This window comes from Nocardioides sp. NPDC057772, assembly GCF_042798075.1.
Taxonomy (GTDB): domain Bacteria; phylum Actinomycetota; class Actinomycetes; order Propionibacteriales; family Nocardioidaceae; genus Nocardioides.
The window spans coordinates 1-52,869 of sequence record NZ_JBHVKN010000012.1 but is presented as its reverse complement, the minus strand read 5'-3'; the positions used below and the strand labels follow the sequence as shown (position 1 = coordinate 52,869).

Annotated in this window: 50 protein-coding genes, 1 tRNA gene and 1 pseudogene; 31 read left to right on the top strand and 21 right to left on the bottom strand. The window is 69.3% G+C overall.

The window, feature by feature from the left end; translation table 11 throughout:
* Window positions 1-61 precede the first annotated feature (61 nt).
* The gene (locus tag ACFVJS_RS04330; protein WP_378877708.1) at window positions 62-937 is read right to left on the bottom strand and encodes a GNAT family N-acetyltransferase; all 876 of its coding nucleotides are present in this window, start codon (window positions 935-937) and stop codon (window positions 62-64) included.
* A gap of 115 nt (window positions 938-1,052) precedes the next feature.
* On the opposite strand from ACFVJS_RS04330, the gene ACFVJS_RS04325 reads away from it, so the two are divergent.
* Window positions 1,053-1,943, top strand: a complete 891-nt coding sequence (locus tag ACFVJS_RS04325; protein WP_378877707.1) for a virginiamycin B lyase — start codon at window positions 1,053-1,055, stop codon at window positions 1,941-1,943.
* Between the two features lie 52 nt (window positions 1,944-1,995).
* Here ACFVJS_RS04325 and ACFVJS_RS04320 read toward each other — a convergent pair.
* Window positions 1,996-2,071: transfer RNA gene (locus tag ACFVJS_RS04320), tRNA-His, on the bottom strand.
* A gap of 49 nt (window positions 2,072-2,120) precedes the next feature.
* A complete protein-coding gene (orn, locus tag ACFVJS_RS04315; protein WP_378877711.1) occupies window positions 2,121-2,789 on the bottom strand; it encodes an oligoribonuclease in 669 nt (222 codons plus the stop codon).
* Between the two features lie 105 nt (window positions 2,790-2,894).
* On the opposite strand from orn, the gene ACFVJS_RS04310 reads away from it, so the two are divergent.
* The 4 genes from ACFVJS_RS04310 to ACFVJS_RS04295 all read left to right on the top strand — a co-directional run bounded on the left by ACFVJS_RS04310 (window position 2,895) and on the right by ACFVJS_RS04295 (window position 6,551).
* Entirely contained in the window at window positions 2,895-3,653 is a 759-nt protein-coding gene (locus tag ACFVJS_RS04310) for a DsbA family protein (protein WP_378877706.1), read from the top strand.
* A gap of 305 nt (window positions 3,654-3,958) precedes the next feature.
* On the top strand, window positions 3,959-4,726 hold the full coding sequence (locus ACFVJS_RS04305) for an FkbM family methyltransferase (protein WP_378877705.1): 768 nt from the start codon (window positions 3,959-3,961) through the stop codon (window positions 4,724-4,726).
* Between the two features lie 4 nt (window positions 4,727-4,730).
* Window positions 4,731-5,147 (top strand): limonene-1,2-epoxide hydrolase family protein, encoded by a 417-nt coding sequence (locus tag ACFVJS_RS04300; RefSeq protein WP_328532197.1) that lies wholly within the window; start codon window positions 4,731-4,733, stop codon window positions 5,145-5,147.
* 78 nt (window positions 5,148-5,225) lie between these two features.
* Window positions 5,226-6,551, top strand: a complete 1,326-nt coding sequence (locus ACFVJS_RS04295) for a hypothetical protein (protein ID WP_378877704.1) — start codon at window positions 5,226-5,228, stop codon at window positions 6,549-6,551.
* 18 nt (window positions 6,552-6,569) lie between these two features.
* Here ACFVJS_RS04295 and ACFVJS_RS04290 read toward each other — a convergent pair whose 3' ends face one another.
* Window positions 6,570-7,151 (bottom strand): dihydrofolate reductase family protein, encoded by a 582-nt coding sequence (locus tag ACFVJS_RS04290; RefSeq protein ID WP_378877703.1) that lies wholly within the window; start codon window positions 7,149-7,151, stop codon window positions 6,570-6,572.
* A gap of 65 nt (window positions 7,152-7,216) precedes the next feature.
* Between ACFVJS_RS04290 and ACFVJS_RS04285 the strand changes: the two genes are divergently transcribed.
* On the top strand, window positions 7,217-8,290 hold the full coding sequence (locus ACFVJS_RS04285) for an NAD(P)H-dependent flavin oxidoreductase (RefSeq protein WP_378877702.1): 1,074 nt from the start codon (window positions 7,217-7,219) through the stop codon (window positions 8,288-8,290).
* Window positions 8,291-8,313: 23 nt separating this feature from the next.
* Window positions 8,314-8,832: a DinB family protein gene (locus ACFVJS_RS04280; RefSeq protein WP_378877701.1), complete on the top strand. Its 519-nt coding sequence runs from the start codon at window positions 8,314-8,316 to the stop codon at window positions 8,830-8,832.
* Window positions 8,833-8,847: 15 nt separating this feature from the next.
* Here ACFVJS_RS04280 and ACFVJS_RS04275 read toward each other — a convergent pair whose 3' ends face one another.
* Window positions 8,848-9,501 (bottom strand): SDR family oxidoreductase, encoded by a 654-nt coding sequence (locus ACFVJS_RS04275; protein WP_378877700.1) that lies wholly within the window; start codon window positions 9,499-9,501, stop codon window positions 8,848-8,850.
* A gap of 136 nt (window positions 9,502-9,637) precedes the next feature.
* Here ACFVJS_RS04275 and ACFVJS_RS04270 point away from each other — a divergent pair, with 136 nt between their 5' ends.
* From ACFVJS_RS04270 to ACFVJS_RS04260, 3 genes are read left to right on the top strand one after another with little or no spacing between them, the layout of a single operon-like run.
* A complete protein-coding gene (locus tag ACFVJS_RS04270) occupies window positions 9,638-10,048 on the top strand; it encodes a DUF6069 family protein (protein WP_378877699.1) in 411 nt (136 codons plus the stop codon).
* 10 nt (window positions 10,049-10,058) lie between these two features.
* Window positions 10,059-11,132, top strand: coding sequence for a sensor histidine kinase (locus ACFVJS_RS04265; protein ID WP_378877698.1), 1,074 nt, complete (start codon window positions 10,059-10,061; stop codon window positions 11,130-11,132).
* Complete coding sequence (locus ACFVJS_RS04260) at window positions 11,129-11,737, top strand: response regulator (protein WP_378877697.1); 609 nt, start codon at window positions 11,129-11,131, stop codon at window positions 11,735-11,737. The genes ACFVJS_RS04265 and ACFVJS_RS04260 overlap by 4 nt, the downstream gene beginning before the upstream one ends.
* A 223-nt stretch (window positions 11,738-11,960) precedes the next feature.
* On the opposite strand, the gene ACFVJS_RS04255 is transcribed toward ACFVJS_RS04260, so the two are convergent.
* Window positions 11,961-12,407, bottom strand: coding sequence for a MarR family winged helix-turn-helix transcriptional regulator (locus ACFVJS_RS04255; protein ID WP_378877696.1), 447 nt, complete (start codon window positions 12,405-12,407; stop codon window positions 11,961-11,963).
* Between the two features lie 140 nt (window positions 12,408-12,547).
* Here ACFVJS_RS04255 and ACFVJS_RS04250 point away from each other — a divergent pair, with 140 nt between their 5' ends.
* From ACFVJS_RS04250 to ACFVJS_RS04240, 3 genes are all read left to right on the top strand, one after another.
* A complete protein-coding gene (locus ACFVJS_RS04250; protein WP_378877695.1) occupies window positions 12,548-13,729 on the top strand; it encodes an MFS transporter in 1,182 nt (393 codons plus the stop codon).
* 29 nt (window positions 13,730-13,758) lie between these two features.
* Complete coding sequence (locus ACFVJS_RS04245; RefSeq protein ID WP_378877694.1) at window positions 13,759-14,580, top strand: aldo/keto reductase; 822 nt, start codon at window positions 13,759-13,761, stop codon at window positions 14,578-14,580.
* Window positions 14,581-14,664: 84 nt separating this feature from the next.
* Complete coding sequence (locus ACFVJS_RS04240; RefSeq protein WP_378877693.1) at window positions 14,665-15,051, top strand: hypothetical protein; 387 nt, start codon at window positions 14,665-14,667, stop codon at window positions 15,049-15,051.
* Between the two features lie 12 nt (window positions 15,052-15,063).
* Here ACFVJS_RS04240 and ACFVJS_RS04235 read toward each other — a convergent pair whose 3' ends face one another.
* Window positions 15,064-15,834: an Lrp/AsnC family transcriptional regulator gene (locus ACFVJS_RS04235; RefSeq protein WP_378877710.1), complete on the bottom strand. Its 771-nt coding sequence runs from the start codon at window positions 15,832-15,834 to the stop codon at window positions 15,064-15,066.
* 72 nt (window positions 15,835-15,906) lie between these two features.
* Window positions 15,907-16,044, bottom strand: a pseudogene (locus ACFVJS_RS04230) (AsnC family protein); the annotation flags it as partial.
* Window positions 16,045-16,160: 116 nt separating this feature from the next.
* On the opposite strand from ACFVJS_RS04230, the gene ACFVJS_RS04225 reads away from it, so the two are divergent.
* The 4 genes from ACFVJS_RS04225 (at window position 16,161) to ACFVJS_RS04210 (ending at window position 21,801) form a co-directional block, all read left to right on the top strand.
* On the top strand, window positions 16,161-17,591 hold the full coding sequence (locus tag ACFVJS_RS04225) for an amidase (protein ID WP_378877692.1): 1,431 nt from the start codon (window positions 16,161-16,163) through the stop codon (window positions 17,589-17,591).
* Window positions 17,588-19,057: a short-chain fatty acid transporter gene (locus ACFVJS_RS04220; protein WP_378877691.1), complete on the top strand. Its 1,470-nt coding sequence runs from the start codon at window positions 17,588-17,590 to the stop codon at window positions 19,055-19,057. The genes ACFVJS_RS04225 and ACFVJS_RS04220 overlap by 4 nt, the downstream gene beginning before the upstream one ends.
* 120 nt (window positions 19,058-19,177) lie before the next feature.
* Window positions 19,178-20,353 (top strand): CaiB/BaiF CoA transferase family protein, encoded by a 1,176-nt coding sequence (locus ACFVJS_RS04215; protein ID WP_378877690.1) that lies wholly within the window; start codon window positions 19,178-19,180, stop codon window positions 20,351-20,353.
* On the top strand, window positions 20,350-21,801 hold the full coding sequence (locus ACFVJS_RS04210) for a carboxyl transferase domain-containing protein (protein WP_378877689.1): 1,452 nt from the start codon (window positions 20,350-20,352) through the stop codon (window positions 21,799-21,801). Before ACFVJS_RS04215 ends, ACFVJS_RS04210 begins: the two co-directional genes overlap by 4 nt.
* 33 nt (window positions 21,802-21,834) lie before the next feature.
* Here ACFVJS_RS04210 and ACFVJS_RS04205 read toward each other — a convergent pair whose 3' ends face one another.
* Window positions 21,835-22,281 (bottom strand): MarR family winged helix-turn-helix transcriptional regulator, encoded by a 447-nt coding sequence (locus tag ACFVJS_RS04205; protein WP_378877688.1) that lies wholly within the window; start codon window positions 22,279-22,281, stop codon window positions 21,835-21,837.
* A 102-nt stretch (window positions 22,282-22,383) separates the two neighbouring features.
* Here ACFVJS_RS04205 and ACFVJS_RS04200 point away from each other — a divergent pair, with 102 nt between their 5' ends.
* Complete coding sequence (locus tag ACFVJS_RS04200; protein WP_378877687.1) at window positions 22,384-23,415, top strand: GlxA family transcriptional regulator; 1,032 nt, start codon at window positions 22,384-22,386, stop codon at window positions 23,413-23,415.
* Here ACFVJS_RS04200 and ACFVJS_RS04195 read toward each other — a convergent pair.
* A complete protein-coding gene (locus ACFVJS_RS04195) occupies window positions 23,323-24,297 on the bottom strand; it encodes a helix-turn-helix transcriptional regulator (RefSeq protein ID WP_378877686.1) in 975 nt (324 codons plus the stop codon). The two genes, ACFVJS_RS04200 and ACFVJS_RS04195, sit on opposite strands and share 93 nt — an antisense overlap.
* 83 nt (window positions 24,298-24,380) lie before the next feature.
* Here ACFVJS_RS04195 and ACFVJS_RS04190 point away from each other — a divergent pair, with 83 nt between their 5' ends.
* Window positions 24,381-25,088 (top strand): SDR family NAD(P)-dependent oxidoreductase, encoded by a 708-nt coding sequence (locus ACFVJS_RS04190; RefSeq protein ID WP_378877685.1) that lies wholly within the window; start codon window positions 24,381-24,383, stop codon window positions 25,086-25,088.
* On the opposite strand, the gene ACFVJS_RS04185 is transcribed toward ACFVJS_RS04190, so the two are convergent.
* Window positions 25,082-25,831, bottom strand: coding sequence for an HAD-IIA family hydrolase (locus ACFVJS_RS04185; RefSeq protein WP_378877709.1), 750 nt, complete (start codon window positions 25,829-25,831; stop codon window positions 25,082-25,084). The genes ACFVJS_RS04190 and ACFVJS_RS04185 overlap by 7 nt on opposite strands.
* A 76-nt stretch (window positions 25,832-25,907) precedes the next feature.
* On the opposite strand from ACFVJS_RS04185, the gene ACFVJS_RS04180 reads away from it, so the two are divergent.
* From ACFVJS_RS04180 to ACFVJS_RS04170, 3 genes are all read left to right on the top strand, one after another.
* A complete protein-coding gene (locus ACFVJS_RS04180) occupies window positions 25,908-26,285 on the top strand; it encodes a YdeI family protein (RefSeq protein ID WP_378877684.1) in 378 nt (125 codons plus the stop codon).
* A gap of 177 nt (window positions 26,286-26,462) precedes the next feature.
* The gene (locus tag ACFVJS_RS04175) at window positions 26,463-27,284 is read left to right on the top strand and encodes an alpha/beta fold hydrolase (protein ID WP_378877683.1); all 822 of its coding nucleotides are present in this window, start codon (window positions 26,463-26,465) and stop codon (window positions 27,282-27,284) included.
* Between the two features lie 42 nt (window positions 27,285-27,326).
* Window positions 27,327-28,217 carry a helix-turn-helix domain-containing protein gene (locus ACFVJS_RS04170; protein WP_378877682.1) on the top strand — a complete coding sequence of 297 codons (891 nt, stop codon included), beginning with the start codon at window positions 27,327-27,329 and terminating at the stop codon, window positions 28,215-28,217.
* Here the strand turns inward: ACFVJS_RS04170 and ACFVJS_RS04165 are convergent.
* From ACFVJS_RS04165 to ACFVJS_RS04155, 3 genes are all read right to left on the bottom strand, one after another.
* Window positions 28,104-29,297 carry an MFS transporter gene (locus ACFVJS_RS04165; protein WP_378877681.1) on the bottom strand — a complete coding sequence of 398 codons (1,194 nt, stop codon included), beginning with the start codon at window positions 29,295-29,297 and terminating at the stop codon, window positions 28,104-28,106. The two genes, ACFVJS_RS04170 and ACFVJS_RS04165, sit on opposite strands and share 114 nt — an antisense overlap.
* A 91-nt stretch (window positions 29,298-29,388) precedes the next feature.
* Window positions 29,389-29,841: a hypothetical protein gene (locus tag ACFVJS_RS04160; protein WP_378877680.1), complete on the bottom strand. Its 453-nt coding sequence runs from the start codon at window positions 29,839-29,841 to the stop codon at window positions 29,389-29,391.
* A complete protein-coding gene (locus ACFVJS_RS04155) occupies window positions 29,835-30,203 on the bottom strand; it encodes a hypothetical protein (RefSeq protein WP_378877679.1) in 369 nt (122 codons plus the stop codon). The genes ACFVJS_RS04160 and ACFVJS_RS04155 overlap by 7 nt, the downstream gene beginning before the upstream one ends.
* Before the next feature lie 126 nt (window positions 30,204-30,329).
* On the opposite strand from ACFVJS_RS04155, the gene ACFVJS_RS04150 reads away from it, so the two are divergent.
* Both ACFVJS_RS04150 and ACFVJS_RS04145 read left to right on the top strand, forming a co-directional pair.
* Window positions 30,330-30,788: an agglutinin cell wall attachment protein gene (locus ACFVJS_RS04150; protein WP_378877678.1), complete on the top strand. Its 459-nt coding sequence runs from the start codon at window positions 30,330-30,332 to the stop codon at window positions 30,786-30,788.
* Between the two features lie 144 nt (window positions 30,789-30,932).
* Window positions 30,933-36,452, top strand: coding sequence for a carboxyl transferase domain-containing protein (locus tag ACFVJS_RS04145; protein ID WP_378877677.1), 5,520 nt, complete (start codon window positions 30,933-30,935; stop codon window positions 36,450-36,452).
* Here the strand turns inward: ACFVJS_RS04145 and ACFVJS_RS04140 are convergent.
* Window positions 36,424-37,155 carry a TetR/AcrR family transcriptional regulator gene (locus ACFVJS_RS04140; RefSeq protein WP_378877676.1) on the bottom strand — a complete coding sequence of 244 codons (732 nt, stop codon included), beginning with the start codon at window positions 37,153-37,155 and terminating at the stop codon, window positions 36,424-36,426. The genes ACFVJS_RS04145 and ACFVJS_RS04140 overlap by 29 nt on opposite strands.
* Before the next feature lie 195 nt (window positions 37,156-37,350).
* On the opposite strand from ACFVJS_RS04140, the gene ACFVJS_RS04135 reads away from it, so the two are divergent.
* Window positions 37,351-38,616 (top strand): hypothetical protein, encoded by a 1,266-nt coding sequence (locus ACFVJS_RS04135; protein ID WP_378877675.1) that lies wholly within the window; start codon window positions 37,351-37,353, stop codon window positions 38,614-38,616.
* Here the strand turns inward: ACFVJS_RS04135 and ACFVJS_RS04130 are convergent.
* The gene (locus tag ACFVJS_RS04130; RefSeq protein ID WP_378877674.1) at window positions 38,610-39,269 is read right to left on the bottom strand and encodes an HAD family hydrolase; all 660 of its coding nucleotides are present in this window, start codon (window positions 39,267-39,269) and stop codon (window positions 38,610-38,612) included. The two genes, ACFVJS_RS04135 and ACFVJS_RS04130, sit on opposite strands and share 7 nt — an antisense overlap.
* Window positions 39,270-39,549: 280 nt before the next feature.
* Window positions 39,550-40,155, bottom strand: a complete 606-nt coding sequence (locus ACFVJS_RS04125) for a MerR family transcriptional regulator (RefSeq protein WP_378877673.1) — start codon at window positions 40,153-40,155, stop codon at window positions 39,550-39,552.
* A 1,043-nt stretch (window positions 40,156-41,198) separates the two neighbouring features.
* Between ACFVJS_RS04125 and ACFVJS_RS04120 the strand changes: the two genes are divergently transcribed.
* From ACFVJS_RS04120 to ACFVJS_RS04110, 3 genes are all read left to right on the top strand, one after another.
* The gene (locus ACFVJS_RS04120; RefSeq protein WP_378877672.1) at window positions 41,199-41,873 is read left to right on the top strand and encodes a DUF5343 domain-containing protein; all 675 of its coding nucleotides are present in this window, start codon (window positions 41,199-41,201) and stop codon (window positions 41,871-41,873) included.
* Window positions 41,870-42,415 carry a TIGR02391 family protein gene (locus tag ACFVJS_RS04115; RefSeq protein WP_378877671.1) on the top strand — a complete coding sequence of 182 codons (546 nt, stop codon included), beginning with the start codon at window positions 41,870-41,872 and terminating at the stop codon, window positions 42,413-42,415. The genes ACFVJS_RS04120 and ACFVJS_RS04115 overlap by 4 nt, the downstream gene beginning before the upstream one ends.
* 236 nt (window positions 42,416-42,651) lie before the next feature.
* Window positions 42,652-43,305, top strand: a complete 654-nt coding sequence (locus ACFVJS_RS04110; RefSeq protein ID WP_378877670.1) for a YdcF family protein — start codon at window positions 42,652-42,654, stop codon at window positions 43,303-43,305.
* Between the two features lie 23 nt (window positions 43,306-43,328).
* On the opposite strand, the gene ACFVJS_RS04105 is transcribed toward ACFVJS_RS04110, so the two are convergent.
* The 4 genes from ACFVJS_RS04105 to ACFVJS_RS04090 form a co-directional block, all read right to left on the bottom strand.
* Complete coding sequence (locus tag ACFVJS_RS04105) at window positions 43,329-44,144, bottom strand: substrate-binding periplasmic protein (RefSeq protein WP_378877669.1); 816 nt, start codon at window positions 44,142-44,144, stop codon at window positions 43,329-43,331.
* Between the two features lie 136 nt (window positions 44,145-44,280).
* Window positions 44,281-46,422 carry an alpha-galactosidase gene (locus ACFVJS_RS04100; RefSeq protein WP_378877668.1) on the bottom strand — a complete coding sequence of 714 codons (2,142 nt, stop codon included), beginning with the start codon at window positions 46,420-46,422 and terminating at the stop codon, window positions 44,281-44,283.
* On the bottom strand, window positions 46,419-48,482 hold the full coding sequence (locus ACFVJS_RS04095) for a beta-galactosidase (protein ID WP_378877667.1): 2,064 nt from the start codon (window positions 48,480-48,482) through the stop codon (window positions 46,419-46,421). Before ACFVJS_RS04095 ends, ACFVJS_RS04100 begins: the two co-directional genes overlap by 4 nt.
* Window positions 48,479-49,519, bottom strand: coding sequence for a LacI family DNA-binding transcriptional regulator (locus ACFVJS_RS04090; RefSeq protein WP_378877666.1), 1,041 nt, complete (start codon window positions 49,517-49,519; stop codon window positions 48,479-48,481). The genes ACFVJS_RS04095 and ACFVJS_RS04090 overlap by 4 nt, the downstream gene beginning before the upstream one ends.
* 110 nt (window positions 49,520-49,629) lie before the next feature.
* Between ACFVJS_RS04090 and ACFVJS_RS04085 the strand changes: the two genes are divergently transcribed.
* The 3 genes from ACFVJS_RS04085 to ACFVJS_RS04075 form a co-directional block, all read left to right on the top strand.
* Window positions 49,630-50,577 carry a carbohydrate ABC transporter permease gene (locus tag ACFVJS_RS04085; protein ID WP_378877665.1) on the top strand — a complete coding sequence of 316 codons (948 nt, stop codon included), beginning with the start codon at window positions 49,630-49,632 and terminating at the stop codon, window positions 50,575-50,577.
* An 8-nt stretch (window positions 50,578-50,585) separates the two neighbouring features.
* Window positions 50,586-51,446, top strand: a complete 861-nt coding sequence (locus ACFVJS_RS04080) for a carbohydrate ABC transporter permease (protein ID WP_378877664.1) — start codon at window positions 50,586-50,588, stop codon at window positions 51,444-51,446.
* Window positions 51,447-51,461: 15 nt separating this feature from the next.
* The coding region (locus tag ACFVJS_RS04075; RefSeq protein ID WP_378877663.1) for an ABC transporter substrate-binding protein at window positions 51,462-52,869 on the top strand (1,408 nt) is incomplete at its 3' end.

Sequence of the window (52,869 nt, the reverse complement as noted above, 5' to 3'; positions counted from 1 at the left end):
CGCCTCCTTCGTGGAACTCCGCGAAGAAGGCGAGCGCTGACCGAGTTACCTCGGTCGACATTCAGCCCAGCTGCTTGCGGAAGAAGTGGGTCGCGTGCGGGTTGTCGTTGTAGCGGTCGATGCGCTCGTAGCCGGCCCGCTCGTACATCCCGATCGCCTCGCTGAGGACGTCCCGGGTGTCGAGACGTACGACTCGGTGGCCCAGGCGCAGAGCCTCCGCCTCGAGGTGGCGCAGCAGGCGCGAGCCGAGGCCGGCGCCGCGCCAGGCGGGGTCGACCCACATCCGCTTGATCTCGGCGGTGCCGTCGAACTCCCGCACTCCGCCCGAGGCGACCGGTGCGCCGTCGCTGGCGGCGACGAAGAAGGAGCCGTGGGGCGGCCGGAGGGAGGGGTCGTCGCCGAAGCCCTCGTCGCCGACGGTGAACCCGAACCGGTCGCCGATCTCGGCGAAGTAGTGGCCCATCGCCTCCTGGGCCATCGGGTCGCGGGGGTCGACCGGCTCGATGGTGATCGTGGCCGCTCGCACCAGCAGGTCGGCGGTGGCCAGCGCCTCGTTGAGGCGGTCACGCTGCCGCTGCGTCAGCGGGTCGAGCAGGAGATGGGCGCGCTCCTCCGAACGCCGCTCGAGGTCGTCCCACTGCTTGAGGCCGTCCTCGGTGAGCGCCACGAGCCGGCGCCGGCCGTCGGCCGGGTCACGCTTCGTCGTGACATATCCCTTGCTCTCCAGGGTGCGCAGCATCCGGCTGACATAGCCGGAGTCCAGGCCGCCGAGGCGGATGCGCAGGTCCTGGACCGACTCGGCGCCGAGGCCGACCTCGTAGAGGATCCGCGCCGTGCCGTAGGGGAGACCGCTGCCGAGGAAGGACTCTTCGAGCGCTCCCACGCGGCGGACGTAGCTCATGTTGAACTTGCGCATCACCGAGGTGTCCACTGTCATATATCTGACTTTAGTCAGGTAATCCGGAGATTCCAAGAGTCTCCGATAAACAGTTGTCCCGGCCGGCGCCGCGGACCGAGAGTGGGGTGCCAGGAGTCGACAGCGAAAGGCATCCATGACACCCGAACCGACCGGCCCCGTCAGCGAGCATCCGGTGCCGGGCCGCGGCCCGTATGCCATCGCCGCAGGGCCGGACCAGGCGCTGTGGTACACCCTGGAGGGCAGCGGCGAGATCGGCCGTCTCGTCCCTGGAGGGTCGCCGGAGGCGTTCCATCTGGCGGCCGACTGCGGCCCGACGATCATCGCGCCCGGACCGGATGGAGCGCTGTGGTTCACCGAGTACCGCGCGAACAGGATCGGCCGGATCTCGGTCGATGGCACGGTGACCGAGTTCGGGCTGCGGGAGTGCGGGCCCTACGGCATCACCGCAGGGCCCGACGGAGCGGTCTGGTTCACCGAGACGACCACGGACTCCATCGGACGCATCGCCACCGACGGCACCGTCACCGAGTTTCCGCTCCCGATCGCCGAGGCGTTCCCGTCCGCGATCGTTGCCGGGCCGGACGAGGCGCTGTGGTTCACGATGAACCGGGCCAACGCGATCGGCAGGATCGATCTGAGCGGCGCGGTGACCCTCTACGAGCTTCCCACGCCCGATGCGGCCCCGGTCGGCATCACGCTCGGCCCTGACGGCGCGCTGTGGTTCGTCGAGATCGCTGCGGGGCAGATCGGCCGCATCACCGTCGACGGGAAGATCAGCGAGCATCCGCTGCCCGACCGGGGAGCGCGCCCGCATGCCATCACCGCCGGCACCGGCGACGTGCTGTGGTTCTCCGAGTGGGGCGCCAACCGTGTCGGGTCGATCACCGTCGACGGCGTGATCGATTCAGTCGCGCTGCCGACTCCGAACTCCGAGCCGCACGGACTCACTCTCGGGCCGGACGGCGCGCTGTGGGTCGCCCTCGAGCACGGTGCGCTGGCGCGCGTCGTGGTGGCTGGCGAATGAGAAAGAGCGAGGTCCAAACCCGACCTCGGTCGGTGTTTGAACCTCGCTCTCATGGGGTGAGCGACGGGGCTTGAACCCGCGACCCTCGCGACCACAACGCGATGCTCTACCAGCTGAGCTACGCCCACCATCGACCCGGACAGCGCATGTCCGAGCCATGCGATGAGCATAGGGGAATCAGACCGGATCTGTGGAATCGGCGACCTCGGCCGGATCGATCAGGCCCGTGATCGAGGCGCCGTGCCGGGCGGCGATCTCCTTGGCGGTGTCCGAGTCCGGCCCGGGCATCGGCACGAAGACGGCCTCGCGGTAGTAGCGAAGCTCCTCGATCGACTCCTGGATGTCGGCGAGCGCGCGGTGGTTGCCGCGCTTGGCGGGAGCCGAGAAGTAGGCCCGCGGGAACCAGCGGCGCGAGAGCTCCTTGATCGAGGAGACGTCGACGTTGCGGTAGTGCAGGAACCCCTCCAGCTCGGGCATGTCGCGAGCCAGGAAGTTGCGGTCGGTGGCCACCGTGTTGCCGCCCAGGGGCGGTCGGGAGTCCTTGCCGCAGTGCTCCCAGACGTACGCCAGGACCTGCTCCTCCGCCTCGCGCATCGTCACACCGTTCTCCAGCTCGACCAGCAGGCCGGACTTGGTGTGCATGTCGCGTACGAAATCGTCCATCTGCTCCAGCGCCTCGGCCGGGGGTTTGATGATGATGTCGACCCCGTCGCCGAGCACGTTGAGATCGAAGTCGGTGACGAGGGCCGCCACCTCGATGAGCGCGTCGTTCTCGAGGGACAACCCGGTCATCTCGCAGTCGATCCAGACCAGACGTTCGTTCAGTGAAGCCACGCAGAGCACCATAACGCCGCTGGTCAACGGCTTCGCGGAGGGATAGGCGACGATGTGATAACGGTTCCCATGGCGTGGTTTCAGCATGCACTCAGGAGACCGACCTATGTTGGCTCCATGAGCACGGATTCAGCCAGCAGCCCCTCGCGCAAGGAGAAGCGTGAGGCCCGCGCTGCCAAGGCCGCCGCGGAGCTGGAGGCTCTGCGCAAGAAGCAGGCCCGCAAGTCGATTCTCACGGTCGTCGCCGTCGTCGCCGCCATCGCGGTGATCATCGGCGGCCTGGTCTGGTTCAGCCTGAACCGGTCCGAGGGTGACAAGGTCACCGCGGTCGACGCCGGCAGCAGCGAGCACGGCCTGGTCATCGGTCCCGACGACGCGCCCCACAAGGTCGTCATCTACGAGGACTTCCTGTGCCCCTACTGCGCCGACTTCGAGGCCGCGTCCCGCGAGGATCTCGCCGAGCTCGCCGCCGACGGCAAGGTGCAGGTCGACTACCGCCCGTTCGTGCTCCTCGACCGGATCGGCCCCTACTCCATGCTCGCCACCTCGGCCTTCGCGGTCGTCCAGGAGGAGGCCGGCGACGAGGTCGCCAAGAAGTTCCACGACCTGCTCTTCGAGAACCAGCCCAGCGAGTCCGGTCCGTTCCCGAAGGCCGCCGATCTGGTCGACCTGGCGGTCGAGGCAGGCGCCGAGGAGTCCGCGGTCAAGGACCGCATCGAGAACCTCGACGGCAAGGCCTGGGCCGACGCTGCCACCCAGGCGGCCGCCGCCGACGGTGTCCAGGGGACTCCGACCATCCTGCTCGACGGCGAGCAGTTCCAGGACGGCAACAGCATCGAGGAGTACGCCGCCAACCTGGTCGAGCAGGTTTCCTGACCTGAGCGAGCGGCGGCCGAACCGCCGGCCGAGGGCGTAGGGTCGGCCACATGGCTCGGCAGATCCAGATCTTTCTCAGCGCGGTCGGGATCCTCCTGGTGGCCTACTTCGCTCTGGTCGGACTGTGGGCCGTCGTGCAGGCGATCCTTCAGTCCTGAGGGCCGACGGGCCGGTCGGGGACGTACCTGACGTTCCTGGTCCGATCCGCGTTGCCCAGGGTTCGGCTGCCGTTTCGGTAGGCACCGTACGGTTCGGCGACAGCCCATGGCGGCTGGGCCGAAGACCCCTAGGCGAAGGTGCTCGAGATGGCGTACGCGACGACCGAAGAAGGCCATCGGATCTATGTGAAGCCGACCGATCCGCGGGCTCTCGGCCTGATCGCCAACAAGGGGCGGATCATCCGTGGCTCGCTCGAGCTGTGGCGGGTGGCGCTCGGACTGCACGAGTGGCAGACCGTGATCGACATCGGCGTGAACTACGGCGAGATGCTCGTCGGGGTGGAGATCCCGGCGGGTGCGGAGCTGATCGGGTTCGAGCCGAACACGTCGCTGCACAAGGTCCTGCGCAAGACCCTCGAGGCGCGAGGCGTCGCGATCGACCTGCGCTCGCAGGCGGTCTCCGACAGGCCTGGCACGGCGCGGTTCGCGGTCGACCGCACCTGGTCGGGAACATCGTCGCTCTACGACGAGCGCCACGACGGCTCGGCCCGCTGGCAGCTCCGCGACGTCGAGGTCACCACGCTCGACGAGGTCCTCGGCGGATCGGGGCGGTCGTTCTGCGTGAAGGTGGATGTCGAGGGCTTCGAGCGCGAGGTGGTCGACGGCGCGGCCTCGTCGCTGGAGCGCACGGAGCACTGGGCGCTGATGCTCGAGATCGAGCACATGGACCGGGGCTATCTGGCCGAGCTGGCCCGGACCCGCGACGTGTTCGTCATGGAGAAGGACTCGACCGTGCTGCGGCGGGTGCCCGGCGAGCGCATCGCCGTCGAGGAGCTTCTCGACGACCCCACCCTGCACCGCCAGGACTGCGTGGTGCTGAGCCCTGCCCTTGCCGGTCGATCGGCGATAGCGTGACGGCATGACCGAGATCCAGATCGTCGAGCAGTTCCTGGCCGCGCTCGAGACCGGTGAGGTCGACGCGGCGCTGGCGCTGTGCGCCGACGACGTCACCTACCAGAACGTGCCCCTGCCGCCGGCCCGCGGCCTGTCCGAGGTCGGGCGCCAGCTGCGGGTCATGGGGAGGTACGCCACCGGCTTCGAGGTCCGGATGATCAACATCGCGGCCAACGGCCCGGTGGTGCTCACCGAGCGCATCGACGTGCTCAGCCGCGGCTCCGTCTCCGCCGAGTTCTGGGTGTGCGGCACCTTCGAGGTGCGCGACGGCAAGATCGTGCTCTGGCGCGACTACTTCGACTGGACCACGTTCATCGCGGCGGGCATCAAGGGCGTCGGCCAGGCTGCGTTCGGCGCGATCCGGAAGGCCGTCGGGCGCTGACCCGCTGTGCGCAGCGCACGAGGCACGTCGTGCACTGTTCTTGTGACGCGAGTCACAACGAGCCTTACGCTCGGAGACATGCCTCGTGCGTCAGCCGCTCTCCTCGCCCTGCTCCTGACCGCCTCCGCCCTGGTCGCCTCGACCGGCCCGGTGCTCGCCGACCCCGAGCCGCCCGGTGACCAGCCGCTGCCGGGCTACACCATCAGCAACCCGCCGGTGGCGCCGATCGTCGTCGGGGGCGCCCAAACCACGGTGCGCCAGGGCGTGCACGAGCACGCTGCGTACGTCCTCGAGGTGCCGGCCGACTGGAACGGCGAGCTGGTGATGTGGGCCCACGGCTACCGCGGGCTCAGCTACACGCTGACACCCGAGACCCCGGGGTTCGGGCTGCGGCGTACGTTCCTCGAGCAGGGTTACGCCTGGGCGGCGTCGAGCTACTCCACCAACGGCTACGACGTGGGTGCCGGGGTGCGCTCGACCCGGGACCTGGCGACGTACGCCTCCGAGCTGCTGCCCCACCGCGCCAGTCGCACCTACGTGACCGGGGTGTCGATGGGCGGGCACGTGATCGGGCGCTCGCTGGAGCAGTATCCGGGCTTCTACGACGGCGCGATGCCGATGTGCGGGCAGCTGGGTGACGTGGAGCTCTTCGACTTCTTCGTCGACTACAACCTCGGTGCCCAGGCGCTCGCCGGGCACGACGCCTACCCCTACGGCGCGGACTACCAGAGCGCCGACGTCCCGGTGATCAAGGCGCGCCTGGGGCTCGACGGCACGCTCACGCCGGAGGGCGAGCAGCTGCGGGCGATGACCATCGAGCGCAGCGGTGGCCCCCGGCCGGGCGCCACCGCGGCCTTCGGGCAGTGGAAGGACTTCCTGTTCTCGCTGCCCTCGGTCGACGACGGCGGCATGCTGGCCTTCAACATCGCCCGGGTCGCGACCAACCAGGACACCGTCTACACGCCCAGCTCACCGGTCGACCTCAACAGCCGGATCGAGCGGATCGACCCCGCGGACCCGGCCGGGCGCTACAGCCACCGGCTCAACGCACCCTCGCGGATCTCCGGCCGTCCCAGCGCGCCGGTGGTGAGCCTCCACAACCTCGGCGACATGTTCGTGCCGTTCTCGATGGAGCAGATCTACCTGCGTGAGGTGAAGCGCCACCACCGCGACGGTCTGGTCGTGCAGCGGGCGATCCGGTCGGCCGGGCACTGCGAGTTCAGCCCTGCCGAAGCCGCGACGGCTTGGGGCGACCTCGTCGACTGGGTGGAGCACGGCGACCGCCCTGCCGGGGACGACGTGCTCGACCGGGCGACGGTCGCCGCACCCGACTACGGCTGTGCGTTCACCGACCCCGGTGCGTACGGGACCGGGTCGCGTCGTCTCTACGCGCGCTGCCCCTGAGCGTCGTCCCGGCCGGGGTCAGTGGACGACGTCGTAGACGAGCTTGAGGATGCCGTTGGCGTAGGTCTCCGACTCGAGCAGCTTCAACATCTGCTTCTCCTTGTCGGTCTTGCTCCACAGCGACTTCCCGGCGCCGAGCACGACCGGGAAGACGAGCAGGTGGTACCGGTCGATCAGGCCGGCGTCGGAGAGGTTGCGGGCGAGCTCGGCGCTGCCGGCGATCAGGATCGGGCCGCCGTCGCCCTGCTTGAGCTGCTCGACCTCGTCCAGCGACCTCACGATGTTCTGCGGGCCCCAGCCCTCGACCAGAGCCTCCTCTCCGAGGGAGGTCGAGACGACGTACTTCGGGATCTCCTTGACCACCGCGAAGTCCTCGATGTCGGGCCAGATCGGGGCGAAGGCCTCGTAGCTGCGGCGACCGAACATCAGCGCGCCGGCCTCCTCCATCTCGCGGCCCTTGATGGCGTAGGCCTCGGGCAGGAACTCGATGTCCTGGAACGTCCAGCCACCGCTGCGGTGCTGCTCGGACGGGATGCCGCCGCCGGGGGAGTCGACGACGCCGTCGAGGGACACGAACGCGGAGTAGATGAGAGTGCGCATGCTGCCGATCCTGCCGTGACGGACTCGGACAGCGCCAGAGCTTTCCGGGGACTACCGTGAACGTCATGACGGCCCGACGACGTGCTCAGGAGTTCTGCGAGGCCTACGGCCTCGCGATGCCGATCCTTCAGGCGCCGATGGCGGGCGCCTGTCCGCCCGCGGCGGCGGCCGCGGTGGCCGACGCGGGCGGGATGGGTGCGGCGGGGGTGGTGCTCGACTCACCCTCGCGGATCGCGGAATGGGTGGACGAGTTCCGCTCGATGTCGGCTGGCCCGTTCCAGCTGAACATCTGGATTCCCGACCCCCTCGACGACGACCCCGCCAAGATCTCCGCCGCGGAGGAGTTCCTCGGAAGGTTCGGTACGCCGGGTCCCGAGCAACCTCCCGCGCCGTCGTTCGAGGAGCAGTGCGAGGCGATGCTCGCCGCCCGGCCGACCGTCGTCTCCTCGATCATGGGGCTCTTCTCGCCCGACTATGTCGATCGTCTGCACGCGGCCGGGATCGCCTGGTTCGCGTGCGCCACGACCCTGGCCGAGGCGCGGGCCGCGCAGGACGCCGGTGCCGACGCCATCGTCGCCCAGGGACTCGAGGCCGGCGGACATCGCGGGGTCTTCGCGGAGGAGACGGCGGAGCGTACGGCCGTGGGGCTGTTCGCGCTGCTGCCGCACATCGTCGACGGCGTGGACCTGCCCGTCATCGCCACCGGCGGGATCGCCGACGGACGTGGCGTGGCCGCGGCCCTGACCCTCGGCGCGAGCGCCGTGCAGGTCGGTAGCGCGCTGCTGCGGTCACCGGAGACCGGGATCGCCGACGCGTGGGCCGCCTCGCTGGAGGGGCTCGAGCCGGAGGAGACGGTCGCCACCCGGGCCTACTCCGGACGCCTCGGCCGCGCCGCCCCGACGCCCTACGTGCGTTCCTGGGAGGGCCCGGACGCGCCGTCACCCGCGCCCTACCCCCACCAGCGCCGGCTCGTGGCCAGGTGGCGCAAGGGCACCTCAGATCCCGCCGCCGCGGCGCCCCTCGACCGTGCCAATCACTGGGCCGGTCAGGCCGCCGGCCGTGCCGTCGCCGAGCCCGCGGCCGAGGTCGTCACCCGGATGTGGAGCGAGGCCCGCGGTCTCCTTCCCGACGGGGAGTAGGGCGGCGGTGTAGAACGGAGGGCATGAGCGACACCTGGCCCCAGCGACTGCTCGCGGACGGCTTCGGCCGGATCGCGGAGAGCCTCCCCGCGATCGTCGACGGTCTCTCCGTCGACGACCTGCTGTGGCGGCCTTACGACCGCGCGAACTCGATCGCCTGGACCTTGTGGCACATCGGCCGGATGGAGGACGCCCAGATCGCACCGCTCGCCGGCACCGACGAGGTGTGGGCGCGGGACGGCTGGGTGGAGCGGTTCGGGCTGCCCTATCGACCGCGTGCGATGGGCTACGGGCAGTCCGCGGAGGAGGTCGGGGCTTTCCGGCTGGAGGACCCGGCGCTGCTGACCGGCTACTACCGGGCCGTCCATGCGGCCACCCTCGACCTGGTCGAGTCGCTGAGCGAGGAGGACCTCGCCCGGGTCATCGACGAGCGCTGGGACCCGCCGGTCACCACCGCCGTGCGGCTGGTCAGCATCGTCGACGACGCCGCCCAGCACATCGGCCAGGCGGCGTACGTCAAGGGTCTGCTGAGTCTGCGCTGACGGGGATCGGCTGAGTCAGAGCACGGCGGCGATGGCCTCGTCGATCGAGGCGTCGCCGGAGACCAGCTCCCACTGCTTGCCGACGGTGGCGGCGTCGTCGATCACCGCCGCGATGACCGCGGCCACGTCGGCGCGCGGGATCGTGTCGCGCTCGAGCTTCGGGGCGAGCTTCACCCGTCCGGTGGCGGGTTCGTCGGTGAGGCCGCCGGGACGCAGGATCGTCCACTCGAGGTCGCTGTCGCGCAGGGCGATGTCGGCGTCGCGCTTGGCCTCGACGTAGGCCGTCCAGACCTCGCCGGCATCGGTCGGCACCGGCTCGTCGACGCTGATCGCCGAGACCTGTACGAAGCGCTTGATGCCGGCCGCCTTCGCGCCCGCGATCGACTTCGTCGATCCCTCCAGGTCGACGGTGCGCTTGCGTTCCTTGTTGCCGTCGGGGCCGCCGCCGGCGGCGAAGACCACCGCGTCGCAGCCTGCGAAGGCCGCGGCGAACGCGTCGACGTCCTGGTTCTCGATGTCGAGCAGGCCGACCTCGGCCCCGAGCGCCTCGAGCTCTGCTCGGTAGCTCTCGCTGCGTACGAGCGCGACCGGGGTGTGACCCGCGGCGGCGAGGAGCGGATGGAGGTGCAGGGCGACCTTGCCGTGGCCGCCGACGATGGCGATGCGCATGTCCTCACCCTAGGCATACGAGTCCACTGACATTTGTCACCGACGGGTCCGGACATTCACATCTGCCGCCCAGTGTCCCTCGGACGCGAGTCTGGAGACACCACCCACGGTGGGTGGTGGAGACGGAGGACTCGCAATGACAACGGTGACGAACGAGATCCAGCAGCGCACCCGGGTCGGGTGGCCGCGGATCGCGGGGACGGCGGCCGCGGCGGCCGTCACGGCGACGGTCGTCTGGCTGCTGTGGACCGCGGTCGGGGGAGTGGACCTCGAGGTGAAGTCCGGCGGAGCGGGGGCGCAGCAGATCGGGATCGGCTCGGTCGTCATCAGCAGCCTGCTGATCGCGCTCGCCGGCGGCGCGCTGCTGCGGTGGTGGCAGGGCCGCTCCGAGCGTGGGACCAGGCGCTGGACGATCCTCGCCGTCGGGATCGCCGTGCTCTCCCTCATCACGCCGACCAGCGCGCTCACCGTGGCCGCAGGGCTGGGACTCGTGAGCCTGCACGTCGTCGTGGCCGTTGTGGTCATCGCCGGCCTGCGGCGACGGTAAAGTGACGAGTGTGTCCGGCCTGAGGTGTCACCTCCAGCGCCACGGCGTGGTGCTGGTCTGGCTGCCGGTCCTGCTGCTCTTCCCGCTGCTCAACCTCTCCGGCGAGGTGCTCGGTGCCATCGGCCAGGCCGTCCTGGTGCTGGCCGTCGCCGCGGTCGCGGTCGCTCTCGTGGTGTCCGGGCGCGTCCTCGTTCTGCTGCCGGTCCTGGTGGCGTTGATCCTGGTGGCCGCGATGCAGGGCGAGGGCTGGCAGACGGTGTGGGGCGTGCTGGCCATCGTCTCTCCGGCGGTGCTGCGCGGCTGGCGCCTGCTGGTCGCCATCGTCGCGGCCACGGTCGGCGTCGCAGTCTCGATCGCGGTGATCGAGGGCGTCGGCGACGCCTACCTGCTCAGCGTCGGCGGCATCCTGCTCAGCGGCATCACCACGACCTCCTTCCTACGCCTGATCGACGCGGTCGAGCAGCTCCGCCGCACCCGCGAGGAGCTGGCCCGCGCGGCCGTCGCCGAGGAGCGCGCCCGGATGTCCCGAGACCTCCACGACCTGCTCGGCCACACCCTGAGCGTGATGGTCGTCAAGGCCGAGGCCGTACGCCGCCTCGCGGCTCGTGACCCCGAGGCAGCCGCCGCGCACGCGGCCGACATCGAGGAGGTCGGGCGGGCCGCCCTGGCCGACGTCCGGGGCGCCGTCGACCAGATGAAGACGCTCTCGCTGGCCGAGGAGCTCGACGGCGCTCGCCGTGCCCTCGACGCCGCCGGGATCCGTACGTCGGTGACCGCTGTCCCGCCCGAGGTGCCCGACATCGCCGGCCAGGCGCTGGCCTGGGTCGTGCGCGAGGGTGCCACCAACGTGCTGCGTCACTCCGGCGCGGCCAGCTGCCGTTTCGAGCTCACCGAGGACGGCGGCGAGTTCCGGCTGGCCGTGGTCGACGACGGGGTCGGCGGCCCGGCAAACCCGACCGGAGCGGGGGAGAGATCGGGTGGGCTCGAGGGCCTGCGGCAGCGGCTGCTCGCTGTCGACGGTCGGCTCGACGTACGGCCTGGGGTCGACGGGTTCCGGCTCGAGGCACGGGTGCCGGCCTCGTGATCCGCATCCTGCTCGCCGAGGACCAGGCGATGATGCGCGGCGCACTCGCCGTGCTGCTCGGCCTCGAGGACGACCTCGAGGTGGTCGCGCAGGTCGGGACCGGCACCGAGATCGTGCCGACGGCGCTCGAAGTGCGCCCCGACGTGGCCCTGCTCGACGTCGAGCTGCCCGGCATCAGCGGGCTCGAGGCCGCGCGCGAGCTGGCCGCGCGCATCCCGGAGTGCCGGGTGTTGATCCTGACGACGTTCTCCCGGCCCGGTTACGTTCGCGAGGCGATGGCCGCCGGCGCGGTCGGTTTCCTGGTCAAGGACGGGCCGGTCGAGGAGCTGGCCGACGCGATCCGCCGGGCGCTGCGCGGCGAGACGGTCCTCGACCCGGCGCTCGCGGCGGCGACCCTCCGTGCCGCCCCGAACCCGCTGACCTCGCGCGAGCGTGACGTGCTCGCGGCCTCCGAGGACGGATCGAGCATCGCCGACATCGCCTCGCGCCTGTTCCTCTCCCCGAGCACGGTCCGCAACTATCTCTCCGCCGCGATCGGCAAGACCGGCACCCGCAACAAGACCGAGGCCGCCCTCGCGGCCCGCCGCAACGGCTGGCTGGGTTGATCTTCCCCGCACGGGGGGGGGATCTCCTGGCGGGGCTGATCGGTCCCGGAGCAGGGCGATACCTAGGGGCGTGGTGAATGAATTTTCGTTCACTCCGTGGTGGTGAATGAATTTTCGTTCACTCCGCGACGGCGAACGAATTTTCGTTCACGCCCGCGGTGACCTCGCCCGGCGCTCAGCCAGCTGACGACGAGGGAGCCCGTGGCGATCTGGGCCGGCTTCATCAGGCTTGCGACAACGACCCGAGCGCGTGAACGAGCGGCGCGAGCTCGGGGATCTCGGCGGCCTCGTCCAGTGCCGTACGCAGCACCTCGTCGTGCAGCGGGCGCGCCTTCTTCAGCAGCGCCCGTCCCGCGGGCGTGAGCTCGGTGTAGATCCCGCGGCGGTCGTCGGCGCACAGGATCCGGGTGAGGAGGTTGCGGTTCTCCAGGCGGGTGACCAGGCGGGTCGTCGCCGATGAGGAGAGCGCCGCGGCGCGGGCGAGCTGCTGCATGCGCATGTGCCAGCCGTCCTGGCGACTGAGCGCGTCGAGGACGGTGAACTCGACGACCGACAGCCCGTGCTCGCGCTGCAGCGCCTTCTCCAGTGCGGCCTCGATCAGTCCGTGCACGGCCGCCAGCGTGCGCCAGCCCTGAGCGCGGATCTCGACGGCGTCGTCAGCGATTCCCATGGGTCCTCCTTCGTGGACACCCCAAGCATACCTGAGTTGCGCGGATAATGCGCGCGTGCAACTATAAATATGACGCGTGTGCAACTACTGCGCACGCGGACTATCGACAGACGCAACCCGTCCACGTTCAGGAGTCATCCATGCCCGTCGCACTGCTAGCCCTCGCGATCGGAGGGTTCGGCATCGGCCTCACCGAGTTCGTCATCATGGGCCTGCTGCCCGAGGTCTCCGCCGACTTCGCGGTCAGCGAGACCACCGCCGGCTACCTCATCTCCGGCTATGCCCTCAGCGTCGCGATCGGCGCGATCGCCCTGACCCTCGCGCTCACCCGCGTGCCCCGGAAGTTCGCCCTGCTGGGCCTGATGGTGCTGTTCATCATCGGCAACCTGATCTCGGCGATCTCGCCCGACTACGCCACCATGATGGTCGGCCGGATCATCGCGGCCCTGTGCCACGGCGCCTTCTTCGGCATCGGGTCCGTCGTCGCCGCGCAGCTGGTCGCCCCGGACCGCAAGGCCAGCGCGATCGCGTTCATGTTCGGCGGCCTCACCCTCGCCAACGTTCTCGGCGTGCCGCTCGGCACCATGCTCGGTCAGGCCGCCGGGTGGCGGTCGACCTTCTGGGCGATCACCGTCATCGGCATCGTCGCCTTCATCGGCATCGCCCTCCTGGTCCCGGCCCACACCGGCCGCAACGAGGAGGCCGCCCCGGCCGTACGCACCGAGCTGGCCGCCTTCACCAGCCCCCAGGTCTGGCTCTCCATCGCCCTGACCGTGCTCGGCTACGGCGGCATGTTCGGCGGGTTCACCTACATCGCCTTCACCCTGACCGAGGTCAGCGGCTTCTCCGCCGGCGCGGTGCCGTGGCTGCTCGTCCTCTTCGGCGTCGGCCTGTTCTTCGGCAACATCGTCGGCGGCCGGGCCGCCGACCGCGACCTGGTCCGCACCCTCGGCGTCCTCCTCGCGGCGCTGACCGTCGTGCTCGCCGTCTTCGCGCTCGTCGCCACCAGCCAGGTGCTGACAGTCGTCGCGCTGGTGCTGATGGGTGCGGTCGGCTTCGGCACGGTGCCGGCCCTGCAGATGCGGGTGATGGGCTACGCCGACCAGGCGCCCACCCTCGCCTCCGGCGCCAACATCGCCGCCTTCAACGTCGGCAACGCGCTCGGCGCCTGGATCGGTGGCGTCACCCTCGCCGCCGGCCTCGGCTACACCTCGCCGCTGTGGGCGGGTGCCGGGGTCACCGCGCTCGGTCTCCTCGTGCTGCTGATCGCCGTCCGCGCGCCCGGAGGCGAGCGGCGTACGTCCGTTCCTGTTCCTGTTTGAAACCCAGCTCCCAAGAGAAGGAAAGTCACATGACCATCCCGACCATCACCCTGAACAACGGCGTCGAGATGCCGCAGCTCGGCTACGGCGTCTTCCAGGTGCCCGACGACGAGACCGAAGCAGCCGTCACCGCCGCCCTCGAGGCCGGCTACCGCAGCATCGACACCGCGGCGGTCTACGGCAACGAGGCCGGCGTCGGCCGTGCGCTCGCGAAGTCCGGCATCGCCCGCGAGGAGCTCTTCATCACCACGAAGCTCTGGAACGCCGACCACGAGCGGCCGGTCCCGGCGTACGAGAAGAGCCTCGAGCTCCTCGGCCTCGACCACGTCGACCTCTACCTGATCCACTGGCCCACGCCGGCCCGCGACCTGTACGTCGGGGCCTGGCAGGGCCTCGAGGAGCTGTACGCCGCGGGCCGGACCCGCGCGATCGGCGTCTCGAACTTCCTGCCCGAGCACCTCGACCGGATCGTGGCCCTCGGTGGCACGGTGCCGGCCGTCAACCAGATCGAGCTGCACCCGGCGCTGCAGCAGCGTGCGACCGCGGCCGCCGACGACCGGCTCGGGATCGCGACCGAGGCATGGAGCCCGCTCGCCCAGGGCGCCATGCTCGAGAACGCGGCGATCTCCGCGATCGCCGACCGCCTCGGCCGTACCGCCGCCCAGGTGATCCTGCGCTGGCACCTCCAGCAGGGCCGGATCGTGATCCCCAAGTCCGTGACGCCGTCGCGGATCGCGCAGAACATCGGCGTGTTCGGCTTCGATCTCACCGACGCCGACCTCGCCGCGATCGACGCGCTGGAGAGCGAGCGCCGCACCGGCCCGGACCCGGCTGAGTTCAACGTCGCCTGACGTCCCGGCGCTCGAGGGAAGGTGTTATCGATCGGTGATCGGCCCAGGGGTGGTGTCCGTCCTGGTTGGGGGCATGCTTGGCTCATGCGATTGACCGAGCACGAGCTCACCGTGGCCCTGACCGGGACGGCGAAGGCCTTCCTGGCTTCCGGGCGGAAGTTCCGCAAGGGCGGTGCAGACATCGACAAGGTCTGGGACGAGACCGACCGGTTCCAGCGCTTCAAGCTCCTGGACAGTATCGGCACCCAGATCTTCCCGGTGCTCACCGACCTCCCCGACGTCGACGTCCCGGTCGGTGGTCGCCCCTCCTTCCCGGAGGAGCAGATCCGCGAGTCCGTCGAGCGCCACATCGGCGACGACGTCGGCCGGCTTCGGCGAGCGGTCACGGTCAAGGCCCGCGTCGCGCTCGTCCAGACCGCCCTCTCCCACCTGCCGCCCCGGGCCGAGGACGACCTGCGTCTGACCGACTGAGTGCGGACGAAGTCACCGTAGCGAGGAGGCGAGAACCTCGCTCTGCTTGAGTACATCGAGGATGAGTGAACTCTCCATCGCCTCGACATGCTCGGTCCACTCGGCGTCTGTGAGCAGGTGACGCAGCGCATCCTTGGTCGGGAGACGGACGTCGGCGATGATCTGATGTTCGCCCATCACCATCGCGGCATACCGGACGTGCGGGCTGGCCGCGAGCGCCGCGGCGACTTCATCCACTGCCGGCGGCCGGATCCGTAGGCGCAGCAGCGCCGCGACCGGCAGTCCCAGCACTCGCGGGTCGACTACAGCCCGGAGCGTGACAAGGCCCGATGCTCGCATTGCTTCCACTCGGCGAGCCGCGGTCTGTTCGGATACACCGGCCATTCTGCCGAGATCCTCGAAGGTGCGACGACCGTCCTCGACGAGGCCGCGCAACAACGCCTTGTCCTCGCGGTGCAGCTTGACCGGGTCGCTGAACACAGGCCAGGTTGTGATCGGCTCGCCGAAGCGCAGGGCCTCCACCTCGTTCCGGTCGAGAATGCCGGGATCCCAGGTCGTAAGCGTCTGGATGTATCGCAGCACGGGAGCGACCTCAACCTGGGTCACGCCGTTGGTGGCGCCCAGTTCATGGAGGAACAGCTCGGCTTGGCGTGTCTCCGGGCACCACATGTCGGCGAGACATTGCGCACGCCCGGAAAGCACGTACGTCGTCACTGACTCCGAGCGCCGGGCGATCGATGCGCAGGTTGACCAGACGGTGGCCGGAGCGCAGGAGAACGTCACGACGAAGGGATCTCCTCGGCCGGTGCGGTGAGGGTCGGCGAGGGCGTGGATCCCGACGGCACCTGACTCCAGCAGTGCAGTCCCTCGACGGGTGACCGTGCGGTCCGGAACGCCCAGGGTCGCGGCGATCTTTCTCCACGGGGCGCGACCGTCGACCATCAGCGCCGCCACGATCCGGCGGTCAAGGTCTACGGGAGAAGTCGACGCCATTCGCCGATCCTATGGCGAGATCCTCCACCTGAACAGGGAGCATTGCCGTTCTTCTGTGACCGGGGACACAGTTGAGGCGAATCCCCGGACCGGGGTCCGATCAATTGGAGGTCGCCGTGAACGACATCATCCGTAAGACCGCCCGCGAGGTCGTCGACTTGCTCCGCAGGGGCGAGGTCTCGCCACTTGAACTGGTCAAGACTCTCGAGGAGCACGTTGCCGAAGCGGACGCCGAGGTGAACGCACTCCCCATCCGGTTCTTCGACAATGCTCGTCAGCAGGCCGAGGCGATGATGAAGAACCACCCCGATCCCAAAAACCGTGGTCTTCTGGCCGGCCTTCCGGTGGCGGTCAAGGACTACAACGACGTCGCCGGGCAGCGCACCACCTTCGGCTCACCGATCTACGCCGACAGCGTTGCCGAGGAGTCCGACGCGATGGTCCGTGTTCTCGAGGGCAACGGGGCCATCGCTTATGCGAAGTCCAACGTCCCGGAGTTTGCCGGTGGTCACACGTACAACCCGCTCTTCGGCCCCAGTCGCAACCCGTGGGATCTCGGTCGCTCCGTCGGCGGATCCTCCGGTGGTGCCGCTGCTTGTCTCGCCTCAGGATCCGCGTGGTTGGCCACCGGCAACGACCTGGGTGGGTCGCTTCGGACACCGGCCGGCTTCAACGGCATCGTCGGTATCCGTCCGACTGCCGGCCGAGTGCCGCGGCGAACCCCCGCGGTCCCCTTTGACACCCTGTGGGTCGAGGGGCCGATGGCCCGCAACGTTGCCGACGCCGCGCTGATGCTCGACGCGATGATCGGCTATGACGAGCACGACCCACTCACGAGGCAGGAGCGGCCGACGTCGTTCGTCGCCTCGCTGGACTCGTACGACGCGCCTGCACGGGTCGCCTACTCGCCGGACCTGGGGTTTCTCCCTGTCGAGGAGACCGTTCGACGCATCACGCGCGACTCGCTCGCCCACTTCACCGCGATGGGGTCCGAGGTCGTCGACGGCACCCCCGACTTCGGCGGTGCCTACGACGCGTTCCAGATCCTGCGGGCCCACCTGATCGCCACGATGCATGCCAGCACACTCGAGCGCCATCGAGAGCTGATCAAGCCCGACATCGTGTGGAACATCGAGAAGGGCCTCGCTCAGACCACGGCCGACCTGCAGTGGGCCGAACGCGTCCGGGGAGCCCTGGTCCACCGTGTCCTGGACTTCTTCGACGACCACGATGTCCTGGTCGTGCCGAGCGCGCCGCTGCCGCCTTTCCCGGTCGAGTGGACGTCGCCGCAGGAGATCGACGGAACCGAGCTGGCGACCTACATCGACTGGATCGCGATCACGTTCTGCATCTCGCTGACCGGTTGCCCGGTGGTCGCCCTGCCGAGCGGACTGGACCAGGACGGTCTGCCGATCGGGGTCCAGCTCGTCGGGAGGCCAGGGTCGGAGGCCAGGCTCCTGTCCTACGCCCAGCGCTTCGAACAGCGCGTAGAGATCGCAAACCGGCTTCCGCTTGCTCCCCGCGGTGTCGCTGGAGCAATCCGATGAACCGGCGCACTGCGGTCGATGCGGACACCGCCCTCGGCCAGGACAGCCCGAACGACCATGTCCGTGACGGCTTCTGGGCCCGACTGGCGCTGAAGTTCTCCGGTTTCGTCGAGAAGTGGTTCCCTGACGCCTTCGTGTTCGCCCTGATCGCCGTCGCCGTCTCTGCCGTCGCCGCGCTGGTGATGGGGGCGCCGGCCACGGCTGTGGCGGACAGCTTCAGCACCGGGTTCTGGGATCTCATTCCGTTCACCATGCAGATGGCCCTGGTCGTGGTCACCGGGTACGTCGTCGCCACCTCCCCGCCCGCGAGCAAGCTGATCGACCGGCTGGCGGCGGTACCCCGAACCGGACGAACCGCGATCTCCTTCATTGCGACTGTCAGCCTGGCGACCTCGTTGATCAACTGGGGGTTCGGCCTCGTCTTCGCGGGACTGCTCGCCAAGGCCGTCGGGCGGCGGGAGGACATCAAGGTCGACTATCGTGCGGCCGGCGCCGCGGCATACCTCGGCATCGGCGGGATCTGGGCCCTGGGCATCAGCTCCTCGGCCGCACAGCTCCAGGCCAACCCGGACAGCCTCCCTCCCGATCTGCTCGCGATCACGGGCGTGATTCCGTTCCGGGAGACCATCTTCCTGTGGCAGTCGCTGGCCCTGGCGGCGATCATCTTGGTCGCCAGCGTCGCGATCGCCTTCCTCTCGGCGCCCGGCGAGCGCAATGCGGTCAGCGCGCGGGACCTCGGTGTCGACCTGGCCGAGAAGGCGGCCACCCGTCGGAAGCGGGAGCGGCCCGGCGACTGGCTGGAGTTCAGCCCGCTGCTGACGATCGTCGTGGCGGCCCTGGTGGCCGGCTGGCTGGTCCGCGAGTTCGCGACCGGCGACCCGATCGTGGTCATCTCGAATCTGAACACCTACAACCTGTTGTTCCTCGCCCTGGGGATGCTCCTCCACTGGCGTCCACGCAGCTTCTTGGACGCAGTCTCGAACGCCGTCCCTGCGACATCGGGCATCCTCGTCCAGTTCCCGTTCTACGCCGGAATCGCGGCGATCCTGACCCGCGCTCAGTCGGAGGACGGCAACAGCCTGGCCCATCTGATCTCCGAAGGCTTCGTCAACCTCTCCACGCCGGGGACCTTCGCTCTCGTGATCGGGATCTACTCCGCCACGCTCGGGTTCTTCATCCCCTCCGGTGGTGGCAAGTGGATCATCGAGGCGCCGTACGTCATGGAAGCGTCGAACGCCATGGAGTCGCACCTGGGATGGACCGTGCAGATCTACAACGCCGCCGAGGCACTGCCGAACCTGATCAACCCCTTCTGGATGCTGCCGCTCCTGGGGATCCTCGGGCTGCGGGCGCGACATCTCGTCGGCTTCACCTTCGTCCAGTTCCTCGTGCACCTGCCTCTGGTGCTCGGCCTGCTCTGGCTCTTCGCGGGGACGCTGGACTACCACCCGCCGCTGCAGCCCTGACCAGACCTGACCAGACCTGACCAGACCTGACCAGACCTGACCAGACCTGACCAACCATCCATCCGGTCGCCGTCTGCCTGCATCGGGCCAGGCGACGACCTCGGTGAAAGGGGACCGCCCGTGTCCGCACCTCTGGACGACCTCGTGGTCGTCGATCTGACCCGCGCCCTGGCGGGGCCGCACGCGACGATGATGCTCGCTGATCTGGGAGCGCGCGTCATCAAGGTGGAGTCGCCCACCGGCGACGACACGCGGGGTTGGGGTCCGCCGTTCCTCGACGAGGACGGCACCCGCGAGTCGACCTACTTTCTCTCCGCCAACCGCAACAAGGAGTCCATCGCACTCGACCTGCGCTCCGAGGAGGGACGGGATATCCTGCGCCGGCTCGTCCGTCGGGCCGATGTCCTGGCCGAGAACTTCCGTACCGGCGTGCTCGACCGCCTCGGCTTCTCCCTCGCTGAGCTCCATGACATCAATCCGCGTCTGATCATCCTCTCGATCACGGGCTTCGGGCACGACGGCCCGGAAGGTGGTCGGTCCGGCTACGACCAGATCGCCCAGGGGGAGGCCGGGTTGATGAGCTTGACCGGCCCCTCGGCCGATGAGCCGACCAAGGTCGGCGTGCCGATCGCAGATCTTCTCGCGGGTATGAACGGTGCCTTCGGTCTGCTGGCTGCGCTGCACGAGCGGGAGCGGACCGGCCACGGCCGTGTCGTGCGTACGAGCCTTCTCGCGTCCGTCGTCGGGATCCATGGCTTTCAGGGCACGCGGGCCACGATCGCGGGGGAGGTGCCCCGGGCGATCGGCAACCAGCACCCCTCGATCGCGCCCTACGGACTGTTCCGCACCGCTGATGCTCCGATCCAGATCGCGGTCGGCAGCGAGGGGCTGTGGACCTCCTTCGCTCCTCTGGTCGGCCTCGAGGTCGATGACCCCCGCTTCGCGCGGAACGGCGACCGGGTCGAGCGACGTGACGAGCTTCGCGAGCTCATCGAGATGGCCTTCGGCGACTCGCCGAGCGCATCCGTCCTGGCGGCACTGGAAGCGGCGGGGATCCCAGCCGGAAAGGTTCGTAGCCTCGACGATGTCTATGCCTGGGATCAGACCCGATCGCAGGGCCTGGTCATCGAGGTCGATCATCCTGTGTTCGGGAGCCTCGAGTTGCCAGGGCCTGTTCTCCGCTTCGACGACAACGCGTACGCCGGTGGCCGCAAAGACCACACCGCGCCACCGATGCTCGACCAGCATCGCCAGGCGCTGCTGGACTGGCTCGATGAGCAGGAGGCGCCGGCATGAGCGCGCGCACAGCCCTCTCCGCCGCCGACTACCTGTCGGCGCTCGTCGATGAGGACTCGTTCGAGAGCTGGGACACCGCACCGAAACAGCCCTTGACTGGAACGGCGGACTACCCTGCGGAGCTCGCCGCCGCGGCGTTGCACAGCGGCGCGGACGAGTCGGTGATGACCGGTGTTGCTCGGATCGGAGGGCGGCCGATCGCCGTCCTCGTGTCCGAGTTCGGGTTTCTCGGAGGATCCATCGGCGTCGCCGCGGCTGATCGCCTCGTCGCCGCGATCACTCGTGCGACCGAGCTCGGTCTGCCCATCCTCGCTGCCCCCGCGTCAGGCGGCACCCGGATGCAGGAGGGGACCGTTGCCTTCGTCCAGATGACATCGATCGCGCGGGCAATCCGAGCGCACAAGGACGCTGGGCTGCTGTACGCGGTGCACCTGCGCCACCCGACCACCGGAGGCGCGATGGCGTCGTGGGGCGGCTTGGGTCAGGTGACGTGGGCGGAACCCGAAGCGTTGACGGGCTTCCTCGGCCCGAAGGTCTACCGGGGTCTGTACGACTGTGACTTCCCGCGTGGCGTCCAGCGAGCCGAGAACCTCCACCGAGTCGGACTCATCGACCGAGTGGTCGATGTCAGGCAGGCGCGCTGGGAGGTCGGGATGCTCCTCGACCTGCTCGCCCCGAACGTACGTCAGGTCGACATGTCGGCAACGGAGGATGAGGTGACCACCACCTGTCCTGGCGATGATGCCGCGACATCCCGGGATGTGTGGGCGTCGGTCGTCGCGACGCGGAGAGTCGACCGGCCCGCACTCGCGGAGTTCCTAGCCGCGGCGGCGACCGAGTATCTGCCGCTGCGCGGCACAGGGGCAGGGGAGCAGGAGCGCAGTGTAGTGGTTGCCATCGCACGGGTTGCTGGCGTTGCCTGCGTCGTGATCGGTCAGGACCGAGCCGCTCAGCTCGCCGGGACGCCGTTGGGGCCGGGCGGCCTGCGTCAGGCCCGTCGGGGGCTCCGAGTCGCACGGGAGCTGCGCCTTCCGGTCCTCACCGTTGTCGACACGCCAGGTGCCGATCTGTCGCCGACCGCCGAAGAAGGCGGACTCGCGTTCGAGATCGCGCGGTGCCTCGAGGAGCTCACGACGCACCCGCACCCGACGGCATGCGTGTTGCTTGGAGAGGGAGCCGGTGGTGGGGCACTCGCTTTGTTTCCTGCACGCCGTGTGATCGCCACGAGTGCGTCGTGGCTCTCCGCGCTTCCGCCTGAAGGAGCGAGCGTGATCGTCCACGGGGTGACCGACCGGGCCGCGGAGCTCGCCCGCGCGCAGGGAGTCAGCGCGTACGACCTCTATGCCGCCGGAGCTGTTCACGCAGTCATACCTGTCGCTGACGACCAGACCGCCGCGTATCCACGAATCCTCGAAGAGATTCGGCAGGGGTTGGCGCTCCGTCGGTGAGGCGGGGCGGGGCGGCTCGAGGAGCGCGTCTGCTCAGCGGAGGCGCTGGGCGACGTTGTCGCTGAGGTGGTCCAGCGAGTCCTTGAGCGTGGTGAACTCTTCGGTCTGCAGCGCCATCACCTCGGCGATGGTGTCGGGCACGCCTTCGGCCCGGCTGCGCAGGTCGGTGCCGGCCTCGGTCAGCCGGAGCCGGACGCTGCGCTGATCCTCGGGCCGCTTCTCGCGGGAGATCAGCCCGGCGGCCTCCAGGCGCTTGACCAGCGGCGTGACGGTGCCGTAGTCGAGGCCGAGCCGCTCACCGAGCTCTCCCGTGGTGATGGGGGAGCTCTCCCACAGCACGAGCATGGCGACGTACTGGGAATAGGTCAGTCCCAGGGCGTCGAGGATCGGTCGGTAGGCCGCGGTCACGAGCCGCTGCGCGGTGTAGAGCGAGAAGCACAGCTGCTCGCTCAGCTCGAGGCTGTGGCGAGTCTCTGTCATGTGTTCACCCTACAACCCTTGCGCGCAAGCCTTTCGGGCAAATCCTTGCGCGCAAGGTAAGTGCCGGGTAGATTCCTTGTGCGCAAGGTATTTCCGGAAGGAGTGAACGACATAACGAAGCCCCCGTCCCGCGCCCGCCGGCGCATCGCGTTCCTGCTCTTCGACGGTGTCAAGACGCTCGACTACGTCGGCCCTGCCGAGGTCCTCGTCGAGGCCAACCAGGCGGTGGACGGCTACGACATCGTGCTGCTCTCGCCTGACGGACAGGATGTGGTGACCTCCCTCGGCAGCCGGGTGTCCGTGCACGGCGCTGCCCATGGCTCGGGCGAGTTCGACACCGTGATCGTGCCGGGAAGCGAGCTGCCGCCGCACGAGTTCGTGCGCGGTGGGCTGACCGAGGCGGCCGCCTCGCTGGCATCACGTGCCCGGCGCGTGGTCTCGATCTGCAGCGGCGCCTTCGTCCTCGCCGAGATCGGCATGCTCGACGGCCGACGGGCCACGACCCACTGGAAGTTCGTGCCGGAGCTCCAGCGGCTGTATCCGCGCGTGCGCGTCGAGCCCGACGCGATCTTCGTACGTGACGGCGACATCCTGACCTCGGCCGGTGTCGCGGCGGGCATCGACCTGGCGCTCGCCCTGGTCGAGGACGACCATGGCGCCGACGTCTCGCGGCAGATCGCCCAGCTCCTGCTGGTCTACCTGCAGCGCTCCGGCGGCCAGTCGCAGTACTCGGTCCCGCTGCGGGCCCGTGCGCGACCGGCCTCGATCGTCCGCCGGGCGACCGATCTGGTCGACGCTGACCCCACCCGCGCCTGGACCGTGACCGACCTCGCCCGACTCGTCTCGACCAGCCCGCGCCACCTGGCCCGGCGCTTCCGCATCGAGCTCGGCCAGTCGCCGTCGGAGTACGTCACCGCGGTGCGCTTCGACCTCGCCCGGATGCGCCTCGAAGGGGGTGCCAGCGTGACAGAGACCGCGGTGCAGTCGGGTTACGGCAGCCCGGAGGCGCTGCGGCGTACGTTCGTCACACGGCTCGGCATCTCACCGTCGCAGTATCAGCGTCGGTTCCGGTCCGCGCTTCCCGCCGACTGCGGGCGAGGCATGGGTCAGGACGAGTTCGAGCTCGCTGACTGAGCGGTCGTCGCCGCGCTCAGCGCTCCTCGAGCACCTGGTGCCGACGACCGTCACCAACGCCAGGCGCTCGGCGTCCTCGGTGCCGGGCTCGGCGGTGTAGACCATGATCCGCAGGTCCTCGACGGCGACGGTGAGGGTGTCGCAGTCGAGATGGATGGGGCCGACGATGGGGTGGTCGATGACCTTGTGTCGGGCCGGTTCGTGGTGCTGGGAGAGCTCGGCGCTCTCCCACAGGTCCACGAAGCGCGGGCTCGCGGCGCGCAGGTCGTCGAGGAGCTGGCGCAGCCGCCGGTCTCCGGGGTAGCGAGCGGCGGTGAGCCGCAGGTCGGCGACCAGTCCCGCCTGCAGCTCCTCGATCTCCACCTGGGTGGCGACCGCCCGGCCGCCCGGGCCGACGAAGTTGCGCCACACCGCGTTGCGCTCGTTGCCGCGCCAGGTCGAGGTCTCGCCCATGAGCGCGTCGTAGGCCTCGTTGGCGATCACCAGGTTCCACGCCGCGTCGTAGACCACCACCGGCGTGTGCGAGAGCCGGTCGAGGAGGCGCTGCACGCTCGGTGAGACCCGCGAGGAAACCACCTCGCGTCCGGGAGTGGCGTGCCCGGCCAGACGGAACAGCAGGTCGCGGTCCGCATCGGGGAGGCGGAGCGCCCGGGCCAGCGCCTCGACGACCTGCGCCGACGGCGACGTCGCCCGGCCCTGCTCGAGCCGGGTCAGGTAGTCGACCGAGATGCCTGCCAGGTGCGCGACCTCCTCGCGCCGCAACCCGGTGGCCCGACGACGGCCACCGGTCGGCAGGCCGACCACGGCCGGTTCCACGCGGTCACGCCGGCGTCGCAGCATCCGACCGAGCTCCGACGACTCCACCCCTCCAGTGTCCGGCATGCCGGATCCGGTGTCCTGGCCCTGCCAGTCCTACGACAACCGGACCGCTTCCTGGCTACGCTCCGCCGACGCAGTCTGGAGGCATGACCACCACACTGATCACCGGGGCCAACAAGGGCCTCGGCAAGGAGACCGCCCGCCGCCTCCTCGCCGCGGGGCACACCGTCTACATCGGCGCCCGGGACGAGGCCCGTGGCCGGGCCGCGGCCGCCGAGCTCGGCGCCGGGTTCGTACGCATCGATGTCACCGACGAGGCCTCCGTCACCGCCGCGGCCGAGCAGATCGCGGCCGGCGGAGGCCTCGACGTACTCGTCAACAACGCCGGCGTCGAGCCGCGGCTGGCCGACAACGCCATCCCCACCGCCGCGGACGAGAGCGTCGAGGACGTACGCGCCACCTTCGAGACCAACCTGTTCGGCGGGCTCCGGGTGACCCGGGCCTTCGTCCCGCTGCTGCTGAAGTCGCCGGCGCCCGTCATCGTCAACGTCTCCAGCGGCCTGGCCTCGCTCGGCATGCTCAGCGATCCCGACGGCTTCACCTACTTCTACCGCGGCCTGAGCTACCCGGCCTCCAAGGCCGCCGTCAACGCCGCCACCATCCAGCTCGCCAAGGCCTATCCGGCCATCCGGATCAACGCCGTCGAACCGGGCTTCACCGACACCGACCTCAACGGTCACACCGGCACCCAGACCGTCGAGGAGGGTGCCGAGATCATCGTCCGGATGGCACAGCTCGGCCCGGACGGCCCGACCGGGACGTTCGTCTCGGGCCACGGCCCGCTGCCCTACTGATCGTCGAGCAGCGGGAGCACGTCGGCGATGGACGCGACCACGCGCGTCGGCCGGAACGGGAAGGTCTCGACCTGCTCCGGCTTGGTCGACCCGGTCTCGACGAGGATGGTGCGCATCCCGGCCTCGAGACCGCTGATGATGTCGGTGTCCATCCGGTCGCCGATCATCACCGTGGTCTCGGAGTGGGCCTCGAGCTGGTTGAGGGCGCTGCGCATCATCAGCGGGTTGGGCTTGCCGATGAAGTAGGGCGCCCGGTTGGTGGCGGCGCTGATCAGCGCGGCGACGGAGCCGGTCGCGGGAAGCGTGCCCTGCGGGCTCGGTCCGCTCGGGTCCGGGTTGGTCGCGATGAACCGAGCGCCGTCCTCGATCAGCCGGATCGCCCGGGTGATGGCCTCGAACGAGTAGGTGCGGGTTTCGCCGAGCACCACGTAGTCGGGTGCGGTCTCCGTCATCACGTAGCCGACCTCGTGCAGCGCGGTCGTCAGCCCTGCCTCGCCGACGACGTAGGCCGAGCCGTCCGGCCGCTGGTCGGCGAGGAACTGCGCGGTGGCCAGCGCCGAGGTCCAGATCGACTTCTCGGGCACGTCCAGGCCGGAGCGGAGCAGCCGGACCCGAAGGTCGCGCGGGGTGTAGATCGAGTTGTTGGTCAGCACCATGAATGGCACCGACAACTCGGTGAGCTTCTTCAGGAACTCGGCCGCGCCGGGGATCGGCTCCTCCTCGCGCACCAGGACACCGTCCATGTCGGTCAGCCAGGTATTGATGGGGCGCTCGTCGATCACGGGGACATCCTCGCCCACGGATCGCTAGATTGGCGAGATGGAGTTCATCGACGGCGAGCCTGTTCTGGACCGGCCGTCGGTGGCCGAGGTCGAGGCGTACTTCGAGACGGCCGCCCCCGAGACACGTGCCGTATGGCTGCGGCTGACCAGGAAGGGCGTGGAGCCGGCTTCCCTCTCCTCCGACGAGCTCGTCGACGTCGGGCTGTGCTTCGGCTGGATCTCGGCCGTACGCCGCCGAGGCGATGAGAAGACCTATCTGCAGCGCTACACCCGCCGGCGCCCGGGTTCGAGGTGGTCCCGGCTCAACATCTCCAAGGTCGAGCGCCTCACCGCCGAGGGTCGCATGCGGCCGGCGGGCATGGCCGAGGTCCGGGCGGCGCAGGCCGACGGGCGGTGGCACAACCCCTGGACCTGACCGGGCCCGTCCGTTGCGGTCGAGGTGTGGTCGAAGGTGTCCGGATTAGTGGGGTATCGGGCAGATACGGCGGGGCGGGCCGGGCTACCTGACGCCGAGGATTGACCTGGCGTCGGGACCGCGACAGCTCCGGCGATGGGGGCGGCGGACCGACGCAGAACCTCGAGGACTCCCACCATGCCTACGTTCACCACTTCCGACGGCACCGAGATCTACTACACCGACTGGGGCACCGGGAAGCCGGTCGTGCTCAGCCACGGCTGGCCCCTCAGCTCGGACGCCTGGGCCGTCGAGTCCAAGCTCCTCGCCGACGCCGGCTACCGGGCGATCGCGCACGACCGTCGTGGCCACGGCCGCTCGACCAACACCGACCTCGGCCACGACATGGACACCTACGCCCGTGACCTGGCCGAGCTCGTCGAGCACCTCGACCTCACCGAGCTCGTCGTCATCGGGCACTCGACCGGTGGTGGCGAGGTCGTACGCTACGCCGCCCAGCACGGCAAGGGCCGGGTCCGCAAGGTCGTCACCGTCGGCGCGGTGCCGCCGATCATGGTCAAGTCGGAGACCAACCCCGAGGGCACGCCGATCGACGTCTTCGACGGCATCCGCGCCGGCGTGCTCGCCGACCGCTCGCAGTTCTACAAGGACCTCGCGGTGCCCTTCTACGGCTTCAACCGGGAGGACGCCAAGGTCTCCCAGGGCCTCATCGACGACTTCCAGCGCCAAGGGATGCTGGCCGGGCTGGCCGCCGCGTACAACTGCGTCAAGGTCTTCTCCGAGACCGACTTCACCGAGGACCTGAAGGCGCTCGAGGTGCCGACCCTGATCGCACACGGTTCGGACGACCAGATCGTGCCGATCGCGGCGGCTGCCGAGAAGGCGGTCAAGCTGGTCGCGGACGGCACGCTGAAGGTCTACGAGGGTGCTCCCCACGGCATCGCGGGTGACTACCAGAAGGCCCTGATCGCCGACATCCTCGAGTTCATCGCCGACTGACGCTCGGGAATAGCCCGGCGCCGCCCGCGCGCTGGGGCAGGTGTGAACCAGGACCGTTCGGCGTGGGAGATGACGTTCGCCTACCAGGACGTGCTGTCTGCCGGCTCCGCCGGCGAGGACGTACGCTCCGCCACCTGGATGCTCGTCGACGACGGCACCGTCGTGCTGACCGCCGCCGGGCAGTCGCACCTCCTGCGCGCGGGCGACGCGGCCCTGGTCGGAGGGCAGGTCAGCCACCGGCTGGCGACCCACGACGGGGCCAACCTGATCCGGGCCGACCTGCGGGCGGTCGCGGTGGGCTACCCGCTCGCCAACCCGCTGGTCGTGCGCGACTTCGTCGGCCGGCACGGCGGGGTGGCCGAGCTGCTCCGCCGCTGCCCGTTGGCGGGACCGTGCCGACCCTCGGCGCTGTTCGCGTCGGGCTACGCGTCGCTGCTCGGCGCGGCGATGACGGCCTCCTGGCTCGAGGACACCGGGCGCGGGACCGATGGTCCCGCGCCTGTGCTCGACCCGACGGTCGCACAGGTGCTGTCCGCGCTGGTCGAGGATCCCGGGCGGGCCTGGTCGGTCGAGTCGATGGCCGAGTCGGTGCATCTGTCCCGGTCGGCGCTGGGGGAGCGGTTCCGGCGCAGCCTGGGACAGAGCCCGAGCGAGGCGCTGCGCGACGTCCGGATGCGCGCGGCACGCCACCTGCTCGCCGGCGGTGACCGTCCGGTCGAGCAGGTGGCGTACGCCGTGGGCTACGGGTCGGGCGCGGCGTTCAGCCGCGCCTTCACCGCGATCCACGGGATCGGTCCCCAGGCGTGGCGCGAGGATCCGTCAGGAGCGGGGCACGCGGAGCGCACCGAAGCCCGCCGCCGCCACGGCCGCCCCGATCGCGCCGATGAGGAGCACGTGGCCGACGCCGTACTCGTCGAGGACCGCGCCTCCTAGTGCCGCCCCGAGGGTGATCGCCACCTGGAAGGCGGTGACCTGGAGCGCCAGCGCCGACTCGGTGCGCTCGGGCTCGACGCGGGTGACCCAGAGCTGCGTACCGACCGGCACCATGTTGAAGCCGAACCCCCACACGAGCATCGCCAGCGCCATCACCGGTGTGCTCTCGGCGAGGACGGTCAGCACCAGCCCGCCGGCGAGAAGGAGCGGTGCGACGGTGACGACCGTGCGCAGGCGGTGGGCGAAGCGGCCGGCGGCGAGGTTGCCGAAGAGCCCGCCGACGCCCCACAGCGCCAGCATCCACATGCCTGCGCCCGGTGAGGTCTCGGCGATGGCGATCCGGATGAACGGGTACGCCAGGAAGTTGCCGAGCACCACCACGACGAGCACCACCACGCCGGCCACCAGGAGCGGGTTGCGGAGAGCCTGACGCATCATGGCCAGCCCCGCCGCCGGGTGGGCGGGCACCGGCGGCAGCGCCCGCGCGAGCGCTGCGGCGGAGGCCAGGCTCAGCGCCGTGGCCGCCGCGAACCCCCAGCGCCAGCCCGGCCCGTCGGCGAGCAGCGAGCCCAGCGGCAGGCCGACGATCGTGGCCCCGGTGACGCCCAGCGCGATCGAGGTGGAGATGACGTGGTCACGGCCGGGGGAGGCGTATGTCCCGACGGCGAAGGCGAAGGACCAGTAGCCGGCGATCGCCGCGCCGAGGACCAGCCTGCCGAGGAGCAGGACGAGGAACCCCGGCGCCACCGCGACCGCCAGGTTGGCGACCGCGGCGGCGACGAGAAGGCCGACCAGCAACGTACGCCGGTCCATCCGCGGCAGGATCATGGCGATGGTCGGCGCGGTCGCGGCCCCGGCGATCGCGGTCGCCGCCACCGCGAGCCCGGCGGTCCCCTCGCTGATCCCGAGGTCGCGCGCCATCGTGGGCAGCACACCTGCCGGCAGGAACTCGCTCGAGACCAGGATCGCGATCCCGGCGGCGAGCGCCACCACCGGCGCGGCGCGGCCGGAGGACGAGCTCGAGGAGACGGTCGAGGAGACGGTCGGGGAGGCAGTCGAATCTGGCGAAGTCGTTGTCACCCGTCGATCGTCGCCGCGATCCGAGCGCCTGCGTTGATCGTGCGTCGCCCGTGCTTGACCGCATGACCGGTCGAGCTCGGCCGGTGCTCGATCAGTCGACGACGCCGAGAGCGACGAGCAGGACCAGCGTGAACGTGACGGCGGCGAAGATCCCGTGGCCGTAGACCACCGGGCGCGGGATCTCGTGCTCGGCGACGTCGTACGGCACATGGACGGGGTTGCCGACGACCTCGTCCGGCTCCTCGGCGACGACCACGTGCTCGGGCTTCATGGTGCGGGCGAACAGGAAGGCGCCGAGGCCGATGCCGGCGGCGAGCAGGCCGACGGCGACCCAGGCCCAGGCTCGGTCGTCGGTGATGATGAACCCCAGCCAGACGGCGAAGGCGCCGCCCGTCAGCATGGGGTGGGTGAGCAGGGCCGGGGCCGGCAGCCGGGAGTTACGGATCGCCGCGGGCGGGGCGCCGAAGCGGCTCGCCGTACCGAACATGAAGGCCCCGGCTGCCATCGTGGAGAGCCAGACGAGGACGACGCCGTTGGTCACCATCGGCGAGCACCTCGCCAGGCCAGCAGCCAGCCCGCCTCCATGGCGGCGTCGATCAGGTACGTCCAGCGGATCCGCCCCTTCGGGACGTACACGAGGTCGATCGCGAGCAGCGTGAGGGCAGTCCCCTGACCGATCCGGCGAGCGGCGACCGGCTCGCCTGCCCGGGCGGCGGCGATCTGGGCGGCGCCGTTGACGCAGAGCAGACCGGCGACGGTGTACTCCAGCCACCGCTCCTGCTTCGGCCCGAACACCCACTCGAAGCTGCGCAGGCTCACCAGCGGCCACAGTCCACCGACGATGTTGAAGACGCCCTGGGCGACCGCGGGCCCGGTCGGCGCATCGGAGGTGGACGTCGGCTGCATGCTGTGGTGGTACCCGCGGACGCTTCTCGATATGTCCGTGCTCCGCGGGTGGGAAACACCTCAGTGTGCCGGACCCCGGGACGATGGTCCCGGATTGGGGTCGACAGCGGTAGTAGGTTGGCGGTCATGACCGTTCCTCCTGTGGTCAGACAGGAACAGCTCATCGATGAGATCGCCCTCCACCTCGCCGACGAGGTCGAGGGCGACTGGTCGACGTTGGTCTTCAACCATCGCAACCTGTCCATGTTCTTCACCGGCCGCATCGACGTGCATCGGCCGGACGGCAGCTTCGCCTACGCCCGGCCGCCCGAGACCATCCTCGCGCTGACCGACGAGCTCCGGCGGGTGATGTACGAGCCGGGCCGGGGAACCTGGTTCTCCGCACGCTGGACCATCGCGAGCGGCGAGGGCGAGGGGGCGAAGAACTCGACCAAGGTCGTGTTCAACTACGACGACGAGCCCGTCTGGCGCTGGCCCGCCCATCCCGGGCTGTATGCGCTCGACCTGGAGACGTTCCCTCGTGACGAGGAGCGCGTCCCGGCCTGGCTCCGCCAGAAGGTCAACGGAGCCCGCCGGACGTTGTAGGAAACGGCCATCCTGAACGGAGGACACCGGCTCAGTCGCGGGTGTCGCCGTGCGGAGTCCACTAGGAAATCGACAAGGAATCCAGCAGAAGCCTGTCGGACTCGAGCGGTCACAGGAGCGGCGCGTGATGAAAGGGTCTGCACCGTGCCACAGGTCTCTCGAATTGCCATCGTCAACCGCGGCGAAGCCGCCATGCGTCTGATCCACGCCGTACGCGATCTCAACGCGCGGGACACATCCGTTGGGACGATCCGCACCATCGCACTGCACACCGACGTCGACGCCGGAGCGGCGTTCGTACGTGAGGCCGACGAGGCCTATCTGCTCGGTGCGGCCGCGGACCGCCCCTATCTCGATCTCGCCGTCCTCGAGCAGGCACTGGTCGCCTCTGGGGCCGACGCCGCCTGGGTCGGCTGGGGCTTCGTCGCCGAGGACCCCGCCTTCGCCGAGCTCTGCGACCGGCTGGGCATCACCTTCATCGGCCCCAGTGCCGAGGCGATGCGCAAGCTGGGCGACAAGATCGGCTCCAAGCTGATCGCCGAGGAGGTCGGCGTCCCGGTGGCTCCGTGGAGCCGCGGCGGTGTCGACACGCTCGAGGAGGCGCTCGCCAGCGCCGAGGAGATCGGCTACCCGCTCATGCTCAAGGCGACCGCCGGCGGCGGCGGTCGCGGCATCCGGAAGGTCACCTCCGGCGACGAGCTCGCCGAGGCCTACCAGCGCACCCGGGACGAGGCGGAGCGGGCGTTCGGCAGCGGCGTCGTGTTCCTCGAGAAGCTGGTCACCGACGCGCGTCACGTCGAGGTCCAGGTGATCGCTGACGGCCAAGGCACCGCCTGGGCGATCGGCGTACGCGACTGCTCGGTGCAGCGGCGCAACCAGAAGGTCATCGAGGAGTCGTCCTCCCCGCTGCTGACCGACGAGCAGGCGGCCGACCTCAAGGCGTCGGCCGAGCGGCTCGCCAACGCCGTGGGGTATGCCGGTGCCGGCACCGTCGAGTTCCTCTACCACCCCGGCGAGAAGACGTTCGCGTTCCTCGAGGTCAACACCCGCCTCCAGGTCGAGCACCCGATCACCGAGGTCGTGACCGGCACCGACCTGGTGGCGCTGCAGATCCAGGTCGCCTCCGGTGTGCCGCTGAGCGGCGACCGGCCGGTCGAACGCGGCCATGCGGTCGAGGCCCGGCTCAACGCCGAGGACCCGGATCGCGACTTCGCTCCCGCTCCTGGCCGGATCAGCCGGCTGGAGTTCCCCGCGGGTCCCGGCATCCGGGTCGACACCGGCGTGGCCGAAGGTGACACCATCCCGGCCGACTTCGACTCGATGATCGCCAAGGTGATCGCCTGGGGCGCCGACCGTGAGCAGGCTCTGGCGAGGCTGCGCCGGGCGATGGGGGAGACCACCGTCATCATCGACGGCGGTGCGACCAACAAGAGCTTCATCCTCGAGCTCCTCGACCAGCCCGAGGTCACCGCCGGCACCCCGGCCTGGGCCGACACCGGGTGGATCGACCGGGTGCGCGGCGAGGGACGCCTGCAGGCCGCCCGGCACGCCGGCATCGCGCTCGTCGCCGCCGCGATCGAGGGGTATGACGAGGCCGAGCGGGGAGAGATCGCCCGCATGCTCCAGACCGCCCAGGGCGGTCGGCCTCAGATCCAGCACGACCCTGCCCGCACCATCGAGCTCAAGCTGCGCGGTGCGACGTACGCCCTGACCGTGCGGCAGTCCGGACCTGCCCGCTACCAGGTCACCATCACCGCCGGTGGCGAGCGGCGCACCCTCACCGCCACCCTCGACCGGATCGACGAGGTGCACGGCCGGCTCACCGTGGACGGCCACCGCTACCGGCTGGTGACCTCCACCCACGGCCCCGTCCATCTGGTCGAGGTCGACGACGTGATGCACCGGGTCAGCCGCGACGAGGGCGGGATGCTGCGGTCGCCCGCGCCGGCGCTCGTCGTCTCCACCCCGCTCGCCGTCGGCGACGAGGTGGCGGCCGGTCACCCGGTGCTGGTGCTCGAGTCGATGAAGATGGAGACCGCGCTGACCGCGCCGTTCACCGGCCGGGTCAAGGAGCTCCTGGTCCGGGTCGGGAGCCAGGTCGAGACGGCGGCGCCGCTGCTGCGCCTCGAGCCCACCGGAGACGGCGACGGCGCCCAGACGAGTGCCGCCCGCCTGGCCGACCTGGACCTGCCGGCGCCCACGACGGAGCCCGACCGCAGCGACCGCGCGCTGGCCGACCTGAGCAGCCTGCTGCTCGGCTACGACATCGACGAGGACCAGCGTCCGGCACTGCTCGCCGCACACCTCGCCGCCCGCCCGGCCGGTGCCTCGGCCGACATCCTCCGTGCCGAGATGGCCCTGCTGTCGCTCTTCGCGGACTTCGCCGAGCTCAGCCGCAACCGCCCGGCCGGTGACGAGCCGTCCACCGAGCTGCGCGTGCACAGCTCGCGGGAGTACTTCCACACCTACCTGCGCAGCCTCGACCCCGACCGGGGCGCGCTGCCAGACCATTTCCGCGACAAGCTGCTGCGGGTCCTGGCGCACTACGGGGTCTCCGACCTCGAACGTACGCCGGAGCTCGAGCGTGCGGTGTTCCGCATCTTCCTCGCCCAGCAGCATCCCGCCGACGTCGACATCGCGATCGGGGTGCTGCAGCGCTGGCTCGGCGACCCGCCGCCGGCGACGGAGGACGCCGCCGCGGTCCGCGCGCTGCTCGAGCGGATCGTCCGCGCCACCCAGCGCCGCTTCGCCGTGGTCGGCGACCTGGCCCGTTCGGTCCGGTTCGGCTGGTTCGACCAGCCGGCGGTCGACGACGAGCGCCGCGCGGTGCTGGAGGGCGTACCGGCCGAGGTCGCCGCCCTCACCGACCCGGACGCCCCCGACCGGGCCGCCCGCATCGATGCGCTGGCGGCTGTCCCCGAGCCGCTGGTCGGCTTCCTCCGCGACCGGCTGGTCGAGGGGATTCCCGAGCGCGAGCCGCTGCTGGAGGTGCTGATCCGGCGGCACTACCGCGACCACCACCTGCACGACCTGACCGTCACCGTGGCCGGCGCCGGCGCCGGCGATGGCGGCGGACGCCAGGTGGCGCACGCCGAGTACGCTACGGACGAGAAGGGCGCGACCCGGGTGGTGTCCACCACCGGCGACGTGACCGAGCTCGCCCAGCCCGACGGCCCGCTCGCCACCGCCATCACCTCGGCGATGACCTCGGAGCACGATGACGTCGTCGAGATCTACCTGCGCTGGACGGACGCGCCCGCCGATCCGGACCTCGCGTCGGCTGAGCTCGCCAAGCTGCTCGTCGGGCAGGAGTTCGCCCGGCGCGCGCGTCGTGTCACGGTCGCGGTCTGCCATCCCGCGCCACAGCCGGTCGACTACTTCACCTTCCGTTACCAAGACGACGGCTCCGCTCAGCTGGTCGAGGACGCGCTGGTCCGGGGCATGCACCCGATGGTCGGTCGCAGGCTCAACCTGTGGCGCCTGAGCGAGTTCGACGTCACCAGGCTCGCCGCCCCCGACGACGTCCTGCTCTACGAGTGCGTCGCTCGCGCCAACCCGGCCGACCGCCGGCTCGTCGCCGCTGCCCAGGCCCGCCAGCTCGCCGTGGTGCGCGACGACGAGGGCCGCGTGATCGCGCTGCCGCACGTCGAGCGTGCCGTGGAGAACTGCCTCGAGGCGATCCGCCGCGTACGCACCGCCCGCGGCCGCGAGGGCACCAAGCTGGACGTCAACCACGTCTGGGTGACCGTGTGGCCGGTCGTCGAAGCCGATCTCGACCAGATCACCGCGCTGCAGAGCAAGATCACCCCGCTCAGCGAGGGCACCGGGATCGAAGAGGTTCTCGCCGAGGGGCGGGTGGCATCGCCGGACGGCGGCGAGCCGACCAGGCTGGCGATCCGCTTCCACGCCCAGCCGGGTGCGGGGGTCGTGGCCGACGTCATCGAACCGCCCACCGAGCCGCTCGCCCCGCTGGACGAGTACGCCGCCAAGGTGCTCCGCGCCCGACGCCGCGGCCTCGTCTACCCCTACGAGCTCCAGCGCGCCCTGGCCGGGGGAGGCACGGTCGTCGAGCACGACCTCGACGACTCCGGCGTGCTCGTGCCGGTCGACCGTGCCCCCGGGCTCAACAAGGCCGGCATCATCGTCGCCGTCGTCACCACCCCGAGCCCGCTCTACCCCGAGGGCATCACCCGCGTCGTACTCTGCGGTGACCCGCTCAAGTCGCTCGGCGCGCTCTCGGAGCCCGAGTGCGCCCGGGTGATCGCGGCCATCGACCTCGCCGAGCGGATGCAGGTCCCGGTCGAGTGGTTCGCGGTGTCGGCCGGTGCCCGGATCTCGATGGAGAGCGGCACCGAGAACATGGACTGGGTGGCCGCCGCGCTGCGCCGGATCGTCCAGTTCACCCAGGACGGCGGCGAGATCAACATCGTCGTCGCCGGGATCAACGTCGGCGCCCAGCCCTACTGGAACGCCGAGGCCACGATGCTGATGCACACCAAGGGCATCCTGGTGATGACCCCGGACAGCGCGATGGTGCTCACCGGCAAGCAGTCGCTCGACTTCTCCGGCGGGGTCTCGGCCGAGGACAACCACGGCATCGGCGGCTACGACCGGGTGATGGGCCCGAACGGGCAGGCGCAGTACTGGGTGCCGGACCTGGCCGGTGCCTTCCGGGTGCTCATGGCGCACTACGAGCATACCTACGTGGTCCCCGGTGAGCCCGGACCGCGCCGTGCGCCGACGACCGACCCGAGCGACCGCGACGTGTCGTCGTTCCCGCACCCGGGTGACTTCGCATGCGTCGGCGAGATCTTCTCGGCCGAGCACAACCCCGACCGCAAGCGCCCCTTCGACATCCGCACCGTGATGCGGGCGCTGGCCGACGCCGACCACGAGATGCTCGAGCGGTGGGCCGGCATGGCCGACGCCGACACCGCCGTGGTCGTCGACACCCGCATCGGCGGCTACCCGGTCAGCCTGGTCGGCATCGAGTCCAAGCCGGTGCCGCGCGCCGGCTTCCCTCCCGCCGACGGTCCGGACACCTACACCGCGGGCACCCTGTTCCCGCGGTCGTCGAAGAAGGTCGCGCGTGCGATCAACGCGGCCTCGGGCAACCGCCCGCTGGTGGTGCTCGCCAACCTGTCCGGCTTCGACGGCTCCCCGGAGTCGATGCGCAACCTGCAGCTCGAGTACGGCGCCGAGATCGGCCGCGCGGTCGTCAACTTCCAGGGCCCGATCGTCTTCTGCGTCATCTCCCGCTACCACGGTGGTGCGTTCGTGGTGTTCTCCAAGCACCTGAATCCGTCGATGACCGTCCTCGCCATCGAGGGCTCGTACGCCTCGGTCCTCGGTGGCGCCCCCGCGGCCGCCGTCGTGTTCGCCGCCGAGGTCTCCAAGCGGGCCGCGGCCGACCCGCGCGTCGCCGTGCTCGAGGAGCGCATCGACCACGCCGAGGACGGCGAACGCGGCGCCCTCGTCGTCGAGCTGGCCGAGCTCCGTGCTCAGCTGCGAGCCGACAAGATCGCCGAGGTCGCCGCCGAGTTCGACGACGTGCACAACATCCACCGTGCGGTCGAGGTCGGCTCGGTCGACGAGGTCATCGCGGCCAGCGATCTGCGGCCCAAGGTGATCGAGGTCATCGAACGGGCGTGGGGCAAGGAGTGACAGCGCTCGCCCCGAGCCTCAGCTGATCCTGAAGAGCTGTCGCTCGACGTATCGCCTGTGTGGCTTCGGCCTGGTCGCAGCCACACAGGCGAAGGCAGCCGCCGGCGATCTCGATCGCGCGATCGCTGTCGACGTCGTTGCCGTCGGCACGGAGTGTGATGACGCCCTCGACTTGTTGGATCAGCATGGATCCGAGAGCTCGGGGAGGGGCGGTCACTCCGTGTCGAGTGGCAAGCTGGGCGCCGAGGTCTGCATACGCCTCGGTGAGCTCGCTGTGGGCCTGGCGGAAGCTGGCGTAGTCGAGGTTGGCGGCAGAGACGACGTCAGGCAGCTGGTAGAGAACCCCGACGTTGTGGGGCACTCGAGCGAGTGTGTCGATGTCGACCAGGGCCAGCAGGCACAGGGCGGTCTCAACACGTTCCGGAGGCACCAGGGTGACGATCTCGTCGACCACCATCTGCGTCGGCCTCACCGTCGTGGCGAGCAGCGTTGCGAGGATCTCGTCCTTGCCCGCGAAGTGGTAGTAGAGCGATGCCTGTCGGATTCCGACCGCCTCGGCGATCTCGCGGGTAGAGGTCGCCGCGAACCCCTTGCTCGTGAACAAGCGTGCGGCCGCTTCCAGGACTTGCTCGCGCGGTGTACCCACGCCGATGTTCGGGATGAGTCGTGGTCTGCCTGGGCGGACCCTGCTGAGCGATGACATCCGAGTCTCTCCGTCGCTTTCTCCTGTGGCTGGAGTCCGGGCGGACAGTGGCTTCGAGCCTTCCGTCCGCCCGGATGCCCCCAGCCTCTCCGACCGACGCCGAGTGCATGAGGCCTTGATGAGGACTTTTAGCGGTCATTCAGTGCTCCGCGCTAGGGTTTCTCATGGCGGAAAGCCCAACCTCGGAGGAAAGTCATGAGCGAGCGGAGTGGGAACGTCCTGTTGAAGGCCGCCCGGCAGCACGCGGGGTTCGGCTCCCAGCAGGCGCTGGCTGATGCGTTGACGCGTGTCGCGCCGCAGTTGGGTCTGGGGCATGTGGAGATCAGCGTCAGGCAGGTACGCCGATGGGAATCGGCCGCGCCGCCGTGGCCACGCTCGGACTATCAGCGGCTCCTCACGCATGTCCTCAACCTGCCGATCGAGCAGCTCGGGTTCACCGCTCCCTGGGACACGGCCCCTAGTGCGCCTTCCACCTCGGAGTCTCCGCAGAAGAGGGAGCCGATCCGTCGCCCCCCACGTTCGACGACCCTTGTGGCGGGCTCCCAGCCCGCGACGATCGCCGCGGACGTCACCGCCATCATGGCTGCCTACCGCCGCATGTATCCCACCGTCGCGCCCGGGCACCTGCTGGCTGTGCTGGTCGAGCACAACCACATGGTCGCCGGGCTGGTGGAAGAGGCGACCGGAACGATCCGCGAGCGGCTCGCGCTGTCGCTTGCGGAGTCGCTGTTGCTCGCCGGCCGGATCGAGTTCTTCTCCCTGCAGCGGCCCGCGGATGCTGATGCCACTTACATCAACGCGCTCCAGATGGCCGCAGTCGCCGACGACTCGCTGCTCGGCTCGGCCATCCTGGCGCACACCGCCTTCATCCCCGGCTGGGTCAAGGACACCGACCTCACCGCGAACCGGATCCGCGCCGCGCGGGTCTACGCCCGCCGCGCTCCCGCGTCGGTGGAGCATCTCGCATGGCTGGACGCAGTCGAGGCTGAGTGCGCCACCATCGCCGGCAACTACGACCAGGCGCTGAAGCTGATCCACCACTCTGAGGATCTGATGGCCGAACCCAACGAGCATCAGCCGCCCGACTGGTTCACCTGGTTCTCCCCGATGAGGCTGGCCGCGTTCAAGGGCAACACCGAACTGAAGGCCGGCCGCATCGTCCAGGCCCGCACCACCCTGCAGTGGGCCTTGGACTCGGCTACCACCGGCGACGAGAAGCAGTCACCCGTGATCCTCGGCGACCTGGCGGCCGTCGAGGCTGCAGCCGGCGACCCCGAGGCCGCATGCGGCTACGCCGAGCAAGCCCTCGACAGCCTTGCGGTCAACTGGTACGCCACCGGCATGGAGCGGATCATGACCGTACGCAAGGCCTTGGACGCCCACGCCGACCTGGACTGCGTACGCCGCCTCGACGACCGTCTCTACGGCTGGCACAACACGTTGAGCGCCCTACGTCACTGACCGGCGTCGTTGAGCGCTGCGATCCGCTCGGGCAACTCGGCCAGTGTGGAGATCCGGATCGTCGCGATCTCGTCCGCCTCCGGGGCATGCTCCTGGATCACGCCCCACGGCCCCCGGCGGATCAGCGCGGTCGCCATCCCCGACTCGTAAGCAGGCCGTACGTCATTGTCGAGCCGGTCGCCGACGTAGAGGATCTCCTCAGCCGCGTACGGCGCCGCCTCGATGACATGCTCGAAGAACGCCAGATCCGGCTTGCTTACACCCCAGTCATCCGAGGTCGCAACCATGTCCACCCGAAAATCCAGCTCTCGAAGAATCCGACCGGCATTGACGGTCTGGTTGCCGGCAAGCCCCAACCACAGGCCGGCCGCCCTGAGCTCTTTCAGCGCAGGTCGTACGTCGGGATAGATGTCATCCTCCCCAAACCACTCCGGCTGCCCGGCCTCCTCCCGCTTCCGCCGCTCCTCGGTCAGATCGAACCCCGGCCGGAACACTTGGAACGTCTCGCGATAGTCCAGCCCGCGTGCGATGACGGCCCCGAAGACAGCCGAGAAGGTGTGTCGAGGCACCCCCAGCCAGTCCGCCCATGTGCCGTACTCCCGATTCTCGTTCACCAGGCACTCGCCGACGTCAAACACCACCGCACGAATCATGGATCCTGATCTTTCCACACGGCGCTCAGAGCGCTGTCCGTCGCCGGTGGGCTCAAGGCGAGTCGGGTGACCGGTCAATCGGGGCGGCGGTTTCGAGTCTGTTCGCTAGGGCTGCCTTGGCCACGCGGCGAAGGTCGGCATGGGCGTCGTGCCCAGAGGCCGCCTCATATAGGAGCCGGAATGATGCAAGGTCCGTGGGCAATAGGAGTTGCGCGCCCGAACCTGGGCAAATGAAGTTGCTAGCTGGATCGTAAGTAACTGTGGGAAGATGACCCAACGTCTACTGGAGGGGCTCTGCGGGGAGCTCGCCGAGCACTCGTCTGAGCTCCTTGGCCAGCGAGGCCAGTGAAATTCCGAACATTGCACGTCCTGAAGCCATTAGGTTCAGCAGTTCATCGTCTCGGGTTGCCTCGTACACGGACTGCCCATCGCTCATCAGAGTGATGTCCGTCCATCGGGGACTCGGATGCTCACGGAGTTGCAGGATCGCGATTCGAATCTGCTGCAGACTCACCCCTGCGTCCAAGAGGTTCTTAGTCACGGCTAAGAGAAGGATGTCCTCGAAGGAATACAGCCGCTGCGTCCCAGATCCCTTCGTGAGGTGGATCGAGGGCTCTACAAGGCCGGTCCGTGTCCAATAGTCGAGCTGACGGTAACTGATGCCTACTGCATTGCATGCTGTGGGGCCGCGATATCCGACGTCGCCCGGATGAGGGGTCGCCTCTTCCACGAGGTCTAGGTCTGAAAGGCCCGATCCAGGTACCTCTCGTGGCGGGAGTTCCAAATCTCGCGTCCGACGGAGTTGGCGCAACACCTGATCGACGTCTGAGCCGCTCTCTTGCGACCTCTCGACCGCTTCGATGGCGGCCTCAAGCCCTTCGACCACGCCGCCTTCGCGCCCGGCGTTGTAGGCCCGATCGGGGGGTAGGACGCATCGATCTTCGTCCCCGCGACCTCCAGGCGTAGAGGGATTCGCTTCATAAGTGCGAGCACCAGCAATAGGGAGCCTAGGGCGATCAGGGTGGCGCAGGGCGCTCCGGACTTCTCATAGAAGGTGCCGACGATGCCTGAAGTGAGAAGGATGACTGCGAACCCCCAGCATGCTGCGATTCCCCGAGAGGTGAGCGGTAGCGATGTGATGCGCGGCTCGCCGGGCGGGAGTAGATCCTGTGGGGCCTCTTCCGTCATGTGGCCACTCTTTCACCTATATGGACGCCTCGGGCTGATGGAGCGTACGCAAGATATCCCTAGCAGGTGACCCACGCGGGCGGTCCGTATCTGCAACTTCAGGCTGACCTGGTTGTGGTCGGTGTATCTGGCTCGCGGAGGTGTAGAAGGAGGGATCCCCCATGTGCAGGCGGCGCAGGTCACCGTGTCTACTGACTGCCGTCGATCTGAGGAGGTCGCACTGCGAGTGCTGAACTCAGCCTGACCCTGCGATGACTGCAATGTTGACCAGAAGGTCCGCTGTAACCAGCGCAAAGGCGGTAACGCCCCTGACTGCCCATCGACTACGTTTCATGCCGACCACCTTCTTCCTCTCGTCTTTGACGTCTGAGACGCCCTTTGTTGCAACGAGTGATGCCAGGATGTGAAGCACTACAGCGAGTGTGAAGAACACCAGGGCCAGAACCGGGCAAGCCCGGCTCAATTCAGCCAGCGCGATTCTTGCACAGCGCAAGCGTGCCCGTCTGGCGAACGGGAGTAGTCGACCACTGTCAGTCGGAACTGGCGGCGGAGTGACGCAGTCCGAAGCGGCACCTTCTCCGCGGAGCGACGCAGATGTTCTGGTGATCTCCGGCAAAACCTAGCTGGATCGGTCCCGCGGGCTTGGGACGCGGGACCTTCCGCCTTGGGAAGCGCGTTTTCACTTCACAGATCGACGCCCGGAGGTACTGTCGTGGGGCCGCTGAAGATCTAGGAGGAAGTGTGCCCACCTATCCCTATATCTCTGGACAAGGTGCCGTCGTGCAGACGTTCACCCGGCTCCGCTCCGGAGTGCCGCCTAGGGTTGACGCCGGGTACCTGCAGCGCGCCAACATCGCGCCCGCGAACGAGTCGTACATCATCTCGATCATCCGTTTCCTTGGACTGATAGACGAGGAAGGCACCCCGGTGCCAGAAAACACCCAGTTTCTCTACGGCGATGACGAAGCGTTCAAAGTGGGGATCGAGGACCGGCTCCGCGCCGCCTACTCGCAGTTGTTCGGTGAGATGGGCGACGCGGTGTTGGAGGCTGACAAGGGCGTGCTGACTCACTGGTTCCGGATGATCGACAAGAGTTCGGAGGTTGTCGGACAGCGTCAGGCCGCGACATTCCAGACACTGGCCGCCCTCGCTGGGCACGGTGACCTCCCGACCGTCAGGACCAACACCACCAAGAAGACGGCGGCAGCGCCAAAGGGCATAGCCAAGAAGACCACCACCAAGAGTACGACCGTCAAGAAGACCGCCGAGGTGCCGGGCGGCGACGGTCATATAAAGGGCCAAGACGCCCAAGGAGTCGGGCTCACAGTGCGCATCGAGGTCAACCTTCCGCCGGGCGGCGACGCCGATACCTACGACTCGATCTTCGCGAGCATCAAGAAGCACCTGATGTCGTGAACTACCTGCTAGACCGCTTCGAGCGCATCGTGAGGTCCGTTGGCGCGGTGCAGGCCGCCGAGGTTATCGAGACTGAGGTGACCGATAGCAGCGGCATTACGGACAACGTGGCCGTCGACCTCACGACTGCGGAGGCTGCGCACCCGTTCGAGACGCGGAACATCCATCCGGACCTCCCGCCGCGCGTGCGGAAACTCTTCGACGACGGGCACTGGGAGGAATCGGTCTTCAACGCCTTCAAGTTCATCGAGAACGAGGTCAAGCGGATCAGCGGCCTCGAGGGTAAGACCGGATACGCTCTCATGATGGATGCCTTCAACGAAGCGAGCCCCGACATCCAATTGAACACACTCTCGACGCAGTCCCAGGTGGACGAGCAGAAGGGCTTCAAGTTCATCTTTGCGGGTGCCGCGACGGGCATCCGCAACCCGCGCGGCCACGAGGTTGAGATGGGCGACACCCCCGACGAGGCCCTAGATTACCTGGCGCTCGCGTCCCTGCTCCTCCGGCGACTCGACGTCGCCGGACTCCGGCGGCCGTAGGCCACGCCGATCGAGCCGATCGTTTGTCGCTCGCGGACTCGGCCGCTCGTGAACGATGAAGACGATGTCTATCGGACGTATCGGCGCCGCTTAAGGCAACGTTCTGGGCGGAGTTTCGCACTGGGATGGACTATGTGGCGATCACGCCCCCGGAGTGACGGGGTTGCAGGCTCCGGAGTCGGAGTTCGGGAGTGTGACCAGGAATCGCTCACGGGTTCGCATGGCAGACTGAGCCGATGCCATCGACCGTGCTTGACGATGCCCGTGTCTTGTGGGACTTCCATCAACTTCCCGATGAGCCTCGTGCAACCGATGTGGCGATCGCACTGGGTAGCCATGACATAGGGGTGGCTGAGCACACCGCGGACCTCTTCCGTGCCGGTCGATTCCCGCTGATCGTCTTCACCGGGGCGAACGCGCCGACGACGGTGAAGGACTTCCCGCGCGGCGAGGCGGTCCATTTCGCCGAGCGTGCCGAGGAGCTGGGAGTGCCGGGCAGCGCGATCCTCGTGGAACCGCGTGCGACCAACACCGGCGAGAACCTGACGTACAGCCGCGAGCTGCTCGCCGAGCACGATGTCAGCGTGGCGAGCGCGACCTTGATCAGCCGCCCGTATCAGCAGCGGCGAGCGTACGCGACGGCTCAGAAGGTGTGGCCAGGGCTGGATGTCGTGTGCTCGGCTCGCAGACAGGAACTGGGCGCGTACATCGCGTCGATCGGCAGCGAGAAGCGAGTGCTGGACATGCTCGTCGGCGACACCCAGCGCCTGTGGGTATACGCGGAGAAGGGGTTCGCGACGCCGCAGGAAATCGACGACAGGACGTTGGCCGCGTACGAGCGCTTGGTCGCGGCCGGGTACACGAGTCGCCTGGTGGCCGAGTCGGTCTGACGCATCCGGGTCCGCGCAGAGCGTCAGGCTCCCTTGTCGCGGAACACGTCGGAGAGCGGGTCGGCCTCGAAGTAGGCGGTCTTGATCTTCAGCCACTCGCCGCTGAGGATCATGTCCTTCAGGACTCCGTCGATCTGCTCCTTGCGCGGGTCGCCGGAGCGGATCACGAAGCCGATCGGGGCGTCGTCGACAGGGTAGACGATCGGCTCCTCCAAGACGATGGGTGCGCTCTTGATGATCGACTGGGCGTACGGAGCGCCGTGGAACAACGCGTCCGCCTCGCCTCGCTCGATCAGTTGGACGGCAGCGCCCACGGTGGGGGCCTTGACGATCTTCACGTCGTGGTACTTGTCCCGTAGGTAGGACTCCTGGATCGCGCCGTCGACGACCGCGATCCGCTTTCCGTCGACGTCGTGGCGTGTCCGGATGCTCGATCCCGCGGGGGTGAGGAAGGCGACGTACGTCGAGAAGTACGGCGCGCTGAAGTCGAAATCCCGCTCGAGGTCTGAGGTCTTCGTGACCTGGGCGCCGATCATGTCGATCTTGCCCGCTCGCAGAGCAGGGAAGAGCTGGTTGACGTCCATCGGCACGAACTCGGGCTCAACGCCCATGCCTTCGGCGACGCCGCGCGCCATGTCGTAGTCGAAGCCCAAGGTCTCGCCGCCGCTCTGGAAGTAGACGGGTTCGGTGCTCTCGACACCGATCCGGAGGCTGCTGCTGCCGACCGCGGCGCTCGCCGTGTCGGTGGCGGATGGTGCGGGATGCGAGAAGTGTGCGCTGAAGACGACGACGCCCAGCAGGGTAACTGCGCCGGCGACGACCAACTTGATCTTGTTCATGTAGGGGATCCTGTTGCTGGGGACGTAGGCACCGTCATCCAGACAATCGGACCCGTACGTCACGTGGAGCGTGCCTCGACCAACACGACGCGAACGCGCGGTGAATCCCGGGGTGCAGCACCAGCCGGCCCTGGGTTCATGCCACCTCTGCGACCAGGTGCACGATGACCAGGTCGTCGGCCTCCAGCAGGGGCGCGATGAGGCCGACCTCATCGAGCAACCGACCGCTCATCACGGCGCCGCCGTCGTACCACGCGGGCCGCGGGCGGTCCTTGGGCGACACCGATAGAGGCACCGGGGTCACCCGGTACGCAGCCTCCGGGATCAGGCCGGGGAACCGGATGCGGCCGGCCGGCTGGCCCAGGGTGTGGTCGAGCGCCGACAGACGGAACAGTGCCTCGCGCCCGTCGGGGGCGACCACGCCGTCGAGCTGGAGGCCGTCGGGCACGGTGTCGGCCCGCACGACGCGGCCGGAGTGGAGCAGCCCGCGGAACCGCTTGTGCAGCGCGATCCAGGCCCGGAGCTCCTCGCGGTCCGCGTCCGACATGCTGGTGAGGTCCCACTCGACGCCGAGATGTCCCCAGATGGCGGTGCCGGCGCGGAAGCGCAGGGCGTGCTGACGTCCCGTGGTGTGGTCGGTGCCCGATCCGACGTGGGTGCCCATCAGCTCGGGCGGGAGGGTCAGCCCGGTCCACCGGACCAGACGGTGCCCTTCGTGCGCGTCGATGCAGTCGGAGACCCAGGCCCGGTCGGTCCGCTCGAGGACTCCCAGGTCGAGACGCCCGCCACCGCCGCAGCACGACTCGATCTCCAGCCCGGGATGCTCGGCACGGAGTGCGTCCATCAGGCGGTAGGCCGCGAGTGTCTGCAGGTGGACCGCGGGCCGGTGGTCCCGGCCGCGGCCCGCGCCGGTCAGCGGGCGGTTGTGGTCCCACTTGAGGTAGGCGATGTCGTAGCGGTCCACCAGCGTCGAGATCTGGCCGAACACGTGGTCCCAGGCGTCGGGGTTGGAGAGGTCCAGAACGTGCTGGTTGCGCGAGCTGATGCCGGGACCGGCGTGGGTGCCGAGGATCCAGTCGGGATGCTCCCGGGCCACGTCGGAGTCGAGGCTGACCATCTCGGGCTCGAACCACAGCCCGAACTCCATGCCCAGGGCCTGCACGGTCTTCACCAGCGGGGTGAGGCCGTCCGGGAACACGTCCTCGTCCACCACCCAGTCGCCCAGCGAGGTCGTCGCGTCGCGCCGCCCCTTGAACCAGCCGTCGTCGAGGACGTACCGCTCGACACCCAGCTCGGCAGCACGCTCGGCGAGCTCGACGAGCTTGTCCATGTCCATGTCGAAGTAGACCGCTTCCCAGGTGTTGAGAAGCACCGGTCGCTCGCGCCGCGGGTGCACGTCCCGAGCCCTCAGGTGCTCGTGGAAGCGACCGGAGAAGGCATCGAGTCCCTCGCCCCAGGAGGCGTAGAGCCAGGGCGAGGCGTAGAACTCGTCGTGGCCCAGCACCATCTCGCCGGGCATGAGCAGCTCGCCTCCGCGCAGCAGCTTCCAGCCGGTGAAGGAGTTCTCGGCGCAGAGCACCTGGTTGCCGCTCCAGCCGAGGTGGACGCCCCAGACCCGACCGCCGCGGAAGCCGAACCCGGACCGTCCGGCACACAGCACGGTGGCCGAGTCGTGGCCGGGACGACCGCCCCAGGCCTCGCGTACGTGCTGTCCCTGGGTGAACGCGTGGCGCTGCGGGGTGCGCTCGTGAGCGTGCCGCCCTGCCATGCCCAGGAGCTCGTCGGCCTCGGCCGGCACCGGCAGCGCCGGTTCGAGCAGCGTCACCTCGTACGGCGTCTCCGCCAGGTTCCGCACGCAGGCACGCAGGCGCAGCAGACCGTTGCCGAAGAGCTCGATCTCGGTGGTCACCTCCACCCCGGCCGCCCTGTCCAGCGCGACGCTGGTGAGCCGGGTGCAGTCGGCCGACTCGGTGACCGTGTGGTCCACCAGGTCGAAGGTGAGCGCCCAGGCCTGGCCGGCGCGGCTGCCCAGCAGGCCCGGGCGACCCACCCAGCCACTGGTCTGCTGCGGCAGCACGGAGGCCCACGAGTGCTGGTAGATCGGCCCGTCGAGGCTCGGCATCTCCAGCGAGCGGAGGAGGCCGGGTACGTGCTCGGCCGCGGTCTCGCCGAGATCCGGTCCCCAGTGCAGGACGCACGGGAGCTCGGTGGGGTCGAGCCGGACGACCACGCTGGTGTCGCCACGGCGAAGGTGCACGCCGCGAGTCGTGCCGGTCATCGGGCGGCGCGGGTGAACACGGCCACCCCGGAGCCCACCAGCTCGGCGTCGCCGCGATCGGCACCCGAGGAGCAGAACACCGGCTCGCCGAGGTCGCCCGGCTCGCCGAGATCGACCGCGTCGTCGGTCCGGTTGACCAGGAACCAGTAGTCCCTCTCGCCGTCGGTGCGGATGGCGAGCTCCACCCGGCCACGAAGCGCCTCGGGCAGCTCGCTGTCCACCCCGGCCGCCTCCAGCAGCCGGGCCAGCAGCGGCTCGAGACCATCGGCGCCCAGCCGGGTGGAGACGTACGAGGCCGAGCCGTCAGCCAGGGCGCGTCGGGTCACCGCCGGACGGCCCGCCTGCAGACCGGTCTTGTACGTCGCGAGGATCTGTGTGTCGGGAGTCGTCGCGGTGATCCGGTCGGTCCACAGCGTCCCGACACTGCCGTCGTCGAGAACGACCTCGCTCCCGTCCAGGAGCGGCCCGAACTCCTCGATGCGGATGCCGAGCAGGTCGCGCAGCGCACCCGGGTAGCCACCCGGCAGCACGTGGTTGTTCTCGTCCACGACGCCGGAGAAGTACGTCGCGATCAGGTGGCCACCTCGTTCGGCGAACGACCTCAGCCGGTCGGCCGTCGGGGGCGGCATCATGTGCAGCACCGGTGCCACCACCACGTCGTAGCCGTCGAGCGGCGCGCCGACGGGCAGGACATCGGCCCGGACGCCGAGCGCCAGGAACGCGGCGTACCAGTCGAGCGCCTCCGCCCGATGGCTCACCGAGGAGCTCGGGTTGGCCTCCAGGTCGAGGATCCACGACGACTCGACGTCGAAGAGGATCGCGGCCCGGGCCTGCCGGCGCCGCGACCCGACGACGGGGGCGAGCCGCTCGAGGTGCTCGCCCAGCCGGACCACCGTCCGATAGACATCGCTGTCCTCGCCGGCATGGGGCACCATCGCCGAGTGGTACTTCTCCGCACCGGCCACGGACTGCCGCCACTGGAAGAAGCAGACGGCGTCCGCGCCGTGGGCGACGTGCGTGAGCGAGTCACGCACCAGCGCGCCGTCCGCCTTGGGCGGGTTGATCGCGCGCCAGTTGACCGCGCTGGTCGAGTGCTCCATCAGGAACCACGGCTCGCCGCCGGCGATACCGCCGGTCAGGTTGGCCGAGAACGACAGCTCGTCCTGGGCGCGCTCGTCGACCAGCACATAGTGGTCGTTGGAGACGAAGTCGACCTCGGCCGCCCAGTCGGCGTAGTCGATGCCGGTGAAGTTGTCCATCACCATGAAGTTCGTGGTCACCGGTACGTCGGGGGTCAGCCGGTCGAGGATCTCCCGCTCGGCGCGCAGGTAGTCCTTGAGCGCGTCGGAGGAGAACCTCTTGAAGTCGAGCTGGTGCGTCGGGTTGGGAATGGTCGGCGTCAGCCGCGGCGGCAGCACCTGGCTCCAGTCGCTGTAGCGCTGCGACCAGAACGCGGTGCCCCAGGCGTGGTTGAGCCTGTCGAGGTCGCCGTACCTCTGCGACAGCCAGGCGCGGAACGCCGCCGCGGCGTCGTCGGAGTAGTCGTAGAGGTTGTGGCAACCGAGCTCGTTGGAGACGTGCCAGGCGGCGAGCGCCGGGTGGTCGGCGTACCGGCTCGCCATCGTCTCGACGACCGCCAGCGCGTGCTGGCGGAACACCGGCGACGTCGGCCGCCAGTGCTGGCGGGAGCCCGGCCACATGGTCTCGCCGGTGCGCGTGACCGGGAGGATCTCCGGGTGCGCGGCACTCAACCACGGTGGCGGTGACGCAGTCGCGGTGGCGAGGTCGACGGCGATGCCGTGGGCGTGCAGGAGGTCCATCACCTCGTCGAGCCAGGCGAAGTCCCAGGTGTCCGCGGTCGGCTGCAGACGGGCCCAGGAGAAGATCCCGAGGGAGACGATGTTGACCCCGGCCTGACGCATCAGCCGGACGTCCTCGTCCCACACCTCCCGGTCCCACTGGTCGGGGTTGTAGTCGGCGCCGAAGCCGAGCGGTCCGCGAGCGTTCTCGGTCGCGAGCGGCTCGGGCCACCGCACCCACCGGTGCGATCGCCGGCTCATGCGGTCGTCCCGCGGGGCGGGGCGGTGCTGGCCCGGACGACCAGCCGGGGCGGCACCAGGACCTCCTGGTGCTCGTGCTCTCCGGACTGGATCTGTCGGAGCAGGGCATCGACCGCGCCCCGGCCGACCTCGTCGAAGGACTGGTGGACGGTGGTCAGCGGCGGCCAGAAGTACGCCGCCTCCTCCATGTCGTCGAAGCCGACGACGCTGACGTCGTCGGGCACCCGGCGACCGCGCTCGTGCAGGGCTCTCAGCAGTCCCAGGGCCATCTGGTCGTTCGCGGTGAACACCGCGGTCACCTCCTCGTTGTCGGCCAGCCGGAGACCGGCCTCGTAGCCGCTCGCGGTCGACCAGTCGCCCGGCAGCACCGGTGGCACCGTTCGGCCGTGGGCCTCGAGCGTCGCCTGCCACGATGCCCGGCGGCGCCGCGCGGAGTAGGACAGCTCGGGCCCGCCGACGTGCCAGACGGTCTCGTGCCCGAGGTCGAGCAGATGCTCGGTGGCCAACCGCGCGCCGTGGGCCTGGTCGTTGTCGACGATCGGGTAGTCGTACTGCGCGCTGGAGTCGACCACGACCACCGGCAGTCCCTCCGGCACGACGACGCCGTCGAGCCGGTGTGTCTCGACCTGGATGATGATGCCGTCCACCGCCTGCTCGCCGAGCTGGTCGAACGCCGCTCGGACGGCGTCCTGGGTGGCGTCCAGCACCGGCAGCAGGTTGATGGCGTAGCCGGTCTCGGTGGCGGCGGCCGCGATCGCGTCGAGGGTGTGCGTGGTGCCGACGCTGGAGAGCTCGAACGCGATCACGCCGATGCTCTGGAACCGTCCGCTGCGCAGCGCCCGGGCCGCCCGGTTGGGCCGGTAGCCGACCTCGCGCATCGCGGACAGCACCCGCTCCCGGGTGGCCGGGTCGACATAGCGGGCGCCGTTCGCGACCCGTGAGACCGTCTGTCCCGATACGCCAGCGATCCGAGCCACGTCGGCCTGCGAGGCCCCGCGCCGTGTCACCGGCCCCGCGGCCGTGCTGTCTGTCCCCATGCGCCGAATAATCCTTCCGCCAACCTGTTGACGTCAACATGTGTCGTACGTCACTGTACCTGTTGACGTTAACAGGCCGCCACCGAACGGCGGTGAAAGGAGGTGGGACCGTGTCCCAGGGCGTCACCCAGCTGGAGAGAGCCCGGGAGAGCCGTGGCGGTATGCGACCACCCGTGCCCGGCCGCCGGTGGTCGCGCAGCGACACGAAGGGGTGGATCTTCGTCGGTCCGTTCCTGGCGGTCTTCGCGCTGACCTTCCTGGCGCCGATCGGCTACGCCGCCTACCTCAGCCTCTTCCGTGCGCAGGCGTTCTTCGGCACCACGGAGTTCGTCGGCCTGGACAACTACGTCGACGTCTTCACCGACGACAAGTTCTGGGACGGCTCGTTGCGGGTCCTGTTGTTCTTCGTCGTACAGGTGCCGATCATGCTCGGCCTCGCGTTGGTGGCCGCGCTGGCCATCGACAGCGCCCGGCTCTACGCCACGAGCTTCTTCCGGCTCGTGATCTTCCTGCCGTACGCCGTTCCCGGCGTCGTGGCCGTCCTGATGTGGGGCTTCATCTACGGCACCAACTTCGGGCTGGCCGCCGACCTCAACGACCTGTTCGGCACCTCGATCGTGCCGCTCAGCAGCAACTGGATGCTCGCCTCGATCGCCAACATCGTGACCTGGGAGTTCGTGGGCTACAACATGCTGATCTTCTACTCCGCGCTGCGCACCGTGCCCGGCGAGCTCTACGAGGCCGCCGCGCTCGACGGCGCCGGATCGCTACGGACCGTGCTCTCGATCAAGATCCCAGCCCTGCGTGGGGCCATCTTGATCGCCACGATCTTCTCCATCATCGGGACCTTCCAGCTCTTCAACGAGCCGAACATCCTGCGCACGCTGGAACCCAACGTCATCACGACCTACTACACGCCGAACCTCTACGCCTACAACCTGTCCTTCGGCGGGCAGCAGTACAACTACTCGGCGACGGTCGCGATCGTGATGGGCCTGCTGACCGCGGTGATCGCGTACGCCGTCCAGCTCCGCGGCTCACGAGAGGCGATGAAGTGACGGGCCGGGTGAGCACGTCGCCGCTGGCACCGCGACGATCGCCGCTGCTGACCGTGCTGATGGCGCTGTTCCTCGTCTACACGCTGGTGCCGCTGGCGTGGCTGGTCCTGAGCGCCACCAAGACGCAGGAGGACCTGTTCTCGAGCCCCGGTCTCTGGGTCGGTGACGAGTTCGCGTTCTTCAGCAACATCCGCGACACGCTGACCTACCGCGACGGCATCTTCCTGCGCTGGCTGGCGAACACCCTTCTCTACGTCGTGGTGGGCGCCGGCGGCGCGACCCTGCTGGCCACCGCGGCCGGCTACGGCCTGGCCAAGTACCGCTTCCCCGGGCGCCGGACGGTCTTCGCCGTCATCATCGGCGCGGTGGCCGTGCCCGGCACCGCGCTGGCGGTACCGACGTTCCTGATGTTCTCGAACATGGGGCTCACCAACACGGTCTGGGCGATCATCATCCCCTCGCTGATCAGCCCGTTCGGCCTGTACCTGATGTGGGTCTACGCCGCGGACGCCGTGCCGGACGAGCTGCTCGAGGCGGCGCGCATCGACGGCGCGGGGGAGATCCGGATCTTCTTCACGGTCACTCTTCGACTGCTCGCTCCTGGCATCGTCACGGTGCTGCTGTTCGCCGTGGTCTCGACGTGGAACAACTACTTCCTGCCACTGATCATGCTGAGCGAGCCGAAGCTCTACCCGCTCACCGTGGGCCTGACGCAGTGGAGCGCCCAGGCGACGGGCGCCAATGCGCAGCCCGTCTACAACCTGGTGGTCACGGGATCCCTGCTGACCATCGTCCCGCTCGTCATCGCCTTCATCCTCCTCCAGCGGTTCTGGCAGTCCGGCCTGAGCGCGGGAAGCGTCAAACAGTGAAATGAAAGGAACGCCATGTTGATCATCAAAGGGCGCAGAGCCCGCCGCCGGATCGCCCTGGTCGCGGCAGCCCTCACGGCCGCCTCCGTGCTCGCCGGCTGCGGCTCGGACGACGGGGGCGGCAGCGGAGGCGAAGGCACGGCTGCGGACCTCGACGCCGCCCTCGAGGAAGGGGGCACCATCACCTACTGGACGTGGACCCCGTCCGCCGAGGCCCAGGTCGCGGCGTTCGAGGACCAGTACCCGAACGTCGACGTGAAGCTGGTCAACGCCGGCACCGGCAACGACCACTACACGAAGCTGCAGAACGCGATCAAGGCCGGCTCCGGTGGCCCCGACGTGGCACAGGTCGAATACAAGGCGCTGCCGCAGTTCGCGCTGCCGGGGGAGCTGGTCGACCTGCGCCAGTACGGCTTCGACGAGTTCGAGGCGGACTACACGCCGTCGACCTGGGCCTCGGTGCAGGCCGGGGAGGGCCTCTACGGGCTGCCGCAGGACTCCGGCCCGATGGCGCTCTTCTACAATCAGGAGGTCTTCGACGAGCACAAGCTCGAGGTGCCGACCACCTGGGAGGAGTACGTCGAGGCTGCCCGGACCATCAAGAAGGAGAACCCGTCGCAGTGCATCACCAACGACAGCGGTGACGCCGGCTTCACCACCAGCATGATCTGGCAGGCCGGGGGCACGCCGTTCGAGTCCGACGGCGAGAACGTCACGATCGATCTGCAGGACGAGGGCACACTGAAGTGGACGGGCGTGTGGAACCAGCTCATCGAGGACGAGCTGGTCTGCACCATCCCCGGCTGGACCGAGGAGTGGTACAAGGCGCTGGGTGACGGCACCATCGCGTCGATCGGTCTCGGTGCCTGGGCGCCGGGTGTGTTCGAGCAGTCGGTGCCGGAGGGCGCCGGCAAGTGGCGGGCCGCACCGATGCCCACCTACGACGGCCAGCCGGCGACCGCCGAGAACGGCGGCAGCACCCAGTCGGTGCTGGAGCAGAGCAAGAACCCCGCGCTGGCGGCGGCGTTCGTACGCTGGCTCAACCATGACGAGGGCGTCGAGCCGTTCCTGGAGAGCGGTGGCTTCCCGGCCACGGTCGCGGACCTGGAGGACCCGGCGTTCGTCGACAAGAAGCTCGACTACTTCGGTGGCCAGCAGGTCAACCAGGTGCTCACCGAAGCGGCCACGCAGGTGGTCGAGGGCTGGCAGTACCTGCCCTATCAGCTGTACGCCGACACCATCTACGGCGACACCGTCGGCACGTCCTACCAGACCCACACCGCCCTCGAGGGCGGCCTCACGGCCTGGCAGGAAGCGCTCGTGAAGTACGGCGACGAGCAGGGCCTGGACGTGCTCGACGACGTGGGTCTGCAGGTCGGGGGTGAGCTGGTCGTCCAGGTCGATGTCGGCGGCGTTCTGGGAG

Excerpts from the sequence above, each read along its gene's own strand:
- ACFVJS_RS04330 (WP_378877708.1), bottom strand. The coding sequence starts at position 937 with ATGACAGTGGACACCTCGGTGATGCGCAAGTTCAACATGAGCTACGTC.
- ACFVJS_RS04325 (WP_378877707.1), top strand. The coding sequence starts at position 1,053 with ATGACACCCGAACCGACCGGCCCCGTCAGCGAGCATCCGGTGCCGGGC.
- orn (WP_378877711.1), bottom strand. The coding sequence starts at position 2,789 with ATGGTGCTCTGCGTGGCTTCACTGAACGAACGTCTGGTCTGGATCGAC.
- ACFVJS_RS04310 (WP_378877706.1), top strand. The coding sequence starts at position 2,895 with ATGAGCACGGATTCAGCCAGCAGCCCCTCGCGCAAGGAGAAGCGTGAG.
- ACFVJS_RS04305 (WP_378877705.1), top strand. The coding sequence starts at position 3,959 with ATGGCGTACGCGACGACCGAAGAAGGCCATCGGATCTATGTGAAGCCG.
- ACFVJS_RS04300 (WP_328532197.1), top strand. The coding sequence starts at position 4,731 with ATGACCGAGATCCAGATCGTCGAGCAGTTCCTGGCCGCGCTCGAGACC.
- ACFVJS_RS04295 (WP_378877704.1), top strand. The coding sequence starts at position 5,226 with ATGCCTCGTGCGTCAGCCGCTCTCCTCGCCCTGCTCCTGACCGCCTCC.
- ACFVJS_RS04290 (WP_378877703.1), bottom strand. The coding sequence starts at position 7,151 with ATGCGCACTCTCATCTACTCCGCGTTCGTGTCCCTCGACGGCGTCGTC.
- ACFVJS_RS04285 (WP_378877702.1), top strand. The coding sequence starts at position 7,217 with ATGACGGCCCGACGACGTGCTCAGGAGTTCTGCGAGGCCTACGGCCTC.
- ACFVJS_RS04280 (WP_378877701.1), top strand. The coding sequence starts at position 8,314 with ATGAGCGACACCTGGCCCCAGCGACTGCTCGCGGACGGCTTCGGCCGG.
- ACFVJS_RS04275 (WP_378877700.1), bottom strand. The coding sequence starts at position 9,501 with ATGCGCATCGCCATCGTCGGCGGCCACGGCAAGGTCGCCCTGCACCTC.
- ACFVJS_RS04270 (WP_378877699.1), top strand. The coding sequence starts at position 9,638 with ATGACAACGGTGACGAACGAGATCCAGCAGCGCACCCGGGTCGGGTGG.
- ACFVJS_RS04255 (WP_378877696.1), bottom strand. The coding sequence starts at position 12,407 with ATGGGAATCGCTGACGACGCCGTCGAGATCCGCGCTCAGGGCTGGCGC.
- ACFVJS_RS04250 (WP_378877695.1), top strand. The coding sequence starts at position 12,548 with ATGCCCGTCGCACTGCTAGCCCTCGCGATCGGAGGGTTCGGCATCGGC.
- ACFVJS_RS04245 (WP_378877694.1), top strand. The coding sequence starts at position 13,759 with ATGACCATCCCGACCATCACCCTGAACAACGGCGTCGAGATGCCGCAG.
- ACFVJS_RS04240 (WP_378877693.1), top strand. The coding sequence starts at position 14,665 with ATGCGATTGACCGAGCACGAGCTCACCGTGGCCCTGACCGGGACGGCG.
- ACFVJS_RS04220 (WP_378877691.1), top strand. The coding sequence starts at position 17,588 with ATGAACCGGCGCACTGCGGTCGATGCGGACACCGCCCTCGGCCAGGAC.
- ACFVJS_RS04210 (WP_378877689.1), top strand. The coding sequence starts at position 20,350 with ATGAGCGCGCGCACAGCCCTCTCCGCCGCCGACTACCTGTCGGCGCTC.
- ACFVJS_RS04205 (WP_378877688.1), bottom strand. The coding sequence starts at position 22,281 with ATGACAGAGACTCGCCACAGCCTCGAGCTGAGCGAGCAGCTGTGCTTC.
- ACFVJS_RS04195 (WP_378877686.1), bottom strand. The coding sequence starts at position 24,297 with ATGCCGGACACTGGAGGGGTGGAGTCGTCGGAGCTCGGTCGGATGCTG.
- ACFVJS_RS04190 (WP_378877685.1), top strand. The coding sequence starts at position 24,381 with ATGACCACCACACTGATCACCGGGGCCAACAAGGGCCTCGGCAAGGAG.
- ACFVJS_RS04185 (WP_378877709.1), bottom strand. The coding sequence starts at position 25,831 with ATGGACGGTGTCCTGGTGCGCGAGGAGGAGCCGATCCCCGGCGCGGCC.
- ACFVJS_RS04180 (WP_378877684.1), top strand. The coding sequence starts at position 25,908 with ATGGAGTTCATCGACGGCGAGCCTGTTCTGGACCGGCCGTCGGTGGCC.
- ACFVJS_RS04175 (WP_378877683.1), top strand. The coding sequence starts at position 26,463 with ATGCCTACGTTCACCACTTCCGACGGCACCGAGATCTACTACACCGAC.
- ACFVJS_RS04160 (WP_378877680.1), bottom strand. The coding sequence starts at position 29,841 with ATGGTGACCAACGGCGTCGTCCTCGTCTGGCTCTCCACGATGGCAGCC.
- ACFVJS_RS04155 (WP_378877679.1), bottom strand. The coding sequence starts at position 30,203 with ATGCAGCCGACGTCCACCTCCGATGCGCCGACCGGGCCCGCGGTCGCC.
- ACFVJS_RS04150 (WP_378877678.1), top strand. The coding sequence starts at position 30,330 with ATGACCGTTCCTCCTGTGGTCAGACAGGAACAGCTCATCGATGAGATC.
- ACFVJS_RS04140 (WP_378877676.1), bottom strand. The coding sequence starts at position 37,155 with ATGTCATCGCTCAGCAGGGTCCGCCCAGGCAGACCACGACTCATCCCG.
- ACFVJS_RS04135 (WP_378877675.1), top strand. The coding sequence starts at position 37,351 with ATGAGCGAGCGGAGTGGGAACGTCCTGTTGAAGGCCGCCCGGCAGCAC.
- ACFVJS_RS04130 (WP_378877674.1), bottom strand. The coding sequence starts at position 39,269 with ATGATTCGTGCGGTGGTGTTTGACGTCGGCGAGTGCCTGGTGAACGAG.
- ACFVJS_RS04110 (WP_378877670.1), top strand. The coding sequence starts at position 42,652 with ATGCCATCGACCGTGCTTGACGATGCCCGTGTCTTGTGGGACTTCCAT.
- ACFVJS_RS04105 (WP_378877669.1), bottom strand. The coding sequence starts at position 44,144 with ATGAACAAGATCAAGTTGGTCGTCGCCGGCGCAGTTACCCTGCTGGGC.
- ACFVJS_RS04100 (WP_378877668.1), bottom strand. The coding sequence starts at position 46,422 with ATGACCGGCACGACTCGCGGCGTGCACCTTCGCCGTGGCGACACCAGC.
- ACFVJS_RS04095 (WP_378877667.1), bottom strand. The coding sequence starts at position 48,482 with ATGAGCCGGCGATCGCACCGGTGGGTGCGGTGGCCCGAGCCGCTCGCG.
- ACFVJS_RS04090 (WP_378877666.1), bottom strand. The coding sequence starts at position 49,519 with ATGGGGACAGACAGCACGGCCGCGGGGCCGGTGACACGGCGCGGGGCC.